A 56,875-nucleotide genomic window follows, 5' to 3' on the forward strand; every position below is an offset into this window, starting at 1 on the left:
TGCAGGTCGAGTTTCTCTTCAAACTCGCCGACCGAATACTCGCTCTCAATGAGCGTGCAGACGATCATCAGGCGGGCCGGATGGGACAGCGTTTTCAACAGATCCGCAACTTCGCCGGCCCGGCTGGCCATTTCGGCACGGGCAAGCCCCGCCTTTATCATCGCCTTCGGAACGGAAGTCATTCCCATGCTGCTCCCTCCAATGCATCGAGCGGGAATTTGAGGTAGCGCCGGCCATTGGCTTCCGGCTCCGGCAAACGCCCGCCGCGGATGTTCACCTGCAGAGCGAGCAGGATGAGCTTCGGCATCGGCAGCGTCTTGTCGCGCTTCGTCCTGAGCGCCACAAATTCTTCTTCCGTCACGCCGGTAATATGATGGTTGGAGCTCTTCTGGTCGGCCACCGTGCTTTCCCAACGGGGTGCACGGCCCTTTGGCTGGTAGTCGTGGCCCGTGAAGATCCGTGTCTCCTCGGGGAGGGCGAGGATCTCCTGGATAGAATTCCATAAGGCGCGAGGATTTCCCCCGGGGAAGTCGGCACGCGCCGTGCCGCTGTCGGGCATGAAGAGCGTGTCGTGCACGAACGCCGCGTCGCCGATCACATAGGTGATGGAGGCGAGCGTATGTCCTGGCGAGAACAGCACCTTGGCATCGATCGAACCGACCTTGAACGTCTCGCCGTGGGCGAACATACGGTCCCATTGCGAGCCGTCGGTCGCAAGCTCGGGCCAGTTGTAGATGCCCTTCCACAGCTTCTGGACATCGACGACCCGCTCACCGATAGCTGTCGGAGCCCCGAGCCTCTCCTTAAGATACTGGGCGGCTGAGAAGTGGTCGGCATGCGGATGGGTGTCAAGGATCCACTCCACGGTCAGCCCTTCACTGCGGATGTACTCGAGGATCGCGTCGGCATTTTTGGTCGCTGTCGCGCCCGCCTTCTCATCGAAGTCGAGGACCGGATCTATGATGGCGCACTTGCCGGTCGCCGGATCGGAAACCACATACTGGACGCTCCAGGTGCGCTTGTCGAAAAAGCCCTTTACCTGCGGTCGGCGCGCTATATGTGTCCTGAGCCAGGCTGCGGCGGCGCTTGTGTCGAAACCTCGGACGCGTCCGAACTCGACGACCGCGTCTGCAGACATCCGCCCGTCGAGAACCTCACCGATCAGGTAGAGGCTGAGCGATCGGGTGCCGGTCTTGCAATGGGCGAACACCCGCCCTTCGGAGTCGTCGACTGCGCGCTGAAACGCACGGACGTCCGCCTCGGTAATCGTGCTAAGTGTGACCGGAATGAACGCATAGGATAGGTTGCAGTGCTTTGCTTCCTGGCTTTCGCCCTGCGTTCCCGGCTGGGCAGAATCTTCATCGTCCGGCCGGTTGTTGATCAGTGTCCTAAAGCCTGCGCTGTAAAGCGACTGGATGGTCTCGATGCTCGGCTGCGGCGAGACCGACAGTTTCTCGGATAGTGCGGTGACAGACATTGCCAGCTCCGGGTTGGAAAATAAATATATAATATAACATAATATATAATAATATATCTTCAAGGTTGGGTGAGGAACTTTTCGTCGCTTCCCAATGCCCCGAGGAGAAACGACCGTGGCTACGACGCTATCAGCGCACAGACATCTACGAAATCGTTCGACGCCTGCGCTCGTAAATCGCAGAAAAAATCGTCTGGTACGAGGCTCATCTCGAATAGCTTGAAGCAGGGGCTGGGGAACTTGATCGAGAGTGAGATTTTAAGCCGACCTTGGAGGTTAACGCTTCCTCGCTGCCGTTCACGGGAATGGACCTGGCGGCCACTGTGGAGCGCTGGTGGCTGCTTTGCGCGGCTATGCGACCGCGCCATGTCAGCGCGTTCGGAGGGATTTCGTTTAAGACGACGGTGCCGATCCGCTGACGCACACCACGAAGCGGCCCCCTGCAGAATTAGGCAGTTTTAGTCATGTCCATGGCGACGATGCTGCAATTCAAGGTTCTTTCTGCCCCGCCTCAATGCGCCATGAAAATTGGAATGCGGGCCTCTTCGATCATGCTCCGGGTCACCCCGCCAAACAGCGTTTGCTGCCAGCGTGGATGGCTGAAGGCGCCCATGACGATAAGATTGGCGGCGACATCGACCGCGTGTTGCCTTAGGACTTCGTCCGCGCGCCGCCCGCCGCTCGCCAGGCGATCCACCTGCACTTTGACACCGTGGCGGGCAAGGTAGGCTGCAATGTCGGCTCCCGGCTCCTCGCCATTCGCCCTCATACTGGCGACCGGGTCGATCAGCGTGATGTAAACCACGTCCGCCTGTTTCAGAAGCTCGAGCGATTGGCGCGCCGCACGAGAGGCTTCGTTGCTGGAGTCCCACGCGACGAGGATTGATTTTGCAGCTGAGGAGATGGCACGCGGGCCGCGATTGATGAGGATGGGAGTTGGCGTTTGGAAGAGAGCGCCGTCGAAGATCCGCTTGCGAAGGTCTTCGTCATCGGCAGCCTGACGACCGATGAGCACGACATCCGCGTAAAGCGCCCGTTCCGCTATGTCCTGGTCGGCCCATGCAAATTCCGTATAGACGTGGTCGACATCGCAGGACAGGTCCTCGCGGGCGAGTATGTCTTTCACCCTATCTGCGGCTTCTGCAAGTTCCTCGATCTCGCGCTGCCGTTCGTCGAGCCAGACGGTCGACATGGCATTGTATTCGCCTATCGCCCCCGCTGAACCCATTGAAATGACGAGCGCGCTGAGATGCGCTCCGTAGATCTCACAGAATGCTGCCGCTGCCTTCAGATCTTCATCGAAATGTTCGACGTTGAGAATGCTCAGTACCGTCTTGATTGTCATCGTGATCACCTCTTGGCTCAATGCGATGAGAATATTCTCTTCTGCCGGACGGTCTTTGACCTTCATCAACGTCTGCGCGCCGTGATGCGGATATCGTAACTAGGTTACGAGAGGCGATGTCGTATCGCCATCTGAAGGCTGGAAGGACCCAGGTTTCGTCAAAGGTGGCTGTGGCTCGCCATATGTGAAACTCGCGCCATGCCTATGGTGGAGGTTGTAGGATCATTTGCCGTGTCGAAAGCGATTGTTGGCAGCCGAGCCAGCAAAGGGCTTGCAGATGCGGGATTCGATCATCGCCGAATAAAGGGAGATCAATCATGCTGACTGTTGAACGAGACAACAAGCGCGGAGGCGAGTGCTTCGCGGTGCCGACAATCGGAGAAATTGAGGGTAAGCTTCTGGTCTACGAAACGATTACCGTCGCCTGCCTGCAGGAAATACTCAAGCACCCAGACACACACGACCTTTCTGCATTCCGTGAAACGATTGCCCGGAAAATTTCCTCCGGGTGCAAGAACTTGAAGCTTTGCTGCGACGACATGAGTGCCACCCGCGAATATGCGCTCCAAGTGTTTGACGAAGCGACAAGGCAAGCGGCTGGCAAATGATATGAAAAGGGCGGAGGAGTCATGTCGCTGAGACGGCTCGGGCTAAACGCGCCGGAATCACCGGCCTGTTGGCCGGGTCCGTCATTTTTTGAAGAATCACACCGGATGGAGGTGCTGGCGCAAGATCGGATCGGTTGAGATTAGCTGCAATCCTCAGCTTGCGTTTCGGCCTCGAGTTGTGCGGCGGCCTCGAACATCATGTCATTCATCATCGCACGAAGCTCCTGTTCGTCAACGATCTGCCCCGCATTCCTGAGATCGTTCGAGATCTTACGCATTACATCGCTGTCGCCCGCTTCGAGATTGCCGGCACATTCGACCTCTTCCAGATAAGCCTCCTGATCATTTCGCCCAAGCTTCTTGGCAGCCCAGTTGGCGAACAATCGGTTCCGTCGCGCTCGTGTCTGCGCAAACCTTTGAAAGTCCAGGATGTATCGATCCTCGAGGGCTCTGCGTCTTTCCTCGCCCATAGCCATGTTTTACTCCTCATGCAAAGCTCATTTGGCTTTTGCTTTACGGCATCATGACTTCAAAATGCCTCGAAGACTTTGCGATTGATCAATAGCAGGCATGGACAAACTGTCGGTACGCTGATTTGAACAGTCATCAAGATTGCGAGCGATCGCGTCGATCAGCGCGAAGATCGCGACAGCGAATACTCTGCGAAAGCGGAGCGGCGCTGAGCGACGACCGTCCATCCTCGTCTGCGAACTTTTGGCCCTTTTTGACGCCGGTCAAACTGCGCTTCTCCTGCGCGCCTACAATAGAAAAATATCTAAATGCAGGAGGGCTCAATGAAGAGCGAGATCATCCCCCACGATGCATGTGTTTTGGTTGCCGACGGAAAGAAGGCTCTTTTGTTGCGTAACATCGGAACAGCTTATCAGCTGATGCTCGAAGTCGAGCAGGTCATTGAAGCGAGCGCCAATCCGCTCAGCCATGAACAGGGAACGGACAGGCCAGGGCGGACCTGGTCGGGTGGCCATCGCAGCAGTGTCGACGAGACCGACTTTCATAGCTTGGAGGAGCAGCGCTTTTCGACAATCGTAGCAGAGCGGCTTGAGACCATCTGCGCGGAAGGGGCTATCGGCAAACTCGTCATAGCCGCGGCTCCCAAGTCGCTGGCCAACCTGAGACACGCCATGTCTGAAAACCTCAGCAAGCGCATCATTGCTGAATACGACAAAGACCTCGTCAATCTGCCGATCGACGAAATTCAGAGGCACCTTCTCTCAGAGCGCTGACCAACGGACCAACGGCTCGTCCGCGAGTTATCGGGGTCGCCAATAAGGATGCTGTCCGCCTGGTGAAATTGCTGGTCGCGAGAGATATTCGTGTGACTGTCACTTAAAGCACATCGATCCAGAACGCCGCCGGTGCCCTGCTTTCCAGGCATACCATTCTCAGGTCGCGTGTTGGCCAGACTCTCCGTTAAGGCGACGGGCGATATCTGCGCGTCGCCTTACAGAACGTCCTGTCGGATCACGAGGCCTTGATCTCGATCTTCCGCTCATTCTTCTTCGCTTCGGCGCTCTTCGGCAGCTTGACCTTCAGAATTCCCTTGGCAAAGCTTGCTTCCACTTTTTGGGCGTCAACGCCGTCGGGAAGTTGGAAATTGCGCTGGAAGGAGCCGAAGCGGCGCTCGGAGATGTGATACTCTTTCTCCTTTGTCTCTTTTTCTTCCTGCTTCTCGCCCCGGATCGTCAGCATGCCGTTGGACAGCTTGACCTCGATGTTCTTCTCATCGAGCCCGGGCACCTCGGCGGTGAGTTCGAACGCGTCGTCCCTCTCGATGACATCGACCGCGGGAACCGTCGGCCAGGCGCCAAGCGCCGGCAGAGCGCGTCCGAACAATGCGCGATCGGCCGAACGGCGCGAAAACGGCGTGAAATCGTCAAACAAGCGGTCGATCTCCGAGCGAAATGCTTCAAACGGTGACCAGAGGTTGCCAGCCGGCAATGCCGACTTTTCCTCGTTCTTGACTGGAAGTTTCGTTGCTGTGTCAGCCATGATTTTCTCCTAGGTTTGGCAAAGGAGACTGCATCAAAGCGTCCCCAAGGACTTGGTGCAGTCCATGTTCACTCATTAGCGAGCCATTGCATTAGAGCGATGGAATGGGACAACGACATTGACGCGCATCAAACTGTTTGAATAAGCCCATGCGGCAAAACAAGCTCCGAGCGGCAACCTCCAGCGGGAAAGCGATTTTGCGCCTGTGACGATCATGGTGGGTTAGTCAGATTTCCAACCGAAAGCGTTCTAGCAAGAATAAAACGGCTCTTCATCGAAAGTGGCATGGGGTCATGTTGGCGGGCACAACAACCGAACCACGATCGGCTGTTGGAGTTGCGCATGTCACAACCAAAACCGCAGAGGCCGGCACGATTGCCCCTACGAAACTGTCGGCCGAGCTCGGCATTTCCATCGGGCTTCTGCCTGCCAAAATTTTCTGGAAGGTCCTGCGGCCAGCATTAGCGAGGCGTGTGAGTGTCCGTTCCTTGCCTCTTTTGCGGCCCAATCCTGTCGATATGAACCGAGCAACGGGCATGGTGGGCAATGTGGTCGACGGTCGAGCCGAAGATCTTGTCCAGTATGTCTTCTCGGTGCGCCGCAACCAGAATCAAATCTGCACCCACCTCGGATGCGACCGCCAGAATGACCTCGTCGGGGCGACCCACGCGGACATGAATGGCAGGCGAAACGGGTAAAGGTCGGGCGAGGTCGCAAAGCTTCCTTTCGGCTTCCGCGATCACGCTCGTGGCCCAGGCATCCGGCGAGGCCGCTGATAGCGACGGGAAACGATCCACGGCGTGGACGAAGTGGAGGGCCCCACCCGGCGCCAGAAGTTCCCGTGAAGTGTCAATAAGATGGTGCACCCTCTCACGAGAGCCCATGCCGATTGCGCAGACGACGGTATTGAACATCAAAAAACGTCCTTGCCGCTTCGCGTGACGAACTCCGTCCGGAATCCCCGGTCATGGGCCATCTTCAGGAGCCGGTCCGCGCTCATTATGTCGAGACGCATCCGGCTAGTGAAACACTGCCGAAGCGGGCAACAGAGTTCAGACGCCGCCCATTCTCTAGCGCGCTGCGAGATGATCTCGATGTCCCAGTGATCGGCATCATCGCGCTCAAGCACGATATCGCCATTCGGCCCGCTATCGTAAGGGGGCGGGACACAGCCTGCAGCCGACATCATAGCTTCCGTGACGCGGCTTGTGTCTCGATGATGTAGCATATGACAAACTCCTTATAAGACTGCAAGACGTCGGTCGCACGTTATGCAGTCATGATCTCATCATGGATGGCGAAGACACCAGGTCCCGAATAATGCCGCGAACGCCCCTCACACGGCTAGCCGCCCGTTCTGCAAGCTCAACCTCCCCGAATGTTGCGACCTTTCCGGTAAGCCGAACAATGCCTCCCTCGACGGTGATGGCGATATGGGTCGAGTCAAGACCCGGTTCGAAATCGAGCTCTTCTATCACGCTCCGTCTCAAGACGTTGTCGTTCATGACATTATCCTTCCAATCATCTCTCATGTTAGTTCCGGACCGCTCGTTCGTCGTTGATCCCTGTCAAAATGAGGAGAGATCTACGACCGTTGGAAGGTTTTAAGCGATGGAAGCAGCGGGCAGTCGAGCGGATTTGAACGAGAGCGCGCTCCGGGGATTGAAACTGATGGATTGCTGCGGCAGCCTCTCCAGCCTGACTGGTAACGAAGGCTGAGACGGATGCGGCCAATCGGGACCGTGACTCTTTCGCCGCCGAACCTTCGAGAAGCTCACGTCAACCTGAACGGCCGTCTTGCGCTGGAGATGCGCTGCGCCGGTATCTCCCCACACCGATGAATGCTGCTCGGCTCCCCGATCGCTCAATGTTGATCCCCGTCAAGGATTGTCCGTGTCGTTCGTGGGAAGACAATGCCAAAGCGAGCAAAGGAGGCGGACATGGAACGCAAGCACGGCTTCAACCTCGGATACCTTTTCGTGGCATTGTTCCTGATCGGACTGTTCCAAGCTTGGTTTGCGACGCGTGACATCGCCCAGCCGTCCTATAGTGATCTCGTTCGCATGGCGAGCGAGGGCAAGATCCAGTCTGTGACGATTACCGAAACGATGGTTGAGGGAAAGTTTAAGCAGCCGCTCGATGGAAAGACCTTCTTTGCGACCCATCGCGTCGATCCGGCGGCGGCAGAAACCTTTGAAAAGGCCGGCGTCGAGATCACCGGTGGCAGTGACAGCAATTGGCTGACAACACTTCTTTCCTGGATCCTTCCGACTGTCGCCTTTCTCGCAATCTGGTTCTTCTTCTTCCGAAGGTTCGCCGAACAGCAGGGCATGGGCGGCCTTGTGACGATCGGCAAATCCAAAGCCAAGGTCTATCTCGAACGGAGGACGGGTGTGACCTTCCAGGACGTTGCCGGCGCAGACGAGGCCAAGGCCGAACTGCAGGAGGTCGTCTCGTTTCTCAAGGAGAAGGACCGGTACTCACGCCTTGGCGCACGTGTGCCGAAAGGCGTGCTGCTTGTCGGTCCACCCGGAACCGGCAAGACCCTTCTGGCACGAGCAGTCGCCGGAGAGGCCGATGTCGCTTTCTTTTCCATTACGGGATCGGAATTCGTCGAAATGTTCGTGGGTGTCGGTGCAGCTCGCGTTCGCGACCTGTTTCAACAGGCGCGCGCAGCAGCACCCTGTATCATCTTCATCGACGAACTTGACGCATTGGGGCGTGCACGAAGCGCGCTTGGGTCATTTGGCGCGGGGGACGAAAAGGAGCAGACGCTCAACCAGCTGCTTGCCGAACTCGATGGTTTCGATCCGGGCTCGGGTATCGTTCTGCTCGCAGCAACGAACCGTCCCGAGATCCTTGACGCGGCGCTGCTTCGGTCGGGTCGCTTCGACCGGCAGATCGTCGTCGATCGCCCGGACCGGCCGGGCCGGACTGCGATCCTTGCCCTGCATTGCCGGAAGATCCTGCTGTCGAAGAAGGTCGATCTCGACGACGTAGCGCGCCTGACGCCAGGCTTCACCGGAGCCGACCTGGCGAACCTTGTCAATGAAGCCGCGATCTTCGCAACGCGACGGAACGCTGATTGCGTCGAAATGGACGATTTCACGAGAGCCATGGAGCGGATCGTGGCGGGCGCCGAGAGGCGAAGCCGGCTTCTGGCCGCTCCAGAGCGTGAAAGGGTCGCCATTCATGAAATGGGGCATGCACTTGCCGCAGCAGCGTTGCGACGCACCGACCCGGTGCAGAAAGTATCGATCATCCCACGCAGTGTCGGTGCACTCGGCTACACCTTGCAGAGGCCGACCGACGATCGATTTCTCGTCACCGCCCCGGAACTGTTGGATAGGATCGTCGCGTTGTTGGCAGGTCGTGCCGCTGAGGAACTGGTCTTTTCGGAAATCTCGACGGGCGCCGCCGACGATCTCGCGAAGGCCACCGATATCGCCCGTGGCTATGTAGCCCGCTTCGGCATGAGCCGGCTGGGGCAAGCGGTCCTCGAGGCACCAAGGCTGCAATGGCTGGACGATGGGCGGGCAGCATCCATGCAGCGCGACTATGCCGATGCGACAGCGCGCGACGTTGATCTGGCAATCCGGGAGATACTGGAGACCGCCTATTTGGACGCCAAGAATATTCTGACCGCCAGGATTGTGGACCTGAAGGCCGGCGCTCACCTTCTGCTGGAACGAGAGACGATCACACCCGACGATTTTCCCGCAATCCGGCGGCAGGAGGCGGCGATTATGCCCGTTCAGGGCCTTGCTGTGGCCGCGAACCGATCGTGACCGAGGAGATGCCATCGGACCGGGTAAGCCAGCCCTCCGCTGTCCCAACGGCCAAGGCGGCGCTGGAGCTTTCGCCGGCCATCATCGTCGGCTGGGTAATCGGTGTCCTCGGACTAGGGACTTTAGTTGCAGCCGTTCTGCATTTTGGAGAGGTCGAGATCTTTCTCGCCACGCTCAGTAGAACATCGCCTGGCTGGCTTTTGCTCGGTATCGCATTTCAGCTCGCGACCTATGCCTGTGCCGCGGCGATCTGGCTCCTTGTCTTGCGTAGACAGGGCTTTAGGCCTCCTTTGCCTGTTCTTTTTCGCCTTGCCGTCGTCGAGCTCTTCGCAAACCAGGCACTGCCGACCGGGGGCGTCAGCGGCGGTCTCGTCGTCGCACAAGGCTTGATCTCCCGCGGCATCTCGGCCGCAGCAACCATTACCGCCCTTTTGAGCGCGACCATCGCCTATTACTCAGCCTATCTTCTCATGGCTTCGGCCGCTTTCGTAATACTTTGGAGCACCGGCAAGTTGGACGAAAACTGGACTTGGCTTTGCATCGTCTTTTCCCTGCTGATCATCGCGGCTCCTTCCGTTCTTATAATGACAGTGCGCACCAGGCTGAGCTTCATTCCGAACCGCATCCGCTCGCTGCGTCCGGTGGCACGGCTTGCCGATCTGTTGGCCAAGGTGGATCATCGCGTGCTTGGCGATAACGGACTGCTCGCGAAGAGCATTCTTCTTCAGGCATCCATCTTTTTGCTGGATGCGGCGACCCTCTGGGTTGTTCTGCATGCACTGGGCGTTGCTGCCTCACCTGGCGCAGCCTTCCTGAGCTTCGTTCTCGCCTCGGTCGTCGGAACCGTCTCACCGCTCCCGCTTGGTCTCGGATCTTTCGAGGGTGCCTGTGTCGGCTTGTTGCACCTGCTTGGGATCCGGGTAGAGGAGGCGCTTGCCGCCACGCTTGTCTTCCGCGGACTGACATTTTGGTTGCCGATGGTCCCGGGACTGATCTTGATGCATGCCGAGGTCCGGCTGACCGCGACAGGAACGCGGCGCCAGGCGTGAGATGGGTGATATCGAACGCTGCCGATCTGGCGTGCAAAGAAGCCGCAAGCCACTGTCAGGCGCGTCTTCGCGGGACTTCCGCCAGCATCGGCGTCGACAGGACCGTCACCTAAAGCGCGGCGGTAGCTCCACATTGGATAAGAATTCCTGCCTCGTGACGAATTCGCCAAAAAGCGTCTTCAACTCTTGTTCCTGTTCATCTCGGATATGCAGCGCGCGGGCGAGCTCGGTAACCTTGTAGACCTTCTGAGCGGGCATGCGGGCGATATGGTCCATTTGCATGTCAATCTCCCTCGAAAGAACACTAAAGGCACGACGCGCATCGCTGACCAGCATGAATCGCGCCATGCGACCTCATTGGGAAATTGAGCTAAATTGTTTGCCGCGGGCCGTCGTTGATCGATCTCAAAGAGCCGGCGCTATTTGACGAATTGACGATTTGCCCGGCATCAATGCTGTCGGCGTCATCGGGTGCAACTGCCGAAAAGACCCGCCCAGGTCTAAACCGGAAAAGCCAAGGACTCGCGGCCTCAGTGATCAAGCAAAACTGGAGAAGAGATGATTGTCGAGTAGGTTCGCCTACAGAAGCGCTTCGTCGTGAAGCAGCCATTCCGACATAGCTGCAATCGCGGACGCTGACGTTTGGCAAGGTGTTATGGAAACACCGCTTTCCGAAAGGCAGCGGATCCTACTGGTTCAAACTCTCCTCGAATCCGGAGGGCAGAGATGCCTTCAGATCCACCCGATGATCGGTTGATCGTCGGTCCGGACTTTAAAATCGAGAACCTGAGCTCTTCGAGACCGAGGATCGGTAACGCTCGGCCCGAGGGTTCGACGGGCGTGCCACCCCTACGATCCGCTGATTTTTGTCGTGCCGTTGCTGTTGGTCGCCGACCGGCTGTGGTTCGTCCGACCAGCTTCCGGCGCTAGTCCGTCGGCTCAAGTAAGTCGTCCAGTTTTTCGACCACGGCCCGAACGACATCGGCGCGGCTGACGATGCCAACCAACACGCCGTCACGCAGGATGAGGACGCGCTTGATCCCGTGTTCCAGCATCAGATCAGCCAACTCTGCAAGAGAGGCTTCCTGATCAGCGGAGAAGATGGTCGTGTGCATAATCTCGCGGACGTGCTGCTGGTTGAGCCGGATTTCGGCAAGGAACTCCGGCGCAAGTCTCTCGCCTTCCGCCAGCAGGCGTAGCCATTGCGCTCGCTTGCTTTGAAACTGCGCGCCGAAGTGGCGCATCACGTCGCCTTCGCTGACCAATCCAAGCGGCCGGCTATCGGGGTCCACCACAGGTACGGCGGTGACGTGATGGGTCAGCATGCGCCGGGCGGCCTCGGCCACGGTGGTCTCAGGCGACACCGTAACTAAATCCGTTGTCATTACTGACTTGGCGGGGATCGTCATGTGTACGGCTCCAGCTAGAAGAGCGTGTACGATACCGGACCGGCTTGGCGGTCGCCTTGACATAGCTCAATGTGCGGTGGCATCGCGCGGTTACCGTCCTTCGCGACCGTCTCGCCCCGAAGGTGATGCACTCAGACACAATCCTGCCGGAATGCGCCGAAAAATGCACCCACCGCGGCGGCTTGCGGTAACGCAACACTATTTTCAGCAGCCTGATTTTCCTCGCAACCCGTGGATTGGCGCCGACTTTGATGCGGGTCAACGCAGGAAGCTCACCGTCGGTCTACCGTTTTTGTACTCCTGTTGGCAAAGTCTCGCAGGTGCAATGAAAGAGCCTCCGGAGCACGTCGATCTTGATGAGATTGGCGGCCTCTAACGGGCTCGGATGGGCCGAGGGACGGACCGGGCAGACGTTTCGGCATGTGGTTCGCTCATGCCCATAAAACCGTATGAAAAAGGGAGGTTGTGACCTCCAACCGTTGGAGGTGCCGCAGCCGGTGCTGGCGCTGTTCTTCGGCACGTGGCGGCGTTTTTCTAACCATCGAATACGGATCGTCACGTCCGTCGCCGGCAAAGCGCCACGGTGTTGTGCAATGTAACGGAGACCTCAGATGACGCTTAACAATTGCGGCTTTGTCATCGGCCCTCTGCAGGAAGACCAGATTGACCGTACTTACGTCATAGCGCAGGCCGCAATGCCGGATCTGACACTTGATTCCTGGCGCCGTGTAAGCGGCGGCTCCGAGCGACACAATTTTATCGTCGCGACCGACACCAGAGGTTACTCTCGCGGCCTTTGCCATGTCCGCCTCGAAGAGCACCCTATCGCCGGACCGTTATTCGACGTAGCGATCTTCATCGTCATAAGCCCGGTCCACGAAGATGAGATCGCAGCCGCCCTCTTTACGTCTATCGAAAGACAGGCGATCGATGCAAAGAGCAAGTATCTGCGATTTTGGACGCTTCAACCCGCGATTTGGCGCCTGCTTGACGACCAGAAATTCCGTCACCGATGGGACCATGGCGTCATTTATCAGCTTTGATCTCCTTCGGCTGCCCTCATTGTCGGCTGCTAGGAAGCCAGTCGCGGTAATGTAGTCGTCGCATGACCATTTGTTACACGTTGTTACAAATACGCACCGTCTTTTACACACGCGGCATCAGCACGTCACCTTGAGCCTTTCTACTGGCCTCATTCACGGCACGGAGGGACGAACATGCTGCAGAGCGCCAATCTTCATTACGACAAGCAGATCAACGATGCGGTTCTTCTTGGCTCGGAGCCGAACTCCATTCAGGAGCTTTTTAGAAAACAACCTGTCGAACGTCTGGTCGCCGGCCAGTCCCTCTTTTTCGAAGGCGACGCTGCCAAGCACCTGTTCGAAGTCGTCGAAGGAACTCTCCGCATCTTCAAGATCATCTCGGATGGCCGCCGCGTCATCACAGGATTTCTGCACGCCGGCGACATCGTCGGTGTCTCGCTGAAAGACCGCTATCTCTACAGTGCCGAAGCCATTACCAACACGAAAGTGCGACGTTTCTCACGCAAGGCATTCGATAATGAAGTCGCCGGTTCGCCGCAGTTGCGGCCGGAGGTCTTCGCCCGCCTTTGCGACGAAATGGCCGCTGCCCAGGACCAGATGGTCCTGCTGTCCTGCAAGAGCGCCGAAGAGCGGATCTGCACTTTTCTTCTACGAGAGCTTCTCCGGGCGGCTTCGGACGGAGAGGTCGATTTCGTGATCGAACTGCCAATGACCCGGCTGGACATCGCCGACTATCTCGGCCTCACCATCGAGACGGTTTCCCGTTCGATCACGAAGCTGACGAGTAAGGGTGTGCTTGCGCCTGTAGGACGTCATTCACTTCGTGTCGTGAAGCGGTCTGCGCTTGTGCAACTGTCGGGAGGTGACGACGAGTTGGCGCGGGACGGGTGGAAGCTGGCTGGATGTGAAAGGCGGCCGCGCCACTGAGAGCGTCTGCGATGAAGGGAGAATAGTGAGGAGATGACGACTGAGACACAGCTCGACCAGATTGCTCTGATGTTCGACGCAGCGAACGTTATCATTCACGGTTTCGACGGGATAATCAACCGTTGGACCGGTGGCTGCGAGGCTCTCTATGGCTGGCCACGAAAGGAGGCTGTCGGAAAGGTCGTCCACGAACTTCTCGCCACGCAGTTTCCGGCACCCTTGGAAGAAATCCGCGAAACCGTTCGAAGGCAGGGGGCGTGGGAAGGGGAGGTGATTCACCGAGACAGCAACGGGCAAACACTTTCCATTGCAACGCGCTGGTCCCTTTTCAATCCAACGCTCGGCAAAAGAGCGATGATTATCCAGACCAATAACGATGTAACCGGCATGAAGAGAATGCAGGATGATCTGGCTGAGAGGGAAGCACATCTGCGTTCCATCCTGGCTACCATTCCCGAAGCGATGATTGTCCTTGACGATGCCGGCAGGATCTCCTCCTTCAGCGCTGCGGCAGAGCGGCTTTTCGGTTATTCCTCCGCGGAAGTCTGCGGGCGCAACGTCAAGATCCTGATGCCGCAGCCGGATCGCGACGCCCATGACGGCTACCTTTCCCGATACTTCACGACCGGCGAGCCCCGGATTATCGGCTATGGTAGACTGGTGACCGGGCAGCGTAAGGATGGTTCTGTATTTCCGATGGAGCTTTCCGTCGGCGAGGCGGTTACCAATGGCAAGCGCATCTTCACCGGCTTCATCCGCGACCTGACGAGTCGCCACAAGACCGAGGAGGAGTTGCGCCAATCGCAGAAGATGGAAGCGATCGGCCAACTGACTGGAGGGCTTGCGCATGACTTCAACAATCTGCTTACCGTCATCAGTGGCAATCTTGAGATGATCGAGGGCAAACTGACCGACGAAAGGCTGCGGCCGCTGCTGCGCGAGGCGCAGGAGGCGGCGGAGGACGGAGCAAAACTTACGGGCCAGCTGCTCGCCTTCGGCCGGCGCCAGCCGCTCAACCCGAAACTCGTCGACGTCGGGCAGCTTATTTCCAGTTTTTCCGACCTGCTGCGTCGTACGCTCGGCGAGGCGATCGAATTCCGCACCACCGTGATTGGCTCGTCCAATAGCGCGCTGGTTGATGGATCGCAGTTACAGAACGCTCTTTTGAATCTTGTACTCAACGCTCGATATGCCATGCCGCGCGGCGGCAAGCTCTCGATCGAGATCTCGCGCGTCAAGCTCGACGCCGATTATGCGCAGATGTATCCGCAGGTGCGCACTGGCGACTACGTGCTGATCTCGGTGACGGACACCGGCAGCGGCATGACGGCGGAGGTCAAGCAGCGGGCCTTCGAACCCTTCTTCACGACCAAGGGCCTTGGTTCCGGCACGGGGCTTGGCCTTTCCATGGTCTATGGATTCGCCAAGCAATCCGGCGGCCATGCCCAGCTTTATAGTGAGGTGGGCCAGGGAACGACTGTGCGCGTCTTTGTTCCGGCAGTTTCCAGGGTGGCAGGAGATGGCGTGGATGAGAAGTCGCGGCCTGAACGGTCCGAGCCCAACATTCCACGCGGTGTTGAGAGGATCCTTGTCGTCGAGGACGACGCGCGCGTGCGCCGCGTTGCCGTTTCACGCCTCATCAGTGCCGGTTACCAAGTCATCGAAGCGGCAAACGGTCACCAGGCACTGGACCGGCTAGAGGAATATCCCGATGTCGCGCTGCTGTTCACCGATATCATCATGCCCGGCGGCATGACCGGCGACGAATTGGCAGATACCGTGCGGACGCTGAAGCCGGGCATCAAGATCCTTTTCACATCTGGTTATGCCGAGCCGACGATCGCTGGCCGTGAGCTTTCCCTCTCCACAAGCTTGCTGAAAAAGCCCTACACGGCCCGCGAACTCGCGATCCGTCTGCGCGAGCTGCTTGATTGATCTCATAGGGGAGCGCGGCAGCGGGACCGAACGCCAATTCGCCGAGGTCAAGCGCGCTAAGGCTTCTCGTCATCAGCTTTCCGTTTTGATGGAGGCTGTCGCCGGTGCACAAACAACCTTGCCGTCAAGCCCCCTGCAGCTGCCGCAGTGGATAGACTGTCAGGCAGGTGAGGAAGCCTGTGACCGCTGCCACTGCGGTATCCTTGCATCGCCGCGCGCCGAAAAGACGTGGGGTGACGTTCCGCGACATGGGGCGCCTTTTGCGTTGCGCTTCTCGGAATCTAATCCTGGTCGGCTGCCCGGTTCGATTTCTTGCGACTGCCCCTGGTGATCCGGGCGCCGATCGCGCTGACTGGATAGAGAGACCTATCCTCCCGTTCCTCAATGGGACATGAGGACTGGCAAGGCCGGTTCGTCCAACACCCCACTGGTTGCTCCGCCCAAGACAAAGTCTCGCAATCGAGAATGCCCGAATGCTCCCATGACCAAAAAATCGCCGCCCAGTTCCAGCGCAGCCTTCTGGATGCTCTGGCCGATGGATGACCCGCTACCTTGGACGACCGTTGCCTTGGCATTGACGCCGCTCGACCTCAGGATTTCAGCAAGGTGCGTTCCGCTGTCGGCTGTCAGAGATTTTTCGCCAGCGACTGACAGCACCGATACGGTTCGGGCAATCCGGATGAGCTGGTTCGCATCGCTGACGGCGCGAGCGGCTGCGCGGCTCCCGTCCCATGCAATCACCAGATGATCGATCTTGCCGGCGACAGTCCTATTGGGAAAAATGACGGCCGGTCGGCCTGAGCCGAATATGACGGCTTCAGCGACGATGCGGGTGTCCGGAATAGCGGCGATACATTCGAGGGCAGCGAGATCGAAGAACCGTGCTTGCGTGGCCGCTGTTTCGTGCAGCGAAGGCAAAGCAGTCTTCAACGTTTGAGTAAACACCTTAATTTCCGTGCCTGCGCTCAGATTTTCCGCCGCGGCGATCAGCGTTGCAGCACGGTCACGGCTCAAGCTTTCGGCTTGCTCGATCATCTTTGGCGTATCGAGAAGCAGCGCCGACCAGGCGTCGGGGATATCAGGAATCTCAATTCTTTGCGCACAGACGTGAAGATTTGCGCCGCAGAATTCGGCGAACGCGATGGCATTCGAAATGATCAATCCCGAACTCGGATCGGGATACGTCGCCAGTGGAAGAAAATACTGTGGCGTCATGTCTTCTGCACCTCTCCATCTTTCGCGGCATAATATTTATCTGTCTTCGTTGCAGATCGCATTGATCTAGCGCATGCGCGAATGCCGGTTAGGTGTGACCATGGGAGCTATACGGAGCGCTGGACATGCGCAGTTGCCCATCAACAGCGCCAAGCTCACAATGCCATTCAGCATGAGCTCGACCTGGAAATACGGCCGCCAGCTCAGAATCGATTGGGTCTCGTTCCCGATAATGTGAGCATTACGATCTGTGTCACGATCAGCGGCGCGGTGCTTGAGAACAGGACGACAAGCCACATCTGAAGAGTTGGCGGGACGAGTTGCAGAAGGTGAGCTGCCGGACCCACATAAGGGGGGAGAGCCAACAACAGGGCGCAAAGACCAATGGCGGACCAGAGCCATCGGTTCCCGGTCACCTCATTGACAAAAATGCTCGTTCCGTGACTGCGCAAGTTGAAGACATGCCATAGTTGAGCAAAGGCAAGGGTTAGGAATGTCACGGTCACGCTTGCGCGTTGATCGAGGCCCAGCCACCTTCCCATACCGAGAGCTGCAAAGGTGGCGGCGCTCATCGCCATCGCGTGGAGGATGACTGCGAGCCATTGGGCGCGGCCAAGAATAGCCTCCTTCGGATCGCGGGGCGGTCTGTTGAGCACTCGGTGCTCTCCTTCGCCCATCGCGAGCGCGAAGGCCGGAAACACGTCGGTTACGAGGTTCAGATAGAGAATCTGCAGCGGCAGCAAAGGCAGTGGCAGAGATCCGGCAACCGCCAGACCGATCACCATCAGTTCACTGAGATTGCACGATAGTAGATAGCCGACAAGCCGGCGGATATTGGCAAAGATAATGCGGCCTTCGCGGATTGCCTTGACGATAGTCGAAAATTTGTCGTCAAGGAGGATCATTGCAGCCGCTTCGCGGGCGACGTCGGTGCCGCGCAGTCCCATCGAAACGCCGATATCCGCCTGCCGCAAGGCTGGAGCGTCATTGACACCGTCCCCCGTCATCGCCACGATATCGCCGGCATTTTGATAGGCTCGCACGAGAGTGAGCTTTTCAGAGGGATCGACCCGAGCAAAGATGCCGACATCGCGTAGAGCAGGCGCACCTGTCTTTAGCATCTCGTAGAGCTCTCGCCCCTCAACCACATTGCCTTCGGATGTGTCGAGGCCCACGGCGCGACCGATGCTTCTGGCCGTTTCAACATGATCGCCGGTCACCATCACCACCCGTATTCCTGCATTCTGGCAGTCTCGGATCGCTTCCGGTACGTCTGCACGAGCAGGATCCTGAAGGCCGATTAGGCCGACCAGGAACAGTTGATGAAACGGATCGTCGGGCTCTTGAGGCTGGTGTCCGACAGCACAGGCGAGCACGCGCAGGCCGTGGTCGGCGAGACGTCCGACGTTATTGTTCCATTTCGAGCGCGTTTCGTCGTCAAACCGGATTTCGCTTCCTTCGTGTAACAACCCGGCTGCAGAATTGATAATCGACTCCGGCGCTCCTTTGACTGCGATGAGAATGCCATCTCGACTGGAATGGATCGTTCCCATCATCTTCGTAGAGGGATTGAAGGCGTGTTTGCGCAGAAGCGGGTATTTCAACAGGAGGTCGGACCGGCTCATATTCGCCGTCAGGCCGGCGCGCAAAAGTGCGATTTCCATTGGATCGCCTGTACCCTCGGCGGCGGCATTCTCAAGATCTGCGTCATTGCACAGCACAGCCACCGTCAACAACAATGAGAGTTCCTGATCGGCGCCGGCCCGCGAAAGAAGTGTGTTGTCCGGCGGATTCGCGTTGACCACGACGTCTCCAGAAGAGGTCAAAAGCTGCTGGACGGTCATGCGGTTTTCCGTCAGTGTTCCGGTCTTGTCCGTCAGGATGACGGTCGTGGCGCCGAGCGTCTCCACAGCCGAAAGGCGCTCGATTAGAGCGTTCTGCTCGGCCATACGCCACATTCCTCTCGCCAGAGCGAGCGTTGCGACAATCGGAAGTCCTTCTGGAATAGCGGCGACCGCAAGAGCGATTGCGGCCTCGATGACCAGGAGTTCATCCTGGCCAGAGATGAGGCCAAGAGCTGCGATTACGGAGGCGACAATCAGCGTGGCTGCGACAAGCTGTGTCGAAAGACGAGATAGCTTTCGCTCCATTGGTGAGTTGCCGGCGTCAACCTCTATGATCAGCCGCGATACCTTGCCGAGTTCGGTGGCGAGCCCCGTCGCTGTCACGACGCCTCGGCCGCTTCCTCGCGTGACAGTTGTTCCCTTGAACAGCATCGACCGGCGCTCCGAAAGGCGCGCGCCTTGCGAGACGGACTGGACATCCTTTTCCACAGGCACGGATTCGCCTGTCAAGGTCGACTCATTCACAGCCAGCCTGGAAGCTTCAATCAGCCGGAGGTCAGCGCAGACCGCTTCGCCCGCTTCGATGACCACGACATCACCTGGGACCAGATTCTCCGCCGGCACACGGATGACAACTCGGTTACGAAGTACGCGGGCGGTATGGGCTCCCAGCGCACGCAACGCCTCGATTGAACGTACGGCTTTGAGCTCGGTATAAAACCCGATGACAGCATTGACGGCAAGGACGGCAGCGATGGCGGCGCCTTCTTCCAGCTTGTTGAAATAAAAAGCTAATCCGGCTGCGCCGGTCAGCAGATAAACCACAGGAGTCATGAACTGGTGCAAAAGGAGTGCGAACCACGTTGCGGCGGGTCGCGCTTCAATGGCATTCGAACCAACGGCCCTAAGTCTTTTCTCAGCGTCTTCACGAGACAGTCCCACCTCTTCCGACACGCCAAGCATGGCGGTCAGCGCCTCTGGCGGCAATGCATGAGGGGTTTCGGGCAACCTTAGTGGTCCATTGACGAAATGAACGTTCACCATGGGGGCCTCCTGATGCACCCGACGCTATCGCGGCATCGAGATGCCCCGGATTGAAATCGAATGTTGGACTTTTCTTTCGATCGACCTCGATCCGTTGCAAATTGTGTGGAGACGGCTTCGTAAGTGGCCGTGATCGCCATCAGCGAACCGTGACGCAGGTCACAGGGCAAAGCTGCGCGATCTTGTTGGATACGCTTCCGAGGAGCAGCGCCGAGAACTTGGAAAGGCCGCGAGCGCCACAGATGACGACGTCTGGCTGCACGTCGGTGATCGAGTTGAGAATTTGCTCGGCAGGGTTTCCTTCCAACAGTAGCGTTGAAACCTGATCAACGCCTTCCGCTTTGACGGTCTTAATTGCCTGCTCGATGATTTGGTCGCCCAAGATGCGAAAAATTCGGTAGGAGGTCGCCCGATGAAGAGAAATATCAAAACGCGGCGCTGCCAGCCTCGTGCTCATGATGTCATCGGCCGAGCCCAAAGCTGGTTCTGCTCCCGGAAACTCGGCGTCGATCATCCGCTGCACATCAGTATCGACCTCTCCGACGAGGAGAACATGCACAAGAACGACCTGACCGCCGCTTCCCGCCGCAAGAGACGCCCCTAACTCAACGGCTTTTTTCGAATGTTCAGAGCCGTCAGTCGCTATGAGAATGTTCTTGAACATGTCAGGTCTCCCTCAACGCCACTGCGATCGATTGCGACAGTCCCTGCGAGCATCTTCCATCTTTTGGAGCGGTAGTCTTTGAGCTTCATCAAAGCAGCGTCCTGCGAGCGCCGTTTATGACGAGCTTCAAAAGCTACGTCGCGGTCCGTTGTTTCGCGCTGGCATCATTCTGATCCTTTCATACCTCCTGATCGGCGTTTGCATCACGGATCATCGCGTATTTGACCTGAGTAACCGTGAGGTCCCGGTACCGGTCGATCACCCCCCAGGGTCGGTTATCTTTGGTAAGCCTGACACGGACGCAACGATCGTGCCGATTTCGGTCGTTCCGGTGACGACGTAGTGGCCACCGAGCGCGAAAATGCCAGCATAACCCAGCTGCGTCATCAGGTTTAAAAGGAAATTCATCGAAAACTTGAATTTGTAGATCGTCATGTTGGTGACGAAAAGCGATTGCACGCGATCGGCCTGGACATCACTCGGATCGCGGCCAGCAACATACTCGATCATCCCCTCGCTGACATGGTGCGGATGGGAGGCACGGGCGTCTGCGGAGGCATCCGCACGAGCGACCTGCCGGCAAGGACTGACACCCTGATATGAGGAGAGCGAGCCGTGGTTTCGGTTGCCAATCTGACGAGGAAGGACGCTGAGGAGTTTTTCTCCGTCGCCTATCAGGCAACTGGCCTGGACCTAGACGAAAAACCTATCCACTTGCCAAAGCCAATGCGGCACTCGACGATCCGCGTGACGGTCGTCTGAGCGGCGCGGCTGTCCTGAAGCCTTGAGTGGCGTCGCTATCCGGATTCGGCGACGCCGTTTCCGGTCTGAAGCGCCTTCATGGCGGTGACCACGTGCGCAGCAAGCTCAGGTGTGCGCGCGGCAATGAAACCGTCCACTTTCCGTGTGCGATTGAAGCGGTAAGCGAGCGATGATCCGTCGGCCCGGAGAACTGTACCGCCCGCAGCTTCGATGATCGCCTGGCCCGCAGCGCAATCCCAAATCATGGTCGGACCGAGCCGCAGATAAAAATCAGCCTCGGCGGCAGCCACGAAAGCAAATTTCAGCGACGATCCCATTTCCTGGACGTCACAGGGCTTTAGAGCCGCCAGAAGCGCTTCAGTCCGCGGATCGCAATGAGAACGGCTGACGAGGGCGATCGGCTGCGCCCTCGGCGCGAGGTGGTACGGGAGCTTGCGTCGAAGGCCGGCGGCTGTCTGTTCGAAGGCAAGCCCGGCACCCCAGGAGAAGAAGAGCCGGTCACGAGCGGGCGCATAGATCAGACCGGCGCCGACGCGCCCGTCTTCGACCAGAGCAATGTTGACGGCAAATTCGTCGCTGCCTTTAATGAGCTCCTTGGTGCCGTCGAGCGGATCGATCAGGAGGATTGCGGCATTCGTATCGGCCCCGGCAGTAGGAGTATCTTCCTCGCTGATGACGGGGATTGCCGGGAATGATGCCAGGCATGCCGCGCGAAGGATCCGGTGGCTGGCGAGATCGGCGGCGGTGACGGGCGAGCCGTCTTCCTTGGTTCTGGCGGCAAGGTCATCCTTCTGCAGTTTTAGCGCGGCCTTGCCGGCCTGCCTAATGATCGGAATCAGTGTCTCGACAAGCTGCCTTCTTGAAGACAGGTCCATCATCATCTCCCCGCCAACTGTAGGATGTCGATCCTTTCCTATTCTGAGACGACGATCCGATCATTGACGCGGGTCAATGCGTTGTCATGGCAGGATCGCAATGCTGGCAAGGCCACGGCAATTGAAAGGTCTGCAGATGATCACCGAAGACCAGTCGGCAACCATTTCCTTTCTAAAGGACGCGTTGTCTCGGAATGTAGCCGAAACGATCGAAACACATATATCGCGGATCTTCCTGGTGGGAGAGCGGGCCTACAAGATGAAGCGCGCCGTAAAGCTGCCCTATGCCGATTTCTCCTCCCCGGAGATACGGCTTGCGGCATGCCGCAAGGAAGTCGAATTGAATACGCCGACCGCGCCCGGCATCTATCTCGGCGTCAGGACGATAACGCGGGAAGGGGACGGCAGTCTTGCGCTCGATGGCCAGGGGCAACTGGTCGACGCTCTCGTGGAGATGCGGCGTTTCGAACAGTCGCTGTTGCTCGACCGCATCGCCACGTCAGGCGGACTGACGCCATCGATGGTGACCTCGCTGGCGAAGGCGATCGTCCGGTTCCACCGTCTCGCCCCGGTCATCCATGATGGCTCGGGCGCGGCCAATATGGCTGCCGTCCTGAAGGTCAACGAGGCTGGCTTTGCGACCAGTCATGTTTTTTCACCCGACGAGGTTGGCGAACTGACATCGGCCTTCGACCAGCGTCTGGCGCAGCTTGCCGGCCTGCTGGACCAGCGGGAACAGGCGGGCAAGGTTCGGCGTTGTCATGGCGACCTGCATCTTCGCAATATCTTCCTGCTCGATGGTGAACCGTGCCTATTCGATTGCATCGAGTTCAATGATCAGATCGCAACGACCGATATCCTTTACGACCTCGCCTTCCTGTTGATGGACCTCTGGTACCGCGGGCATCCCGAATTCGCAAATCTGGTGATGAACCGTTATCTCGACGAGACGGATGAGGAAGACGGATTTGCCGCGCTGCCTTTCTTCATCGCCGTGCGCGCTGCCGTGCGGGCGCATGTCACCGCCACCCAGGCGGAAGACGCGGGCGAGCGGGCGGCGATGCTGGCCGGCGAGGCGCGCTCCTATTTTGAGCTTGCCCGCTCCTTGCTGCAGCCGGCGGCAGGACGGCTCGTGGCTATCGGCGGCCTCAGCGGATCGGGAAAGACGACGCTTGCAGAAACGCTGGCGCCGCGTATCGGCCCCGCACCGGGCGCGCGCATCATCGAGAGCGACCGCATTCGCAAGGCGATGCACGACGTTCCAGCCGAGACCAGGCTGCCGCAGGCTGCATATCGGCCTGAGATTTCCGCAAAGGTCTATGAGGAGATGGCCTGGCGAGCCCGCCTCATCCTTGCGGAAGGCGGATCCGCGGTCGCTGATGCGGTCTTCGACAAGCCGGCCAACCGACGGATGATCGAGGACGCGGCAGAAGAATGTCACCATCCCTTCTCAGCCTTCTGGCTCGAAGCTGATCCGCCATTGCTGCTGCGGCGCGTTGCGGCACGGAGCGGCGGCCCCTCCGACGCGACGGTCGATATCCTGGCGCATCAGCTTGCGCATGATACAGGTGCCGTTGCATGGCCGCGTCTCGATGCCACCCAGCCTGCGGAAAGGATCGCCGACGAGATCATCCATCTCATCGGGAAGAATGGCCCTGAGCCCGTCCCCGCAAATGCCGAAGCCCGCGTGGTTTCTCCAAGCCATCCGAATACTGTTCTTTGACCGGCTGCAACGAGGGTCCGCAGGGGTCGGCTTCACGCCGTTGGTGAACTATGACCAGCGGCCCCCCCGCGGTCAGGCATGTTTGCCATTGCTCCGGTGAAAGAACAGGCGCTTGGCAATTTCGAGGGTGACGGCAAAGACCAACGAAATGCCGAGCAGGCCGCCAAGCAGGGGCAGCGGAAGGGGTACGAACCCGAAAGTGCCGGCAAATGGCAGATAGGGCAGCGCAATGGCGACAATGCCGATGAGCATCGTCGTTCCGAAGAGCAGCCGGCTCGGCCGGCTCTTCCAGCTTGCGGCGGCGGTGCGCACGATCAGCATGGTTGCAAGTTGCGTGACCAGCGATTCCACGAACCAGCCGGTGCGAAACTGATCGACGGTCGCCCCGATGAGGAACATCAGGAAACCGAAGGTCAGGAAATCGAAGAGTGAGCTGATCGGGCCGAAGCAGAGCATGAAGCGCTCGATAGCGGCGATATTCCATCGCCTTGGGCGCAGCACGTCGGCGTGTTCGACGCGGTCCGTTGCAATTGCCATGGAGGGCACGTCGGCCAGAAGATTGTTGAGCAGGATCTGCTTGGCGAGCAGCGGCAGGAAGGGCAGGAAAAGCGAGGCGACCGCCATGCTGATCATGTTGCCGAAATTGGCGCTGGTGGCAATCGAGATATATTTCAGCGTATTGGCGAAGGTCCGGCGGCCGTCGTCGATACCGCGCGCCAGCACGTCGAGGTCACGGCGCAAGAGCACGATATCGGCCGCCTCACGGGCGACATCGACGGCGCTGTCGACGGAAATGCCGATATCGGCCTCGTGCAGCGCCGGCGCATCGTTGATGCCGTCGCCGAGATAGCCGACCACGTGGCGGGCGCGGCGCAGGGCCTTGATGATCCGCTCCTTCTGATTGGGATCGATCTCGACGAAGAGATCGGTCTTCTGCGCCCGGGCAAAAAGCGCGTCAGTGCTCATGGCGGCAATCTCGCTGCCGCTCAGGAGATGGGTCGATTTCAGGCCGATGGTTTCAGCCAGATGCCGGACGACGTAACGATTGTCGCCGGAAATGACCTTGATATGGATGCCGCGGTGTTTCAGGCCCGCAAGAGCCTCCTTCACGCCGGCTTTCGGCGGATCGAGGAACAGCAGGAAACCCTCCAGGCAAAGCCCGGCCTCGTCGTGCTTGCCGAACCTCGTTTTTTCCGGCGGGAACCGGCGTGTAGCGATGGCGATCACCCGGATGCCGTCCTCGCTCCATTTTCGGTAGCGTTTCTCGATGGCATCGTGCAACGGTGCGTCAAGCGGCCGTGTCGTCGCGCCAGCCTTGGCCGACGCACAGGCGGCAAGGACATTGGCGACGGCGCCCTTGCAGATGAGGTCAGTCCCGTCTTCTCCTCCGATGACGACAGAAAGTCGCTTGCGGGCAAAGTCGTAGGGAATTTCGTCCACCTTGCGATAGTGCGCCATCTCCTCCGGAGCACTGCCCGATGCAAGGATCGCATCGTCGAGCGGGTTTTTCAGGCCGGTCTGCAGGCTTGCATTGAGGGATGCGAGCAGGCGCACCCGGACGGATGCCTCTCCGACTATGTCGACGCAGCTGTTGAGCTGGATGACGCCTTCCGTCAGCGTCCCGGTCTTGTCGGTGCAAAGCAGGTCCATGCTGCCGAGATTTTCCATCGCCTCCAGGCGGCGGATGATGACGCCTTCCCTGGCCATCACCCGGGCGCCTCGCGCCAGCGTGACACTGATGATCGCCGGCAGCAGCTCCGGTGTCAGGCCGACGGCGAGCGCCAACGAAAACAGCAGCGAGTCGATCAGTGGTCGAAGCAGCAGGAGATTGGCGACGAAGACGACGAGGACGATTGCCAGCATGATCTGTGTCATCAAATAGCCGAAGCGGCGGATGCCGCGGGAGAATTCCGTCTCTGGCAGCTGACGGGTTACCGCGTGGGCGATTGTCGCGAATTCGGTTTTGCCCGCGGTGGCGACGACGAGGGCGGTCGCCGTACCGCTCCGCACGGAGGTGCCGGTAAAGATGCAGTTGAGGCGGTTGCCGATCTGGGCTTCCGGCGGCGAGATGCCGGGAGCCTTGCCGACCGGAAAGGTCTCGCCGGTCAGCGCTGCCTCGCTGACATTCAGATCCCGAGACGACAGGATCACCGCATCCGCCGGCACGAGGCTGCCCGCCGAAAGACGGATAACGTCGCCCGGCACGACCGCTGCGGCCGGGACTGCCCGTTCAGTGCCGTCGCGCAGCACGGCCGCCGACAGCGATATGCTTTTCCGCAGGGATTCGACGGCACGGCTTGCCCCATATTCCTGGGTGAATCCGAGCAGGCAGCTTGCGAGGACGATGCAGCCGATGATCAGTGCATCATGCAGTTCCCCGACGCTTGCCGCGACGATGGCGGCAAAGATCAGGGTGAGGACGAGCGGACTGACGAATTGCTTGAGCAGCGTGCGGAACGCACCCGCGTCGCCGGCGGCATCGACGGTATTCGCTCCATATACCTGCAGCCGCGCTTTCGCTTCCGCCGATGTGAGGCCGGAGGGCTTCGATTTGAGTTCTCGCAGAAGCTCCGGCAGCGGCAGCGCCCAGTAAGGGCGCTGATTGCCTGTGCTCCTGTCGACATAGGTGGTGCCGGAATCAGCCGAATTGTCCATGTCGCCGCTCCCTGGATCGCCGGGAGAGCTTGCCCCGCGCACAGCTTGCGACATTGACCCGCGTCAATTCTTCGATCACGGATCGTTCGGTATTTTGACCTTGCCATGTCACTTGTGGGTGCTGCGGCATTTATCGGCCCCGACAACACGAAGGCGGGTTCGGGACGTGCCGTGAGGGGTCTCCCTGGAAACGGCGGGTACCGTCGAGTTCTCCCAGCGAACCGAGCAGTCGTCGCTGGATCTCCAGATCCAGCCTATTGATCGCGCTCACGAGCTGGCGCGTGGTCGTGCGCAGCCCTGCCGCGGACTCTTGCCCTTCATGAGGTCGCCCTACGGAATGACCCAACGCCTTGTTTCCCGATGTGATCAGCAGAATCTGATATCCTTCGAGGGGGTCCCGCCGGTGGCAGGGTGCGGCATGGGTATCCATCCGTTCACAATACTTTCATCAGCAATAGATCGGCACGCGCCGCATGCCTGGGAATTTGAGAGACACGGAGAAAAGGTAGTCGTGGACGTCGACGGTTTTCTGACTCTTGATCGCATGACGTTGATGATTGAGCCGCGACGCAAGGGCTTGGGATTGCCTATGTCCTTAAGGACGTAGCTAGACGGCATCTGGATGTGCTCAGCCTGGTGATCTTCCTTAGCGACTGGTGTCCCGCCGACGAAAGATACATGCTTTACTACCCCGGGAGTGCAAAAGGCCCGCCGACCCCGTGAGTTATCAACCATGCGATCAGCTGCTCGCAGGCCCTCGTCTTCGCGCCCCGTCGGCGCTGATCTGCGAGGTTATTGAAGCTACAGCGACGCCTTGCCGAATCTCGCCTCGAGTATATCGACGAAGCACCTTACTTTCGTACCGAGCATACGAGGGCTCGGGTAAAGGGCATGGATGCTCAGACTTTCCGTGTTGTAGTCGGGTAGGACCTGCTCGAGCGCGCCACTGGCGACGTGTTCTGCGAGAACGAAGGTGGGCCCATACACGATGCCGCCGCCATCCAGTGCTGCTGCCAGCAACATCTGCATATTATCTGCCTTCAGACGGGTCGGGCCGGACACCGTTACCGTTTTGCCCTTCCTATCAGTGAAACTCCAGTCACCTCCGGACGTCGCCTTGCTGAAGGCGAGGCGGTCGTATCGCCGCAGCTCCGCCGGATGGCTGGGTCTACCATGCTTGTTGAGGTAGGAAGGAGCGGCACAGGCTACCATTCCGCTTTCTCCAAGCCTACGGGAGATCAGGCTTGAATCGGGCAAGGTGCCTATGCGGATCGCCATGTCGAATCCTCCTTCGATCAGATCGACGTAGCGATCCTCCAGACTCATCTCGACAGACACGTTCGGATAGAGCCTCATGTATTCGGCGACTGGCTGGCCCAGATGAAGAGCGCCGAACGTGGTCGGCGCTGAAACTCTCAGCGTGCCATGTGGCTGATCCTGCTGCTGCGAGGCGCTACGATTGGCTTCATTGAGAGCGTCGAGGATGAGGCTGCTCCGCTGGTAGTAGTCCAGACCGATGTCAGTGAGGTGCAGCTTTCTTGTCGTTCGCTGCAGGAGACGCACGCCGAGCTCAGCTTCGATTGCGGCCACATGCTTGCCGGCCATCGCGGGAGTGATGCCATGTGCTCGCGCAGCGGCGGCCAAACTGCCGTTGTTAACGGCGGCGACAAAGACCGAAAGTCCGACAAAACGGTCCATCAATTCGATCCTCCGGTTATCGAGTATATGAACCAATTATCAGATTATCGTTCCAGGGGGAATGAACTACATGGATGCCATCGTGATAGACAACGAAAGAGACGAACGATGAATATCAAGGCAAACGGTATCGACATCCATTTCGAAGATCGCGGCGTAGGCGATCAGGCGCTGGTATTCCTTCACTACTGGGGAGGGACCTCCCGCACCTGGGACAGCGTGATCGAGGCCCTGAAGTCCGAGGTTCGCTCGGTCGCCTTCGATGCCCGCGGCTGGGGGAAGTCGGATCGCCCCGCTAGCGGCTATGACATTGTCACCATGGCAGACGACGTCGAGGCCACAATCGCCGCGCTGGAATTGAAGGACTACGTCCTGGTCGGCCACTCGATGGGCGGGAAGGTCGCTCAGCTTCTTGCATCCCGGCAGCCTGCCGGGCTGACCGGGCTTGTGCTCGTCGCACCGTCGCCGGCCCAGGGTAAGTCGCTGCCTGAAGACATTCGCGAAGGCATGAAAGCAGCCTACGTGGCCGCGGAGTCAACGGCATGGACGATCGACAACGTTCTAGCGGAGCTTCCGCTTTCGAGGGCACTGCGCCAACAGGTGATCGAGGATAGCGTGGGCGGTGCCATGGTCGCGAAGGAGTACTGGCCCGCAGCCGCGATCGCGGAAGACGTCAGCGCGGACCTGGAATGTATCAACGTTCCGGTTCTCGTCATCGGTGGCGAGAAAGACAAGGTCGACAGCATCGAGCTGCTTGAAACCGTCGTCGTTCCGTCTCTGCCCCGCGCGCAGCTGACCGTCATCCCTGGGGTCGGCCATCTCTCTCCCTTGGAAGCCCCCAAGGAAATCGCTTCCAGGATCGATACCTTTTTGGCCGGTCGGGCAGAGGGCGCCCCAGGTCCGGAAGACGTCGCGACCTCTTTCGATAGCGGTGAACGTCGGCAATATCGAAGGCAGTGCATCGCGCCGTTACGATAAAAGTGAGACCAGCCTGCGCGAACTGGTAACCGGGGGGTGAAGGCGCAGGAGGAAAGTTCGGCGGCCCTTAAAAGCCTGGGGGAACGGCTTACCGCGATCGACACCCCACTTTCGCAGAAGGACAGCTGAACCTATCTGCACCGGCCGTGCATGAGCGCATCAAGCGGTTGCGGCGTGACGGATTTATTCGGGCAACGGTGGCGAAGCTGGACGGTGCCAAGCTGGGGCGACCACTGCTCGCTTTCGTGCATGTCGAAACCACAAGCTGGGCCGTAACGCGCCAACCCCTCCTCCTACGAGATTTTGTGGATGTCGAAGAAATCCACACTGTCACTGGCGAGAGCGCCATGCTGCTCAAGATAAGAACGCGCGATACGCAAAGTCTCGAGGCCTGCTTGAGCGCTTTCCACCTGTCTTGAGCGAGGACCAGGCCCGATCGAGGTTTAGCGCAGTTTTGAGGTCCGGGATATACAGGAAGACGACGAGAGGTAGTCTAGCGTGGTTGCCGAACATCATCCGCTAGCAGATCATTTAAGCAGAGCCAATGATTTGTCATATATGATTATGTAGAACAACTTTAGGTCATTCGGTTTTCGGAGATGCTTCAAAAATGGCAGCGCGTGCCTTGCGGTTCTTTGCCTCGCCGAGGTGATTGGAGAGAAGGCGCGACGCTTCATATCGCTGGCCCTTATCCAGAACATCAAGAATACGGAGATGCTCTTCATTCTGGCCTCGAACCTGCTCACGGTTCAAGGTCTGACGATATTCGACCAGACGTCGAAGCTGGTTCTGGCGCTCGATCGTGCTAACGAGGAAACGGTTACCCGACATCGCGGCTAGTCCTTCGTGGAACTGGGCGTTGATCTCGAAAAGCTCGATCTGAGTGAGGGATTTCCAGCCGCCATCGCAAACCATCATCTGCTGCTGCCGTAGACGGTCCATGATCAGCCGGTCGATCTTGAAGGCGTCGCTCACAAGACCGGCTGGCTCAAGCATTTGTCGCAGTTCATAGCTTTCGCGGTAGGCATCGACCGAGTCAATGAGCTGACTGAACGACCATCCACGCCCTTCGCGGCGTTCAATCCATCCTTCAGCTGCTATCCTTGTCAGTATCCGTCGAAGTCTTGGACGCGAAATATTGTATCGGCGCATGAGATCGGGCTCGGACACCGTTTCCGGAATCTCACCGACTAGCCTGTCGTCTGCTATGGACAGATAAAGTACTTCATCGTCGCTGGAGGCATCCTGCTCTGCAGCCGGAGTGGCAGGCTCCGGCGCAACGCTTCTTAGGAAATAGCCGCGGTTGGGAACCTGTTGGACGTAGCCGTGCGATGTCAGATGCAGCAGGGCTGCACGAATAGGCCCGCGAGAGGTCCCGAGAACTTCTGACAGCGAGGCCTCTGTCAGGTGATGGCCTGGCGTGTATCCCCTCGTCCGGATATGTTTCAAGATTTTGGCGGCTAACGCCTTATGAAGCTGATTTGCCATATATCATCCCCGCTAAGCCATTTCCTCATATAACAGTCCGCCCCACCAGCGCCAGCCACTTGCCAATCTCGCCAGATTGTCGTAAATGAATATTTATGACAATTATCGCAAGGAGGCGATATTGTTGATCGAGGCGGGAAAGGTCCCGCACTCTTCGTCAGCTCAAGGGGAGGAACCCAATGAACTTTAAGAGCGCCTTCGGCGCAGCGATCTGGCTTGCGATTTTTTCCGCACCGGCATTGGCCGATCCCGCAGTAGTCATGGCGCCGGGAAGCGCCGGTGGGGGGTACGATGCGATGGCGCGCCTGCCGTTCGAGGCAATGCGCAAGGAAGGCATTTTCACCGACGGCGCACAGTTCACGAACCGCGGCGGCGCAGGTGGCGCGATCGGACTAGCCGAATTCGTCAATACGTCGAAGGGCAATGACAACGCGGTTATGTCAATGGGCGCGATCCTCATCGGCGGTATCGTCCTGAACAATTCTCCCGTTACGCTGAAGGATGTAACGCCACTGGTTCGCCTGACGAATGACACCGGGGCGATCGCGGTCCCTGCCAACTCAGACATCAAGACGATCAATGATCTTGTTGCCAAGATGAAGGAGAACCTCGGAGGCGTCGCTATCGGCGGGGGTTCTGCAGGTGGCGTCGATCATATCGCGATGGCGCTTCTGGCCAAGGCTAATGGTCTTGAAGCATCGAAGCTGAACTACATTCCCTATGCGGGCGGCGCCGAAGTGGTGACGGCTCTTGCCGGGGGCAGCACCAAGGCTGCCATATCCGGCCTCTCGGAGTTCCGCTCGCTTGCCGAAGCTGGTCGTATCCGCATCATCGCCGTCACATCCAAGGAGCGTGTCGCGGGGATTGATGCACCGAGTCTCACCGAGGCCGGCTATCCCGTCGTCATTGGCAACTGGCGCGGAATCGTGGGGGCTCCGGGAATGAGTGCCGACGCCAAGAAGATCTGGCTCGATCGGTTCGCCAAGATGCATGAGACGGAAACTTGGAAGGCGACGCTCAAAAAGCAGAACTGGGAAGACGCGTATCTCTCCGGCGATGACTTCGTGAAGTTTCTCGACAACGAAGTAGCCAACCAGACCGCGACGCTTAAAGACGTCGGCCTGACGAAATAGTCCAAGGGCCGGAGACGATGAAAATGGCCGAACGTCCTTACTGGATAGCCGCAGGCGTTATCGCCTTCGGCCTCGTCTGGTTCTACCAGGCTTCGCTCTTACCCCAATTCGCTCAGTACGCCGAACTTGGTCCGGGTTTCACCGTGACCCTTGTCGGCGGGGGGCTGATGATCTTTGGTGCGATCCTCGCATTTCAGATCTATCGCGGACAGAATTTCGATCCGCAGGATGCGGAGGACGTCGCGAATGACGTTCCTCCCTCGCGCAGCGCTCTTGCGCTGGCAACTGCTGGTGCAGGGCTCCCAATCCTGACTATGACGACGCTCGGCTTCGTCATCACCGCAACGGCAAGCTTTGTGCTTACCGCGCGCGCATTCCAATCCCACCGGTATGTGTTCAACACTGTCGTTGGGGCAGTCTTCTCCCTTGTTTGCTGGTACGGCTTCCGGCTGCTGGGCGTTCCGCTCGGCGGGCTGCTGCCGATAGCGGGGCTCTGACCATGAACTCCTTCTACTTACTTGCCCAGGGCTTCGCCGTCGCCCTTGAGCCACATAACCTTATGTGGGCATTTATCGGGACCTTCCTCGGAACTGCGATCGGGGTTCTTCCCGGTATCGGTCCGGCACTCACCATCGCACTGCTGCTGCCCGTCACTGTCAACGTCGACCCGACGGGCGCGTTCATCATGTTCGCGGGCATCTTCTATGGCGCCATGTACGGCGGCTCGACGACGTCGATCCTGCTGAACACTCCCGGCGAGAGCGGCTCGATGATGACCGCGCTCGAAGGAAACAAGATGGCGAGGAACGGGCGCGGTGCCGCCGCGCTTGCAACCGCCGCCATCGGCTCGTTCGTCGCTGGCACAATTGCCACGGTCGGGATCACGTTCCTGGCGCCTCCGATTGCCGAACTGGCATTCATCTTCAAGCCTCAGGACTACTTCGCCCTGATGGTGCTGGCATTCATGTCGGTCTCGGTCGTCATGGGCAGCTCGAAGGTGAGGGGCTTCATCGCGCTCTTCATCGGCCTGGCGCTCGGCCTCATCGGGATCGATGGCCAGACGGGCGTATCCCGGCTTGCATTCGGACTTCCTGATCTGCTCGACGGCGTCGACATGACGGTGGTCCTGGTCTCGCTCTTTGCCGTCGGCGAGGCATTGTATGTCGCGAGCCGATTTGCCTTCGCACCTCCACATCTCAACCCGATCTCGGGCGGTCTGTGGATGACACGCGAAGACTGGAAGCGGTCGTGGAAACCGTGGATTCGCGGTACGGCGCTCGGGTTCCCAATCGGTGCCTTGCCGGCCGGCGGCGCCGAGATTCCAACATTCCTGTCCTACACGATCGAGCGGAAGCTTACCCGTCATCCGGAAGACTTCGGCAATGGCGCCATCGAAGGTGTTGCTGGGCCGGAGGCCGCAAACAATGCCGCTGCGGCGGGCGTGCTCGTTCCGCTTCTGACGCTCGGGCTTCCGACGTCGGCGACGGCGGCGATCCTTCTGGCTGCATTCCAGAACTACGGCCTGCAGCCAGGTCCGCTTTTGTTTATCAACAGCGGCGAACTCGTTTGGGGACTCATCGCGTCTCTCTATGTCGGCAACATCATGCTCCTCATCCTGAACCTGCCGCTGGTAGGTCTCTGGGTGCGGCTGCTGCTGATCCCGCGTCCATACCTCTATGCAGGCATCCTCATCTTCTCGCTTGTCGGGATCTGGGGAGTGTCGAACTCGTGGCTCGATCTTGTCCTGATGTTCTCGATCGGTTGCCTCGGCTACGTCATGCGCGTCTATGACTTCCCGATTGCACCCGTGCTGATCGGACTGATTTTGGGTCCCATGGCCGAGACCCAGTTCCGCCGTGCCCTTGCTATTGGACAGGGTGACCCGCTCACCCTCGTATCCACACCCATGTCGGGTGTTATCATCGCTGTATCCATTGGCCTTCTCGCCGTCCCATACCTGCTTCGCAAGGCAGTTATCGGGAAGGATATACAGCCGGAAATCCAAGCTGCCAGCGAGCCGAGATGACCTCGGCTGGAGTTGAAGTGTGATTACTTTACTAGCTTACGGAATGATTGCGGTCTTCATGACCGCAATCATGACACGCGCCCTCTCGGCGCTCATAGCACTGATCCTGGTGCCAGCGATCTTTGCGGTCGCGGCAGGCTTCCTGCCCGGTCTGCCGGACATGATTATTGACGGCCTCAAGTCTATCGCCCCGACAGGGGTACTGCTGCTGTTCGCAATCCTCTACTTCGGATTGATGATCGACGTTGGTCTGTTCGATCCGATTGTGCGTCTCGTCGTGCGCCTCTGCCATGGAGACCCGCTCCGCGTCATTGTCGGCTCTACTCTCCTGTCGGCCATCATATCTCTCGATGGCGATGGCTCGACCACCTATCTGCTTTGCATCACCGCGATGCTGCCGCTCCACCGAAAGCTTGGAATCAACCCGCTCATTCTCCCGGCGGTCACGATGCTTCCGAACAGCATCATGAACATCGCACCGTGGGGCGGACCCACCGCACGCGTGGTGGCGGCTCTCCATCTGGATTCAGGCCAGGTATTCCTGCCCCTCATTCCTGCAATCGCCGTTGCCTTTGTAGTGACCGTCGGCATCGCCTGGTACCTCGGCCTCAAAGAACGGAAGCGCCTTGGCAAAATCGATTTCGTCTACACCGGGCCCAAGGTCTCCGAACGCAGTCTGATTGACGAAGATCGGATCCTTCCTCCGCGCGAACAGCGCGACGTCCCGGCATGGCGTCAGACGTTCAACATTATACTGACCGTAGTGCTGATGGTCCTGCTTGTCCTCAACATTGCTCCGTTGGCGATCCTGTTCATGTTCGCCTTCGCAGTCGCGATTACCGTGAACTTCCCTAAGCTGAGTGAACAGCGCGAGCGGCTGGCTGCTCATTCCGGCAGCGCTATGGCCGTCGTGTCGGTGATCTTCGCCGCGGGCGTCTTCACGGGCATTCTCAAGGGCACTGGAATGACCGAGGCCCTCGCACAGAGCATCGTCTGGCTGATCCCAGCGGCCCATGGAAACCTGCTTCCCGTCATGACGGCACTCATCAGCGGTCCGTTCACGTTCTTCCTCTCCAACGATGCGTTCTACTTCGGTGTCGTCCCCGTGCTCGCCGAGGCGGGCAGGGCCTATGGCATCGCCCCTGAGGTCATCGCCCGGGCTTCGCTGATCGGCCAGCCGCTGCACCAGCTCAGCCCGCTTGTCGCCGCCGGATACGTCCTCATCGGGCTTGCGGAGGTCGAACTGGGCGACCACCAGCGGTTCTCAATCAAATGGGCGGTCCTCCTCGCATTCCTCATGCTCCTCGCCGCGCTCCTTACGGGCGCCGTAACCCTCTTCTGAATCGCAAAGGACTCTTGGAAATGACTGAGACACAGTATTTCGAGGCTGGCGAACTTACAGACTTCGCCGCACGAATCTTCGAGCATACGGGAATGACGCGCTACGATGCCAGCGTCATTGGCCATGACCTCGTCAAAGCGAACCTGCGAGGGATCGACTCTCACGGGATTTCCCGCATCCCGATGTACGTCGAACGTCTCTCGAAAGGCCTCGTCAACCCCCGCCCTAACGTGACGGTGAAGAACGTGGCAGGTGCTGTTTCCCTTGTCGATGGCGACAACGGTATGGGTTTCATTGCATCGCACCGGGCGACTGACGAGGCAGTCGCGCTCGCCGCAAAGAACGGCATTGGCCTTGTTGGAGTTCATCACAGCACGCACTTCGGCATGGGAGCACTCTACGCGCTGCAGGCCATCGAGGCTGGCTTCATTACCATGATCTTCACCAACTCGTCGCCTGCAATCCCCATGTGGGGCGGCCGGACGACCTTTCTTGGCGCGAGCCCGATTGCCGCTGGTATTCCTGGCGGGAAATACCCCCCCTACGTGATGGACATGGCGATGACCGTTATCGCTCGCGGCAAGATCAGGCTTGCGGAAATGAAGGGAGAACCGATCCCGGAAGGTCTTGCGCTGGACGTCGACGGCAACCCAACCACGGACGCCGGGAAAGCCTTCGCAGGCGTTTGCCTGCCATTTGGCGGCGTCAAGGGTTCGGTCCTCGCAACTTTGATGGACCTGATGTCCGGCGTGCTTACCGGGGCCAACTTCGGCGGTGAAGTGAAAAGCCTATATTTTGACCACAGCGAGCCCCAGAACGTTGGTCACCTGTTCTTCGCGATCAAGCCCGATCTCTTCATGTCGCTCGAGAACTTCGACGCGCGAATGGACGAGTTCTACGAGCGCATCAAGAAGCTACCGCGCGCTGCGGGCGTTGACGAAATCATGCTTCCCGGTGAACCCGAAGAGCGGCGCGAGCAGCAGCGTCGCAAGGAAGGCGTTCCGATCACTTCCAACGTCGTTGAGGACCTTATCAAGGAGGGCGAACGTATCGGTGTGGCATTCCCGAAGGGTCGCGGTGCGCCGATCGGGGCTGCGGCATGACATCGGACAAGTTCTCTGCCCACATCGGATATCTGTTCACGGAACTCCCGGTCGCCGAGCGCATCGCGGCCGCGGCCAAGGCGGGGTTTACAGCTATCGAGCATCCACAGCCTTTCACCATCGATGCGAAGGAGATGCGCAAGCTCTTGTCCGACAACGGTCTCGTTTTTGCGCAGCTTGCTGGCGGAGCGGGTGATGCATCCAAGGGCGAGAAGGGCCTCGGCGCCCTAGCGGGACGTGAGGGAGACTTCCGCGCCGGGTTCAATCGGGCGCTCGATTATGCGGTCACAGTCGGTGCCCCCTTCGTGCACCCCATGGCAGGCGTCCCCCAAGGCGATGACGCTGCGCGCTGGATCGGCGTCTATACCGAAAACGTCCATTACGCGGTGGAGCGCACCTCTAACACTGGCGTGAAGGTCCTTATCGAGGCCATAAGTCATGCGGCTGTCCCAGGCTATGCGGTTTCGACGCTCGCCGAGGCGGCGCGCATCCAGGACGTATTCGGTACTAATAGTGTCGCGCTTCTGGTCGACACCTACCACGCTGCTGCGAACGGATTGGACGCCGCAGACTGGCTTCGTGCAAACCCGGGCCGGACTGGCCACATCCATATCGCCGATTGCCCCGGTCGCCACGAACCGGGAACCGGAAACATCAACTTCGCCAGCGTCCTTGACGTCCTGGCCGAACAGCAATTTGAGGGCGCTATCGGCTTCGAATACGTGCCGTCAACCACAACCGTCGAAAGCGCGGCATTTTTGAAAGGCTGGAAATCCCGGTCCCGACAACGCGTGATCCAATAAAAGAAGCAATGGAGAAGATGATGATCGTTTCAGTCAATCCGGCGAACGGCAAGGAACTTGCCCGATACGAACTGCACGACGACGCCTTCGTCGATAACGCACTGACGGCCGCTGCCAACGCGCAGAAAGCGTGGCGTAGGGTTCCAATCGAAGAGCGCGTCGGCCTGCTGAAGAACATGGCCAAGGCACTGCGTAGCGGGAAATCCAGTTACGCGGAGATGATCACCCGCGAGATGGGCAAGCCCATCGCGGAGTCCGAGGGCGAGATCGAGAAGTGCGCGTACAACTGCGACTTCTATGCCGAGCACGCTGCAAGGTATCTGGCAGACGAGCCTGCGCCTTCCAACGCAACGGAGAGCGTCGTCGAGTTCGATCCGCTTGGCGTGGTTCTGGCGATCATGCCTTGGAATTATCCGTTCTGGCAGTTCTTCCGCTTTGCCGCACCGGCGTTTGCAGCTGGCAATGGCGCTGTCCTCAAGCACGCCAACAACGTGCCGGAATGCGCTCTCGCGATCCAGGACATCATGAAGGAGGCTGGGTGCCCGGATGGGCTGTTCGCAACCCTCATGATCGATGCCTCGAAGGTTGCGGATATCATTGCAGATGACCGCATCGCCGCCGTCACGCTGACGGGATCGACGGAAGTCGGCGCCATAGTTGCCGCGCAGGCTGGAAAGGCCCTGAAGAAGCAGGTCCTCGAACTCGGCGGCTCCGACCCGTTCATCGTTCTCGCAGACGCCGATCTCGAAGAAGCTGCGAAGGTCGCCGTCAAGGCTCGCTACATCAACGTCGGCCAGTCATGCGTAAACGCCAAGCGCTTTATTGTCGAGGAAAGCGTCGCCGACCGCTTCGTCGAGCTCTTTCTTGAAGGCGTCGCTAAGCTAAAGATTGGGGATCCGATGGAGCGAGACACCAATATCGGACCGATGGCTCGTGAAAACCTGATGAGCGGGCTTCACAGCCAGGTTGAGCGGACGCTGGCCTCCGGCGCGGTTCTCAAGACTGGGGGCAAACCGATCGAGGGCGCTGGCTTCTACTACCCACCGACCGTTCTCGACAACGTCAAGCCGGACATGGTCGCGTTCTGTGAGGAGACTTTCGGTCCGGTCGCCGCGATCATCCGCGTGAAGGATGCCGACGAGGCCATCCGTCTGGCCAACCAGACCGAGTTCGGTCTCGGTTCCGCGCTCTGGTCGACGAACATTGAGCGAGCCCGCAAGCTCGCTCGGGATATCGACGCCGGCGCGGTCTTCATCAACGGAATGGTGGCCTCCGATCCGCGCTACCCGTTCGGCGGCATCAAGCGCTCCGGCTACGGCCGCGAGCTCGGCATATACGGCATCCGTGAATTCGTGAACATCAAGACGGTCTGGGTCGGTCCGGCCAAGTAGCCGCGCCACAAGGAACAAGGAAACGACAATGTCTGCAGCAGCAATCCTTCGTCCCAAGGAGCTCAAGACCAACGACCGCGGCGGTGGCGCGCGTACGACACCGCTCGTCACCCGCAGGTGCGGCTCCACCAGCATGATCAATGGCATCACTGCCTTCGACCCCGGCGCTTCCATCGGCCTTCACAAACACAATTGCGAAGAGAGCGTTATGGTCATCGAGGGCCAGGCAATCGCTGAGATCGACGGTGTCCCGCACCAGCTCGATACCAACGACACGACATGGATCCCGGCTAACGTGCCCCATCGGTTCATCAACCCGACGGACAAGCCAATGCGCATCTTCTGGACCTATGCATCCGTCGATGCCACGCGCACGATGATCGCCACTGGCGAAGAACGCACGATCGACGCCGAGCACATCCAGAAGCCCGAGTGAACCGGTGATTCATGAAGTTGCAGAGATCACGGTGAAATCGGGCGAGGAAGTGAACTTCGAAAATGGGACGATCGGCGAATCCAGGGACGCTTCTGCTAGGGCTGACGACGATCGCGAGCAGGTGAGCCGTAACGCCGGACGCAGCTTTCTGATGGAGGATAATCGTCCAAGGACAGGCGGACCAAGTCCGGCTCCGATTGATTATTGACAGCCACCGACATCAATAGCTCCCGAATACGGCCTTGAGCTCCGCGACGTTTTCGGCGGTAAGTATACGTGTGGGCAACCCGCGCAGAGCGACCAAGAGTTTTGCTGTCTCCTCAAGCTCTTCCGCTGCGTAGACGGCCGAGCAGATGTCCTTACCCGTCACCACCGGTCCATGGTTGGCCAGCAGGACGGCGGCATGTTTTCCACCGAGAGCGCGGATCAGATCGCCTCCCTTCTCGTCCCCTGGGCGTACGTAGTCGACAAGCTTCACCCGGCCGACGCGCATGACGACATACGGTGTCAGCGGTGGAATGCAGTCTTCCGGATCGACGTCGCTGAGGCAGGACAATGCAGTCGCGTAGGTAGAATGAAGGTGAACCACAGCCCCGACTTCAGGGCGGGTTTCGTAGAAGGCACTGTGAAGGAAGATCTCCTTGGACGGCTTGTCGCCGGAGAGATGACGGCCATCACGAGAGATCTTGCTGATTCTCGCCGGGTCTAGGAACCCGAGGCACGAATTCGTCGGTGTCATGAGGATGCCGTCTTCGACCGCCGCACTGAGGTTGCCGGCCGATCCCACCGAGAAGCCACGATCGAAGAGCGACTTCGACAGGCGGGCGATATCCTCGCGAATTCTGTTTTCCGAATCGCTCACTTTGCATTCAACCTTTCGATGGCCTTGGTGAAGAAGTCAGGTGAGCCGAAGTTGCCGGACTTAAGAGCGAGGGCGATGGGCTGGTCGCCGTGCGAAACCAGTACAGGGACACCCGGGTCGATTTCCTGCCCGATCGTCAGTGCGCCGAGATCGAGAGCCGAAACCACGGCGCCGGAAGTTTCCCCGCCAGCAACGACCAGACGCTTCACGCCGGACTGAACGAGCTTGCGTGCGACATCGGCGAAGAAGTCATCGAGCTTCGCCGCGACCTCTTCGCGACCATACTTGGCCTGCATCTGACAAACTTCGTCAGGCGTGCCGGAAGAATAGGCGAGAGGCGCCTTCCCATTGTTCAGCTTGATGAATTCGACGATGTCGTCGGATTTGGTGGCACCGCTCATGACCTTGTCGACATCGATGGCCAACGTTGGATGGTTCTCCTTGTGGAGATCGATCTGTCCACGGGTCGCTCCCGAGCAGCTTCCCGCAAGGATGGCCTCGGGTCCCGCGACGCCCACCTGGCCGCCGAAGTTTCCGGATGCGAGGCCGCGCGAGATGAAATTGTTCGGAAGGCCGATTGCGATACCCGATCCGCCCGTCACCAGCTTATGGTCGGTTATCGCCGAGCCGATCGTGATCAGGTCTTCGTCGGACGTCGCGTCGACAATGACGAACGTGTCATCGGTGGTGGCCAGCGCGTGTGAGACTGCGGTCATGCCCTTACGGACTGTGGCCAGGCCGATATGACCCACCGTTGCCTTCGTCTGCAGGGCAAGCCAGCGACGAATGTCAGGATCCGTCATTGGGGTCAGCGGATGGTTCTGCATCCCCGACTCATTCAAAAGCCGATCCTGGACGAACAGGTGGCCCATGTAGATCGTCCTTCCGGCGCCAGGAAACGCGGGGCATACAACAACACCCTTTGCACCCAATGCCACGGCAAGAGCTTCGCCAACCGGCCCGATGTTTCCGATCCGCGTCGAGTCGAATGTGGAGCAGTACTTGAAGACGATCTGTTGGCAGCCCTGGGCAAGCAGCCATTTGAGTGCGCGGAGCGAATCGCTAACAGCTTCCTCGACCGGAACGGTTCGGCTCTTCAGTGCGACAACGCCGGCTTCGATGTCCACAGCGGCGGCACCTTTCGGAACACCGAGGAACTGCGCGGTTCGAAGGCCGCCGGCCGGTGCCACGCCTTTAGAAATCGTGTTCGCTATATCGCTCGCGCCGGTGAAGTCGTCGGCGATCACTCCTAGGAGCATTTTCTTCCTCCTTGGCTGGGCAGCACTCAAGTGGCGTGCTGCAGCCGATGCCATTTCGTTATTTCGTACCGATCAAATCTCGGAGCTTAAGGACTGCCTGCTCCGGGCTACTGAAAACTGGGGTGTCAGTGGACGCCTGGACATCCGCCAGTGCTCGCGCCATTGAGAACTGCCCAAGCGTTACCGACCGGAAGCCCGACAAGGATTTCGCGGCCTCGGCGATTAGGCGATTGTGGGTGGCGACGTCTCCCTGACGCACAGCGTCGATCGCTCCGGGTACGAAGACGCTTTCAATCTGTGCGTCAGACCCGCACCGGGCAGCCTCTTCGCGGAATTCCTGCTCCATGCTCTCCTTCGCAGGCGGGAAGGTATAGAGCATCGCGCTCCGGCCGCCCTCGGCGATTGCCGCAGCGAACATCGCCTCGTTCGGCTTCATTACTGGAATGTCGAGCTTGGCCGCGGCGTATTCGATAGCTGGCCCAAAAGCCGAGCAGGTAAAGAGAACCGCGTCGCTTCCAGTCGATGCGCCGTACTTGGCGAGTGCGGCGATGCGGTCGACTAAAGTGGCGGGTATTTCCGCTGACCGGGCACGATCCGGGGTGAGGCTTTCTTCCAGGATGTTGATAGGCTCGGCCTCGGGCCATAGGATTTTGAAGGCGTGACGGATTGGGTCCATAGCTACCGGCGTAGCATGAATCAGCGCTATCCTCGGTGACTTCGACATGTCGGCTACGTTTCCTCCAACCGTTTGACGGGAGGAATCTGTTGGCTTGGGAGGTAGGTCCACAAGCCGCCAAGCAGCCGGGGCAGCACGCCTCTTCCAGCGATTCAGATCCTTCCGCGGTGCGAGGGTGGCTATCGCGCCATCCCAACACCGAAAAAATTCATGATTGACGACTTCGCATACCTCATCGTATACGGTCAAGTATAAATTGAGGAGGCGCCACAGTGAGAATTGCAGTTTTGCCTGGTGACGACATTGGTCCGGAGATCACGGAAGCCGCGCTTACCGTGTTGAACGCAGCGGACGAGACCTTCGGCCTCGGGCTGGATTTCGACGTTCATGAAGTCGGGATGGCTTCGCACCGTAAGACCGGTACGACACTTCCCGACAGCGCCGTTCAAGCGACGTTCGACGCCGACGGCGTCCTTCTCGGACCGGGCGGTATGACCGCTTATCCGCCGCGCTCCGAGGGCGGCATCAACATCCCCGGTACCATCCGAAAGCAGCTGGACCTTTACGCGAACCTTCGTCCGGCTCGCGCTAGAAATGGTCTTGAGCGTGCTCGTCAGGGTCTCGACTGCATCCTGGCCCGCGAAAACACAGAAGGCTTCTACGCAGACCGCAACATGTTCCTGGGCAGCGGCGAGTTCATGCCGACACCGGACACCGCATTGGCCGTGCGTAAGATTACCCGTCAGGCTTCGCGCCGCATCGCCGAAAAGGCTTTCGCGCTCGCTCAGACGCGCCGTAAGCATGTGACTGTCGTTGGCAAGCGCCACGTCTTGCAGGTCTCCGATGGGCTCTTCGTCGAAGAAGCAAAAGCCGTCGCCCGCAACTATCCGGACGTGACTTTTCGCGAAGTCGATATCGATGCCATGGTCGCCGACATTTACACCAATCCCGATCGCTTCGACGTGATCCTGATCACGAACATGTTTGGCGACATCCTGTCGAACCTAGCCGTCGCACTTTCCGGCGGCCTTGGTCTGGCTGCGGCCTTGAACGTTGGCGACACCCGCGCCGCCGCGAATGCCGGCCACGGCTCCGCGCCGGATATCGCCGGCAAGTGCATCGCCAATCCGAGCGGCATCATTCTGTCCACGGCAATGCTGCTGGACTGGTGGGGCGCCAAGCAGGGTGGTGAAAAATTCAACGTTGCGTCTAAGGCAATCGAGCAGTCGCTCGACGTGCTGCTGACCTCCGGCCGACGCACTGGCGACCTCGGCGGTAAGCTTAGCACCCAGGAATTCGCCAAGGCGATCGCGGAAAACCTTCGCGAGCCAGTCAAGGCAGCAAGTTGACTTGAGGACGGCAGCAGGCCGAGGACCGGCTGCCGTCGCTTCCAGACATAGGTTCAACAGCATCACGGGAGGATACCAGATGCAAACCTTGAAAGTGGCCGCATGTGCGGCACTATTCCAGTCCGTAATCGTCGTCGCATTCCCTGCGGGTGCCCAGCAGGCGCCTGAAGGCTACCCCGCCGACTACGCGGGCATCGTCGCCGCCGGTATCAAAGAAGGTTCGGTGAATGTCTATTCGCCGACCGACTCCGAGCAGGCGGACGGGTTGATTTCCGGCTTTGAAAAGTCTTATCCCGGTATCAAGGTGAAGTGGAACGATGTCGCCAGCGGCGCGGTCTACAATCGTGTCGTCAGCGAAGCCGCCGCCGGACAGGTCGGTTCAGATGTAGTCTGGTCGAATGGCCTGGACCTCCAGCTGCAGCTCGTCGAAGAGGGGCACGCGGAAACCTACAAGTCAGTTGAAGCCGCCAACATTCCCGCCTGGGCCCAGTACAAGGATGCGGCCTATTCGACGACCGTCGAGCCGATCGTTTTCATGTACAACAACAAGGTCTTCACGGATTCAGTTCCGAAGGACCATAAGGAGCTGGCGGACCTTCTCGCGAAGAAGGGTACCGAGCTTCAGGGCAAGGTCACGACCTTCGATCCTGAGAAGTCCGCCTCCGCCTACACCGTTATGGAAAACGATGTCGTCCACGACAGCGGCTTCTGGACGTTGATCGACGCGTTCGGTAAGGCGAACGGCAAGGTCTACTCGAGCTCGGGTCAGCTCCGCGAGAAGATCCTGTCCGGCGAGCATCCCTTCGGCTTCAACGTCAACGGTGCTTATGCAAAGGGCTGGGCCAAGTCCAACCCGACGCTGACCGTGGTGTATCCGGGCGATTACACGATCGCGGCGTCGCGCACGGCGTTTATCAGCAAGGACGCTCCGAACCCGAACGCTGCGAAGCTCTTCCTCGACTACATGCTGTCCAAGGCTGGACAGACGGCCGTTGCCGAGGCTGGTCTCCCGTCGGTGCGCAGCGATGTCACCGCCGATAACTGGGACACAGTGAACAAGGAAGCCGGCGGCAAGCTCGTGCCCATCAAGCTCGATATAGCACTTCTCGAGGGTCTCCAGGCAACGAAGCGCGGCCGGTTCTTCAAGGACTGGAAGAAGGCCCTGAATCAGTAAAAATCCAAGGATCCCTTAGTCATGGCTAGGACCACTGCCGACGCTAGGGGATTCCGTTTCACCGCCTTGGCGGCGCTCGGAATCCTCGTACTGTCACCCGTTCTTCTGATCCTATATCAGAGCTTCCTCACCGGACCCTTCTTTTCGGCACTGAGCACGCTGGGTCTAGACGCATACGTTTACATCTTCACTGACCCTGACTTCTACCGTGCGCTCGGTACCACGGTAGTGTTCGCGCTGGGCACCATCGTTGTCTGCGGCCACTGGGCGCCGTTCTCGCATTTCTTCTGACGCGTACAGATCTCGTCGGCCGACGCTGGCTCGAAGGCGTGGTGCTGGTTCCGATGTTCCTGTCGGCAATCGTGCTCGGGTTCGGCTATACGGTCGCTGTCGGTCCGACTGGCGTCGTGACGCTGGCTTTCGAGCGCCTCTTCGGCTTCGTTCCGTGGAACATATACGGTCTCTGGAGCCTGATGTTCATCTCCGGGCTCATGCACGTCCCACACGTCTACCTATATTCCTCAGCTGCCATGCGCAATTTGCCCGGCGATCTGGAGGAGGCAGCCCGGACCTCCGGTGCCGGGATCTGGACAGTCGCGCGGCACGTCACTTGGCCGTTGATCATGCCCGCGCTGATCTTCAGCATCGGTCTCAATGTGATGCTGGCGTTCGAGGCCTTCGGTCTACCGCTCCTCCTCGGTGATCCCGCAGGCGTTCTCGTGCTCACCACTTATATCTACAAGCTGACGACGATACTTGGTGTCCCGTCCTATCAGTTGATGGCCGTCGTCGCGGTCGTCCTGCTGGCAATCATCTTCCCGCTGGTCTTCATCCAGAGAAAGCTGCTCAGCCGGGCCCGCCGTTTCGCGACCATCGGAGGGAAGGGCGCTCGCGTCACCCGGATCCGTCTCGGAAAGAGCGGGCAGATCGCCGCCTGGATCGGCATTGGCATCTGGCTTGTGATCTCGATTTTCCTGCCAATCGGCGGCATTGCAATCCGCGCGTTCGTCGACGCGTGGGGCGCTGGTGTCAATCTCTTCGACCACCTTACGCTGAACAACTTCCAGCAACTCTTCAGCATTGCGGCGCTTCAGCGCGGCATCATAAATACCCTTCTGCTTTCGGTAGCTGGTGGCGCTCTCGCGGTGGGAGCCTACCTCCTCATCGCTCTCGCCGGGCATCGCTGGAGCGGCCCGGGTCACACGGCGCTCGATTATATGATCCTCATGCCGCGCGCGTTGCCTGGCCTCATTATCGGACTGGCGTTCTTCTGGATCTTTCTATTCGTGCCGTTCCTGAAGCCGCTCCGGCTGACACTGTTCAGCCTCTTGGTTGCCTACATTATCGTTGGCCTCTCGTATGGACTGCGGCTGATCCAGGCCACGTTACTTCAGGTCGCGCCAGAGCTGGAGGAGAGCGGACGATCCGCAGGGGCAACGATCAAGCAGACCTGGGCGCGCATCGTCGTGCCGATCATTCGGCCCGGTCTGCTCGGTGCCTGGATCATGATTATGATCATCTTTCTTCGCGAGTACGCCACTGGCGTCTACCTGATGACCAACGGCACTGAAGTGGTCGGATCCCTCATCGTCTCGCTTATGGCAAGCGGGTCACTTGACACTATCGCCGCACTGGCCCTGATCAGCGTCGTCATGACGACTGGCGGTCTGATGCTGGCAAACCGACTGGGAGGTCGTATCCATGAATGACCTGATCGTTCAAGACATCCACATGCATCTCGGAGCGCTGCACGTCCTGCAGGGAACGTCTTTCACGGCGAGTAAGGGGCAGGTCGTCGCGTTGCTCGGCGCGTCGGGCAGCGGCAAGACCACCCTGCTGCGGACCATTGCCGGCTTGGAAATCCCCAGCAAGGGCAAGATCGAGATCTCGGGGTCTTCCGTGTTCGACTCCTCGAAAGACCTGCTGCTTCCACCCGAGCAACGGAACATCGGCCTTGTTTTTCAATCGTATGCACTATGGCCACATAAGACCGTTGCGGAGAACGTGGCTTTCGGCCTCTCGATCCGCGGCACGGACAAGTCCGAGATCGGCAAGCGCGTTAAGGAAATGCTGGAGAAACTCGGACTCGACCACCTGGGCGACCGCTATCCTTTCCAGTTATCCGGTGGTCAGCAACAGCGTGTCGCCATCTGCAGGGCGCTCGTCTACCAGCCCAAAGTCATCCTCATGGACGAGCCGCTTTCCAATCTCGACGCCAAGCTCCGCGAGGAAGCCCGCTACTGGATTCGGAAGCTCATCCTCGAACTGGAACTGTGCGCGGTGATGGTTACGCACGATCAGGACGAAGCGCTGGCCATGGCCGACAACGTACTTCTGCTGAAGGGCGGCTCGATCGTCCAAAGCGGATCGCCACTGGAAATCTACAGCAATCCGAAGAATCGCTACACGGCGGAGTTCTTGGGCAACAACAACACGCTCGATGGAAACCTCAGCATCGAAGCGGGAAAGCCGACGGTTTCGGGTCGGACATGGTCGATCTCCGGCGTGATGCCCGAAGGGGTGTCGAACGCCAATGGCAAGGCAGCGTCGGCGATCGTCCGCGTGGAGAAGATGGCGATCCATGACCAGCCTGGTCCCAATCGGATCGCGGTCAATCTCGACGCGAGCATCTACCTCGGAAACCACTGGGAATACCGTCTCAGTGCGCCTGGCGTGACGCTGAAGGCCCAGGGCAGCGTTCGTCGCGAGCCGGGAAGCGTGTGGTGCGAACTTCCTGCTGACGATGTCTGGATCTTTCCAAGGGCATCATAGGCCTTCGCCGGGGCTTTGGGGTGAGGGGAGTCCGCCGTGATAATCATGGCGGCCTCCCAATCGATATGGCGGGTGATGCCGCACTGCGCTTGCTGCATCGCGGGGTATACGATAGCGTATAACCGATTAGTTTCCTTGGAAAAGATCATGACCGCTGAGAACCAGACCAATTACGAAGTAGCTTACACATCGCTAAAGCGCGACATCCTAGCGGGAAGTTATCGGCCGGGAGTGTCAATCTCGATCGGCGACGTCGAGAAACGCCTTGGAATGAGCCGCACTCCGATCAGGGTGGCGCTTCAGCGCTTGTCCGAAGAGAAGCTCCTTGAAGTCTTGCCTCGGCAAGGCTTCCGGGTTCCGTTGATCTCGCGCAAGGAGCTGGCGGACGTCCAAGAGGTGCTCGCCGGCCTCGAGCTGCTCGCGATCGACTGTATTCACGAGCGTTGTTCCAAGGAAGACTTACAGCCGCTCGTGGATGCCGTCAAAAAGATGCAGACGGCCAACGAAGCTGAGGACCTGAGGCTTTGGTCTGAAGCCGACGCTGAATTTCACGAGGTGCTGCTCGAACTCAGCGGCAACGACGTACTCTTCAAGTGCGCCAACCAGTTTCTGGAGCAAATGTGGCGCGTCCGGACGCTGACTCGGATGCTGCGACCGACTCCCGTGAAGTCGACGGAAGCTCATGCGGCACTTGTCGATGCATTGCTTGCAAAGGACCTTCCTCTTGCGCGTTCTATCCATAGCCAGCAGAGACGGCGAAGTGCAGGAGAAATTGACGAAATTATTGAGCGCCTTGAGACGAATCTCATTTAACCGGGGTACAACGTTATCCGGATAACGCCTAAAAGCGGAGTTATGATTACTAGCTCCACATCACGGGGATGGTCCGCTGTAGTAATAACCGATACTTCCCAAGACGCTGTCCCTATTAGGGGTCGGAACAAGGCAACATGTCGACTATTGAGCTGGGCTAATCCGACCTCGGCCCAAATTACGCGGCTGTCAGATAATTTTCGTCCGATCGGCCCTGTGTTTAATTAAGGGGCTGCCCAGCCATCGATCGAAGCGATCGGTCAGAGCCGCTATTTGCAGGTCTATCCGCCCCTAAGCGCTTCACTTGAAATCGGGAAAGACTACCCGCTTGTCGTCAGGCGTTCTCCGCCCATGCTCGATAGGCCTCGTATTTCACAGCACCGGACGCGGTTCGAAGGTCAAGGACCCTATCTTGCGAGGGAAAGCAGAAGGAACACAGAATGACACATCGATCGACGGTACTGGTGCTTGGCGCCGCGCGGTTTGGGATTCGCACTCGCCAAAGAATGGCTTGAGCGTGGTTGGCGCGTGATCGCCACCGTGCGAACGCCCTCCGGCGAGCTCGCAAATGACACGTCGAAGGTTCGTATTGGCTCAAGAGCTAAACCTATCGCGCAGTTAAAACGGCGATGAAATCTCAATAAAAGCCTCATTGACTCTAATATGTATCTGCTTTAAACAAATACAAATGCGCGATGGGAGTTCGCGCTGTGGCCGGCGTCGGGAGATCGCGCGCCCGCTCTATCAACGGGAGGAACGGAATGCTGAAGTTTCCACATATGTTCGCAGGCGTCGCGACCGCTGTCGCCTTGATGACGACTGCCGCCGCCGCTCAAGACACGGTTGGTGTAAGCTGGCGTTACTTTCAAGACGAACGCTGGAAGATTGACGAAGCGGCAATGAAGTCCGTGCTCGAAAAGGCCGGCGTCTCCTATGTCGGCATCGATGCGCAGGGCGACCCGCAGAAACAAGCAGGAGACATCGAAAGTCTGATTGCACGTGGGGTCAAGGTGCTTGTCGTCGTAGCTCAGGATGCCAAGGCCATCATTCCTGTTATCGACGAGGCCAAGCGCAGCAACATCGCCGTCATTGCCTACGATGCTCCGATCGACACCGGCGACGTCCTCTATACAAGCTTCGACAACGTGGCTGTCGGCCGTGTCATGGGCGAGGCTCTCCTGAAAGCTGTGCCCAAGGGCAACTACGTTGCGATGGACGGAGACCCTGCCCAGACGATCCAGCAGGTTTTCAAGAGCGGTCAGATGCAGGCGATCCAGCCCGCAATCGACAGAGGCGATATCAAAATCGTTGCCCAGCAGAACGTTGAGCAGTGGAAGCCGGACGTTGCGCAGTCGCTCATGGAACAGGTCCTGACAGCGACGAACAACAAGGTCGATGCAGTGCTTGCGATGAACGACAGCATCGCTAACGGCGTGGCAGCGGCACTCGCCAGCCAGGATCTCCTGGGCAAGGTTGCAATCTCCGGGCAGGACGGCGACAAGAACGTCCTCAACCGCATCGCCAAGGGCGAGCAGACGATGACCGTCTGGAAGGACGCGGACGCACTTGGAACGGTCGCGGCGAAAGCTGCCGTCGAAATCATCAAGGGCACAAAAATTGATGCGGTGACGGGCGTAAAGCCTGGCAAGACAACAACCGGCGCTTCACAGCCCGCAATAATTCTCGATCCCATAGCCATTACGCGTGACAACCTCGACCTCGTGGTCAAAGCCGGCTGGATCTCGAAGGACGTGCTTTGCAAAGGCGTGACGAAGAACCCGCCAAAAACCTGCGAATAAACAGTTCCAGCGGGAGTTCTGTCATGACATCTATTCTTCAACCTACGTCCAGCTCGACGAAGCTTTTCCCCCGACTGCTACAAGCGGTCGGGGGAGGGGGCCGCGACACGCGCCTTGTGGCGATGGTGTCCGCTCTTGCTTTGATATGGCTTTGCGCAAACATCCTTACCAACGGCGTATTCCTGTCACCGCGAAACCTGTTCAATCTCTCGCTGCAGGTCTCGGTCGTGGCCATCATGGCGTCGGGCATGATCCTGGTCATCGTGACGCGACATATCGACCTCTCGGTCGGATCTCAGGTCGGTTTTCTCGGGGTCCTCGGTGGTCTCGTGCAAAGCAACTGGCTCCCCGACAGCCCGCACGCCTGGTGGATCTCCTGCCTTGTCATGCTGGCGGGCGGTATGGTGATCGGTTTGATCCAGGGTGCACTTGTCGCCTACGCGCGCATACCCTCATTCGTCGTTACGCTGGGGGGACTGCTCTTTCTGCGCAATGCTGCTTATGAACTGAACGATGGCACGACGATCGCCCCTCTGAGCGCGACGTTCCAGAATCTCGGCGGGGGACAGAACGGGGTTCTCGGAGCCACCCTGAGCTGGGCGGCCGCCGGCGCGGTCACCGCCTATGTCGTCTTCACCCTTGTTCGCAGGTACCAGCGCAAAAAGTCCCTTGGCATACAGAATGCTTTAACGGCATCTGACATTGTTCCGGCGGCACTCTGGTGCGTTTGTGCATTCGGTCTGGTGGCAGTCATGAACAGCTACTATCGGCCTGGGACGACAGAGTCGATGGGATTGGCCGTGCCCGTTCTTATCCTGATCGCGGTGACAATGCTTATGACGGTAATCGCCAAAAAACACAGGTTTGGACGCCACGTGTTCGCTGTCGGCGGCGATCCACTCAGCGCGCGGTTGACGGGTATCAATACCCAACGCGTCGTCCTGAAAGTCTTCGTGCTGATGGGGTTCCTGTCTGGATTGGCCTCAATCGTTCTCACGGCCCGACTGAATGCCGCAGCGAGCGGAGCGGGCACGATGATGGAGCTCTATGTGATCGCGGCAGCAGTGATCGGTGGGACGTCGCTTGCCGGAGGAGCCGGTACAATTCTTGGCGGCTGCATTGGCGCCTTGATCATGCAAAGTCTTCAAAGCGCAATGGTCCTAATGGGGATTGCGAGCCCGCTGCAGAGCATGGTGCTTGCGGGCGTTCTCGTACTCGCCGTCTGGATCGATACAATGTGGCGCGAAAGGAGGCCATCATGACGACCCCGTTGCTCGAAGCCCGCAACGTCAACAAGGCATTTGGCGGCGTTCACGCAGTCGAGAATGTCAGTGTATCGCTCATGCCGGGCGAAGTCGTCGCGCTACTCGGCCATAATGGTGCTGGCAAATCCACCTTCATCAAGATGCTGTCGGGAGTCTTTCCCGCAGACAGCGGCGAGATCCTGATCGACGGCAAAACCGTTGATATCCGGTCTCCCCATGATGCACAGGAACTGGGGATCGAGACCATTCATCAGACGCTGGCGCTCGCCGATAATCTTGATGCGGTCTCTAACCTTTTCCTCGGTCGGGAGCAAACCGACCGCTTCGGTTTCCTCGACACGGAAGCGATGGAGCACGGAGCACGAAAGACGATCGAGCGCATGCGGTTGAGGATACCTTCTCTCAACGCGTCCGTCCGATCCATGTCCGGTGGTCAGCGGCAAGCGGTTGCGATCGCCCGCGCACTTCACTTCAACGCGCGTATTCTCATCATGGATGAACCCACTGCCGCCCTTGGACCCGAGGAAACGAAAAACGTCGGCATCTTGATTGAGGAACTCAAAAAGCAGGGTTTGGGTATTTTCCTCATCAGCCATGACATGCACGATGTCTTCGCGCTGTCGGACCGGATCACCGTGATGAAATCCGGACGCGTTGTTGGTTCCTATCCGACGCGAGACCTGACACAGGACGACGCGCTCGAAATGATCATCCTTGGCCGCAAGCCGGCTCGCTTTGCCGCGACCGCATGAGGGATACCAACCCGAGAATGGAAAGAAATATGACAGTCAAAGCACCAAACTTCAGTCTCGATGGGAAGGTTGCCCTCGTAACGGGCGCGGCGCGTGGCATAGGTCGCGCGATCGCACTCGCCTGCGCTGCCGCCGGGGCCGATGTGGTCATCGGCGTGCGAAGCGTGGAGGCGGTTGCCGATCTCGTTGCGGAACTGAAGACCACTGGCCGACGCGCTCTCGCCGTCACGATGGACATCTCAAACAGCGGTCAAATCGCCGAAGCGGTTGCCGAAGCTGTCGCGGCATTCGGAAAAATCGACGTGTTGGTCAATAACGTCGGCGTGGCGCCGGGAAATCTCGCGGAACTCGTCGACGAGAAAGCGCTTGACCAGATCCTCGATGTTAACATCAAAGGCACCTTCCTCGTCACGCAAACGGTTGCCCGGCATATGATCGAGCGGAAGAGCGGTCGCATTATCAACATCAGTTCACAGGCCGGGACCGTCACGCTTCGCGGTGAAGCCCTGTATTGCATGAGCAAGGCGGCTATCAACCACTTGAGCAGATGCCTGGCAGCCGAGTGGGCGCAATATGGCATTACGGTCAATACCGTCTCGCCAACGTTCATATGGACGGATTCGACCCGCCCGGTCCTTGCCGATCCGGATTTTTATGCACGTACCGTGGGCCGTATCCCGCTCGGGCGGATCGGTGATACCGATGATGTTGTCGGAGCCGTGGTCTACCTCGCATCCCCTGCCGCATCCCTTGTGACTGGCGCCAACCTGTTGGTGGACGGGGGATGGTCGATTGCATGACGATGTCCTTCGCTCAAACCTTTGCCTGCACGCTGGCATCTGCTAGTGCGTGGAGGTGTATTTTAAGCAATGATTCGAGTGCATTGCCGGTGCCTGACAACAGCTCCTGATCGACAATGCTGTCAGTGGGAGGAAACTTGACGACGAACAGTGTCTTGAGACACATGAATGCCGTGCGTTGTCTGCGCGTCCTGCGCAGAGACGTTCCTCTGTCGCGCGCAGATATTGCGCGCGAACTGAACGTGACGCGCGCGACCGTCGGCAATTCGATAAAGCAGCTTCTTGCAGAAAATCTCGTTATCGACCTCAACGAAAGCGCCGAGGCCAATGGAGCCGGGCGCCCCGGGGCTCTTGTATCGCTCAATCCGGCAGGCGCCTACTTTATCGGTCTCGATATTTCCTCGGCCGAGATCAACGCGGTTCTGATCGACTTTTCGATGCGTGTGGTTGCCAAGCGGATCGTGTCGATTGCCGACCGCTATCACGAGCCGAAGCGGGTGATCGAATTTCTCGCCGCCTTGCCGAAGGAACTGGTTGACGTATCAAAGGTCCGGGCATCGAGGGTGCGCGGGGTCTGTATTTCCGCGCCGGGTATCGTGCGCGACGGGAAAATCATTTCCGCCCCGTGGTTGAGCTGGCGAGACGTCGACGTCGTTTCAGCCATGTCGGAAGCGATGAAGCTCTCGCTGCCGCTTCAAATTTGCAATGACGCAGTGGCTCTTGCAAGCGCGGTCGCCGCCGACTCGTCGGAAAGCGATCTGAGCGACGTACTGCTGTTATTGCTTGCACAGGGTATTGGCAGCGCGCATTTGCGGCAGGGGCGGGTCGTCGAGGGCTCACACGGACTTGGAGGGGAAGTCGGGCACATGGTGATGGGTGGGCGGCCTCAAATGGCGGCCACACATACGTTCGAAATCCTCGCTGGCTACCAAAGATTTCTGCCCTTCATCGAGAATGGTGTCCCAATCCCGGAAGGTCTTGCCAAACTCGTGACCCGGGAAGGATCTCCGGCTCTCGACCAGGCTCTTGATGAATGGGCCTTGGGACTGGCAACCGGCATCCTTAACCTCATTCATATTCTCGACCCGAAAACGATCGTGCTGGGTGGGCCACTCGCCGTCCTTTACCCAAAGGTGGCAGAGCGCGTCGAGAGCCTCCTCTCCGAAAACCTCGTCCACGGCTTCAACGTCCCCCCTATCTCCGTTGCCCGGTTCGGTGGAGATGGAGCTGCCATTGGCGCGGCCGCTCTTCTTCGCGAGAGCCTCTTCGACCTTCCCGAACTGCCTGCCGTTTAATTCGACGCGGAACGCCAACGGGTTTGACTCCTTATTTGTATTTGTATAATACAAACGCAAATAGCCAGCCAGTGGAGGAACCAGATGCTGAAGCTAATCGACCCCATTCTCTCTCCGGAACTGCTTTACGCTCTCCGAGCGATGGGGCATCGGCACGATATTGCTATCGTCGATGCGAACTTCCCGTGCGATGCCGGCGATGATCGCCTCATCCGTCTCGACGGCGTTTCCGGGCCACGGGCGCTGGAAGCTATCCTCAACGTCTTTCCACTGGAAGAACAGGAACCGCATGTGGCATGGCGCATGATCGCTGAAGGCGATGCCGCCAAGATCCTGCCCGTTTTCGAAGATTACAGTGCCGGCCTTGAGAAAACGCAGGGCAGGGCGGTCGAACTCACCGCAGTCGAGCCGGATGAATTCAAGGACCGCGTCCGCGCCGCCCATACGGTCGTGGTCACTGGAGAGCGACGCTTCTATGGCAGTGTCATTCTGCGCAAAGGTGTCATTGCGCCCGAATAAATCGGAATCCACGCGGCAATCCAACGTCAGGTGTCATCTTGCCCGATCTTTTCGCCTCTTCTTTCGACGCCTTCCTTTTTGACATGGACGGAACGATCCTCAACTCTATTGCCGCTGCTGAACGGGTTTGGGGCGCTTGGGCTTGGAAGTTCGGGCTTGATCCAGAAGTGTTTCTACCCACGATCCATGGGCGCAGGGCCTTCGAAACAATCTCTTCCCTCGGCCTACCGGATGTCGATCCGCAGGCCGAGGCTGCCGCCATAACACAGGCGGAAATCGATGAAATCAAGGGTATAATTGCAATCGGCGGTGCGCAGCATTTTTTGAGCAGCCTCCCATCTCACCGATGGGCCGTCGTGACCTCTGCGCCATCCGCACTCGCCAAAAGACGGATTGAGGCGGCCGGATTGCCGACACCAGCGGTATTCGTAACAGCCGAGGACGTACAGCGGGGAAAGCCGGCGCCTGATTGCTTCATTCTGGCCGCCGAGCGCCTCTCAGTCGAACCCGCACGTTGTCTAGTCTTCGAAGACGCCGAAGTGGGAATTGCCGCCGCAACCGCGGCAGGTTGTCAGGTCTGCGTCATTACCGAGACGCATAAGCGGCGGATGAAGGTGAACCACCACCAGTTTGAGAATTACGAACGCATCAAACCGAGGCTCGTTAACGGGGCCTTGGGGCTACTGTCATTCTGATCATTGAGCGCGTCCGGCGTCTATTTTCGGGCGACCGAAGACAAGGTTTTCGTCTACGGACAACATCTGCTTGTGCAGCATTGATGCGCCGCCGATCGCAGGGCCTTCGCGACCGAGCGACGAGAGTTTTATTTCCGGGATCGGATGCCCGTCGAGGAGGTTGCGCGCCACTTTCTCGAGCGTCTCTTCACGGCAAAGGTCGAAAAGTGCTGCGACCGGTCCACCGAGCACGATCCGCGTGGGATTGAAAATGCTTGTCAGGGTCGCAATTCCTCTTCCAAGATAAAACGACCAATCCTTGAGTGTCGATAGAGCGCTTTTTTCCTGTCGCCTGGCCGCTTCCATGAAAGCAGGAATGTCATCTGCCGAGCCACCGTGAAAGCGGTAGCGCGCAAGCACAGCTTCGCGCCCGATGAAGCTCTCGAACGATCCCGAAACGGTTGCCAGTTCAACGAAGCCCTCGTCCCCCAGTATGATGTGGCCAAGCTCACCGGCATAGCCGTCCTGGCCCCGGAGAAGCTGACCGGAATTTACGATCGCCCCACCGACGCCGGCGTCCAGATAGATGTAGATCTCCGTCTCGCCGCGCTCATCCTTGGACTGGTAGATCTCGGCAATGGCGAAGGCGTTTGCATCGTTCTCGGCAATCAGCAGGGGAATTTCCGGCAAGCGCTGCTGTAATCGCTCCAGGATCGGTTCTTGCCGCCATCCCAAAATGGGCGCTCGCAAAACGGTGCCATTGCGATCGATGACACCCGGGGCGGTCAGGCATAGGCCGCGGATGCGATAATCATTGCCGAGCCTTTGCCTGATATTCTCAACGACATCCACTAACTTTTGCACCACGAGGTCGGGGCCCGCCTCAAGGAGGCTGAAGTCCGCCGTCGACTGTGCTATGACCGACGCCTCCATGTCGAGAGCGACGACGTTCATGCGACCGACGCCGATATCTGCACCTATGAACATCCCATAGTTTGGGTTGATACGAACAAACGTCCCGGGCCTGCCCGTGCCGGCGCTTTTGTCATCCTGTGAGTCGTCTTCCACCAGCAATCCTTCGTCAGCCAGGCTGGCAACGATGCTGCTTGCCGTCGAGCGAACCATGCCCAGCTCTTTGGCGATATTCGCGCGGCTAATCCGGCCATGGCGAAAAACAACATCCAGCGCCCTGACTTCATTAATGTGCCTTACGGCGCGCGGCATGGACATTGGTGTTCTCCAATAAAATCAGACTCACAAAAAGAGATGTACAATCAAGGAAGTGACGAGCGCATTCAAGCCCATGGCCAGTCCTGAGAAAAGACCCGCCACCGGGTCGACCGAATAGGCACGGGCGGTGCCAATTCCGTGCGATGCAAGCCCTACGGAGAACCCTCTCGCACTATAATCGCGTATCTTCATCGCGTTCATCAGCGGGGTCACGACGACGGCGCCAGTAATGCCGGCCATGATGACGACGGCCGCGGTCAAGGCCGGATCGCCGTGCAAACCAGACGAGATAGCCATGGCGACCGCCGCCGTGACAGATTTTGGAGCGAGAGAAGCGATGACCGTCTGATCGAAGCCGAAGAAGCGGCCCAAATAAATCGTGGAAGTCACCGCCGTCAGGCTTCCGGCAAACAGCGCCACGACCATCGGAATAAGATTGGCCCTGACAAGACAGAGCTTTTCATAAAGCGGTATCCCAAGCGCCACGGTTGCCGGCCCCAGCAGAAAATGAATGAACTGCGCGCCGGCGAAATAGGTCTGGTATCGAATGTGGAAGACAGAAAGCATGCATGCGATCGTCACGACCGACAGCAGGACCGGATTGACAAGAGGATTGGCGGGAAGCGCGCGTGCGATCTTGAGCGCGATTATCCAGACAAACAGTGTTACGGAAAGCCAAGAGAGCGGGGACGCTGCAAGGTAGACCCACAAGCCTTCATCCATGGCTTGTCCCCCCAATCAGCCGCTTGATCGCCAGATAGCACCACACGGTGACGATCAGCGTCGCAACTGTTGAGACGGATATCGTCACGAAAAGCGTCAGGCCTCGTTCGGCAAGGAGGTCCAAATGCTGGATGATTCCGAC

The 56,875-nt window shown here is 58.9% G+C and carries 55 protein-coding genes (2 of these 55 only partly in view); 32 read left to right on the forward strand and 23 right to left on the reverse strand.

From position 1 onward, the window contains the following. The 3 genes from bigR to JNB85_RS07895 all read right to left on the reverse strand — a co-directional run. Positions 1-188: the 5' portion of a sulfite-sensing transcriptional repressor BigR gene (gene bigR / locus JNB85_RS07885; RefSeq protein ID WP_220333796.1), read on the reverse strand. It extends 160 nt beyond the left edge of the window; only the first 188 of its 348 coding nucleotides appear in the window; the start codon lies at positions 186-188; the stop codon falls past the left edge of the window. Continuing rightward, positions 179-1,477, reverse strand: a complete 1,299-nt coding sequence (blh, locus tag JNB85_RS07890; protein ID WP_220333797.1) for a bifunctional sulfur transferase/dioxygenase Blh — start codon at positions 1,475-1,477, stop codon at positions 179-181. Before blh ends, bigR begins: the two co-directional genes overlap by 10 nt. Before the next feature lie 511 nt (positions 1,478-1,988). Further along, positions 1,989-2,822: a universal stress protein gene (locus tag JNB85_RS07895; protein ID WP_220334340.1), complete on the reverse strand. Its 834-nt coding sequence runs from the start codon at positions 2,820-2,822 to the stop codon at positions 1,989-1,991. Between the two features lie 317 nt (positions 2,823-3,139). Here JNB85_RS07895 and JNB85_RS07900 point away from each other — a divergent pair, with 317 nt between their 5' ends. After that, the gene (locus JNB85_RS07900; RefSeq protein WP_220333798.1) at positions 3,140-3,430 is read left to right on the forward strand and encodes a hypothetical protein; all 291 of its coding nucleotides are present in this window, start codon (positions 3,140-3,142) and stop codon (positions 3,428-3,430) included. Between the two features lie 140 nt (positions 3,431-3,570). Here the strand turns inward: JNB85_RS07900 and JNB85_RS07905 are convergent, their stop codons facing one another. Then, a complete protein-coding gene (locus tag JNB85_RS07905; RefSeq protein WP_220333799.1) occupies positions 3,571-3,906 on the reverse strand; it encodes an ATPase inhibitor subunit zeta in 336 nt (111 codons plus the stop codon). 318 nt (positions 3,907-4,224) lie between these two features. Here JNB85_RS07905 and JNB85_RS07910 point away from each other — a divergent pair, with 318 nt between their 5' ends. Beyond that, positions 4,225-4,674, forward strand: a complete 450-nt coding sequence (locus JNB85_RS07910) for a host attachment protein (protein WP_223216451.1) — start codon at positions 4,225-4,227, stop codon at positions 4,672-4,674. Positions 4,675-4,912: 238 nt separating this feature from the next. On the opposite strand, the gene JNB85_RS07915 is transcribed toward JNB85_RS07910, so the two are convergent. From JNB85_RS07915 to JNB85_RS07925, 3 genes are all read right to left on the reverse strand, one after another. Continuing rightward, entirely contained in the window at positions 4,913-5,440 is a 528-nt protein-coding gene (locus JNB85_RS07915) for an Hsp20/alpha crystallin family protein (protein ID WP_220333801.1), read from the reverse strand. Positions 5,441-5,901: 461 nt separating this feature from the next. Next, a complete protein-coding gene (locus JNB85_RS07920) occupies positions 5,902-6,354 on the reverse strand; it encodes a universal stress protein (protein WP_220333802.1) in 453 nt (150 codons plus the stop codon). Between the two features lie 363 nt (positions 6,355-6,717). Further along, on the reverse strand, positions 6,718-6,945 hold the full coding sequence (locus JNB85_RS07925) for a BON domain-containing protein (protein WP_220333803.1): 228 nt from the start codon (positions 6,943-6,945) through the stop codon (positions 6,718-6,720). Positions 6,946-7,380: 435 nt separating this feature from the next. Between JNB85_RS07925 and ftsH the strand changes: the two genes are divergently transcribed. Next, on the forward strand, positions 7,381-9,228 hold the full coding sequence (gene ftsH, locus JNB85_RS07930) for an ATP-dependent zinc metalloprotease FtsH (RefSeq protein WP_220333804.1): 1,848 nt from the start codon (positions 7,381-7,383) through the stop codon (positions 9,226-9,228). Beyond that, positions 9,225-10,277, forward strand: a complete 1,053-nt coding sequence (locus tag JNB85_RS07935) for a lysylphosphatidylglycerol synthase transmembrane domain-containing protein (RefSeq protein ID WP_338050311.1) — start codon at positions 9,225-9,227, stop codon at positions 10,275-10,277. Before ftsH ends, JNB85_RS07935 begins: the two co-directional genes overlap by 4 nt. Before the next feature lie 105 nt (positions 10,278-10,382). Here the strand turns inward: JNB85_RS07935 and JNB85_RS07940 are convergent, their stop codons facing one another. Together JNB85_RS07940 and JNB85_RS07945 are read right to left on the reverse strand one after the other, a co-directional pair. After that, positions 10,383-10,625 (reverse strand): hypothetical protein, encoded by a 243-nt coding sequence (locus tag JNB85_RS07940; RefSeq protein ID WP_220333805.1) that lies wholly within the window; start codon positions 10,623-10,625, stop codon positions 10,383-10,385. A gap of 578 nt (positions 10,626-11,203) precedes the next feature. Beyond that, entirely contained in the window at positions 11,204-11,686 is a 483-nt protein-coding gene (locus JNB85_RS07945; RefSeq protein WP_220333806.1) for a CBS domain-containing protein, read from the reverse strand. A 611-nt stretch (positions 11,687-12,297) separates the two neighbouring features. Between JNB85_RS07945 and JNB85_RS07950 the strand changes: the two genes are divergently transcribed. The 3 genes from JNB85_RS07950 (at position 12,298) to JNB85_RS07960 (ending at position 15,591) form a co-directional block, all read left to right on the forward strand. Further along, complete coding sequence (locus JNB85_RS07950) at positions 12,298-12,729, forward strand: hypothetical protein (RefSeq protein ID WP_220333807.1); 432 nt, start codon at positions 12,298-12,300, stop codon at positions 12,727-12,729. Between the two features lie 174 nt (positions 12,730-12,903). After that, the gene (locus JNB85_RS07955) at positions 12,904-13,656 is read left to right on the forward strand and encodes a cyclic nucleotide-binding domain-containing protein (protein ID WP_220333808.1); all 753 of its coding nucleotides are present in this window, start codon (positions 12,904-12,906) and stop codon (positions 13,654-13,656) included. 33 nt (positions 13,657-13,689) lie between these two features. After that, entirely contained in the window at positions 13,690-15,591 is a 1,902-nt protein-coding gene (locus JNB85_RS07960) for a hybrid sensor histidine kinase/response regulator (protein WP_220333809.1), read from the forward strand. A 381-nt stretch (positions 15,592-15,972) separates the two neighbouring features. On the opposite strand, the gene JNB85_RS07965 is transcribed toward JNB85_RS07960, so the two are convergent. From JNB85_RS07965 to JNB85_RS07980, 4 genes are all read right to left on the reverse strand, one after another. After that, positions 15,973-16,806 carry a universal stress protein gene (locus tag JNB85_RS07965; protein ID WP_220333810.1) on the reverse strand — a complete coding sequence of 278 codons (834 nt, stop codon included), beginning with the start codon at positions 16,804-16,806 and terminating at the stop codon, positions 15,973-15,975. 203 nt (positions 16,807-17,009) lie between these two features. Next, positions 17,010-19,694 (reverse strand): cation-translocating P-type ATPase, encoded by a 2,685-nt coding sequence (locus tag JNB85_RS07970; RefSeq protein WP_220333811.1) that lies wholly within the window; start codon positions 19,692-19,694, stop codon positions 17,010-17,012. Between the two features lie 139 nt (positions 19,695-19,833). Continuing rightward, the gene (locus tag JNB85_RS07975; RefSeq protein WP_220333812.1) at positions 19,834-20,358 is read right to left on the reverse strand and encodes a universal stress protein; all 525 of its coding nucleotides are present in this window, start codon (positions 20,356-20,358) and stop codon (positions 19,834-19,836) included. Between the two features lie 258 nt (positions 20,359-20,616). After that, positions 20,617-20,868, reverse strand: coding sequence for a hypothetical protein (locus JNB85_RS07980; RefSeq protein ID WP_420852261.1), 252 nt, complete (start codon positions 20,866-20,868; stop codon positions 20,617-20,619). A gap of 105 nt (positions 20,869-20,973) precedes the next feature. Between JNB85_RS07980 and JNB85_RS31220 the strand changes: the two genes are divergently transcribed. Then, a complete protein-coding gene (locus JNB85_RS31220; RefSeq protein WP_420852262.1) occupies positions 20,974-21,120 on the forward strand; it encodes a hypothetical protein in 147 nt (48 codons plus the stop codon). 35 nt (positions 21,121-21,155) lie between these two features. Here JNB85_RS31220 and JNB85_RS07990 read toward each other — a convergent pair whose 3' ends face one another. Then, positions 21,156-21,995, reverse strand: coding sequence for a 3'(2'),5'-bisphosphate nucleotidase CysQ family protein (locus JNB85_RS07990; RefSeq protein ID WP_220333813.1), 840 nt, complete (start codon positions 21,993-21,995; stop codon positions 21,156-21,158). A gap of 100 nt (positions 21,996-22,095) precedes the next feature. Between JNB85_RS07990 and JNB85_RS07995 the strand changes: the two genes are divergently transcribed. Next, complete coding sequence (locus JNB85_RS07995) at positions 22,096-23,718, forward strand: bifunctional aminoglycoside phosphotransferase/ATP-binding protein (RefSeq protein ID WP_223216452.1); 1,623 nt, start codon at positions 22,096-22,098, stop codon at positions 23,716-23,718. Between the two features lie 72 nt (positions 23,719-23,790). Here the strand turns inward: JNB85_RS07995 and mgtA are convergent, their stop codons facing one another. Together mgtA and JNB85_RS08005 are read right to left on the reverse strand one after the other, a co-directional pair. Beyond that, entirely contained in the window at positions 23,791-26,373 is a 2,583-nt protein-coding gene (gene mgtA, locus JNB85_RS08000; RefSeq protein WP_220333814.1) for a magnesium-translocating P-type ATPase, read from the reverse strand. 801 nt (positions 26,374-27,174) lie between these two features. Further along, the gene (locus JNB85_RS08005; protein ID WP_220333815.1) at positions 27,175-28,071 is read right to left on the reverse strand and encodes a LysR family transcriptional regulator; all 897 of its coding nucleotides are present in this window, start codon (positions 28,069-28,071) and stop codon (positions 27,175-27,177) included. A gap of 108 nt (positions 28,072-28,179) precedes the next feature. On the opposite strand from JNB85_RS08005, the gene JNB85_RS08010 reads away from it, so the two are divergent. Beyond that, the gene (locus JNB85_RS08010; protein WP_220333816.1) at positions 28,180-29,049 is read left to right on the forward strand and encodes an alpha/beta fold hydrolase; all 870 of its coding nucleotides are present in this window, start codon (positions 28,180-28,182) and stop codon (positions 29,047-29,049) included. Between the two features lie 125 nt (positions 29,050-29,174). Then, positions 29,175-29,468, forward strand: a complete 294-nt coding sequence (locus tag JNB85_RS31225) for an Lrp/AsnC family transcriptional regulator (protein WP_223216475.1) — start codon at positions 29,175-29,177, stop codon at positions 29,466-29,468. A 163-nt stretch (positions 29,469-29,631) separates the two neighbouring features. On the opposite strand, the gene JNB85_RS08020 is transcribed toward JNB85_RS31225, so the two are convergent. Beyond that, a complete protein-coding gene (locus tag JNB85_RS08020) occupies positions 29,632-30,537 on the reverse strand; it encodes a GntR family transcriptional regulator (protein WP_220333818.1) in 906 nt (301 codons plus the stop codon). Positions 30,538-30,716: 179 nt separating this feature from the next. On the opposite strand from JNB85_RS08020, the gene JNB85_RS08025 reads away from it, so the two are divergent. The 8 genes from JNB85_RS08025 to JNB85_RS08060 are packed head-to-tail and all read left to right on the forward strand — an operon-like array spanning position 30,717 to position 38,771. After that, complete coding sequence (locus JNB85_RS08025; protein ID WP_220333819.1) at positions 30,717-31,670, forward strand: Bug family tripartite tricarboxylate transporter substrate binding protein; 954 nt, start codon at positions 30,717-30,719, stop codon at positions 31,668-31,670. 23 nt (positions 31,671-31,693) lie between these two features. Beyond that, positions 31,694-32,167 carry a tripartite tricarboxylate transporter TctB family protein gene (locus JNB85_RS08030; RefSeq protein ID WP_220333820.1) on the forward strand — a complete coding sequence of 158 codons (474 nt, stop codon included), beginning with the start codon at positions 31,694-31,696 and terminating at the stop codon, positions 32,165-32,167. 2 nt (positions 32,168-32,169) lie between these two features. Then, positions 32,170-33,696 carry a tripartite tricarboxylate transporter permease gene (locus tag JNB85_RS08035; RefSeq protein WP_220333821.1) on the forward strand — a complete coding sequence of 509 codons (1,527 nt, stop codon included), beginning with the start codon at positions 32,170-32,172 and terminating at the stop codon, positions 33,694-33,696. Positions 33,697-33,715: 19 nt separating this feature from the next. Then, entirely contained in the window at positions 33,716-35,038 is a 1,323-nt protein-coding gene (locus tag JNB85_RS08040; protein WP_220333822.1) for a CitMHS family transporter, read from the forward strand. A gap of 20 nt (positions 35,039-35,058) precedes the next feature. Further along, positions 35,059-36,141 carry an Ldh family oxidoreductase gene (locus tag JNB85_RS08045; protein WP_220333823.1) on the forward strand — a complete coding sequence of 361 codons (1,083 nt, stop codon included), beginning with the start codon at positions 35,059-35,061 and terminating at the stop codon, positions 36,139-36,141. After that, positions 36,138-36,944, forward strand: coding sequence for a hydroxypyruvate isomerase family protein (locus tag JNB85_RS08050; protein WP_220333824.1), 807 nt, complete (start codon positions 36,138-36,140; stop codon positions 36,942-36,944). The genes JNB85_RS08045 and JNB85_RS08050 overlap by 4 nt, the downstream gene beginning before the upstream one ends. Positions 36,945-36,964: 20 nt before the next feature. After that, a complete protein-coding gene (locus tag JNB85_RS08055; RefSeq protein ID WP_220333825.1) occupies positions 36,965-38,335 on the forward strand; it encodes an NAD-dependent succinate-semialdehyde dehydrogenase in 1,371 nt (456 codons plus the stop codon). 28 nt (positions 38,336-38,363) lie between these two features. Next, positions 38,364-38,771 carry a cupin domain-containing protein gene (locus JNB85_RS08060; RefSeq protein ID WP_220333826.1) on the forward strand — a complete coding sequence of 136 codons (408 nt, stop codon included), beginning with the start codon at positions 38,364-38,366 and terminating at the stop codon, positions 38,769-38,771. A gap of 220 nt (positions 38,772-38,991) precedes the next feature. Here JNB85_RS08060 and otnC read toward each other — a convergent pair whose 3' ends face one another. The 3 genes from otnC to JNB85_RS08075 are packed head-to-tail and all read right to left on the reverse strand — an operon-like array spanning position 38,992 to position 41,616. Continuing rightward, positions 38,992-39,633, reverse strand: a complete 642-nt coding sequence (otnC, locus tag JNB85_RS08065) for a 3-oxo-tetronate 4-phosphate decarboxylase (RefSeq protein WP_220333827.1) — start codon at positions 39,631-39,633, stop codon at positions 38,992-38,994. Beyond that, positions 39,630-40,892: a 3-oxo-tetronate kinase gene (gene otnK / locus JNB85_RS08070; RefSeq protein ID WP_220333828.1), complete on the reverse strand. Its 1,263-nt coding sequence runs from the start codon at positions 40,890-40,892 to the stop codon at positions 39,630-39,632. Before otnK ends, otnC begins: the two co-directional genes overlap by 4 nt. Before the next feature lie 58 nt (positions 40,893-40,950). Next, a complete protein-coding gene (locus JNB85_RS08075) occupies positions 40,951-41,616 on the reverse strand; it encodes an aspartate/glutamate racemase family protein (RefSeq protein ID WP_220333829.1) in 666 nt (221 codons plus the stop codon). A gap of 224 nt (positions 41,617-41,840) precedes the next feature. On the opposite strand from JNB85_RS08075, the gene JNB85_RS08080 reads away from it, so the two are divergent. The 13 genes from JNB85_RS08080 to JNB85_RS08135 all read left to right on the forward strand — a co-directional run bounded on the left by JNB85_RS08080 (position 41,841) and on the right by JNB85_RS08135 (position 54,801). After that, entirely contained in the window at positions 41,841-42,917 is a 1,077-nt protein-coding gene (locus JNB85_RS08080; protein ID WP_220333830.1) for an isocitrate/isopropylmalate dehydrogenase family protein, read from the forward strand. A gap of 79 nt (positions 42,918-42,996) precedes the next feature. Next, complete coding sequence (locus JNB85_RS08085) at positions 42,997-44,091, forward strand: ABC transporter substrate-binding protein (RefSeq protein WP_220333831.1); 1,095 nt, start codon at positions 42,997-42,999, stop codon at positions 44,089-44,091. A 21-nt stretch (positions 44,092-44,112) separates the two neighbouring features. Further along, a complete protein-coding gene (locus JNB85_RS30610) occupies positions 44,113-44,382 on the forward strand; it encodes a hypothetical protein (protein WP_223216453.1) in 270 nt (89 codons plus the stop codon). Then, positions 44,379-45,800 (forward strand): ABC transporter permease, encoded by a 1,422-nt coding sequence (locus JNB85_RS08090; RefSeq protein WP_262928178.1) that lies wholly within the window; start codon positions 44,379-44,381, stop codon positions 45,798-45,800. The genes JNB85_RS30610 and JNB85_RS08090 overlap by 4 nt, the downstream gene beginning before the upstream one ends. Further along, complete coding sequence (locus JNB85_RS08095) at positions 45,793-46,863, forward strand: ABC transporter ATP-binding protein (protein WP_220333832.1); 1,071 nt, start codon at positions 45,793-45,795, stop codon at positions 46,861-46,863. Before JNB85_RS08090 ends, JNB85_RS08095 begins: the two co-directional genes overlap by 8 nt. Positions 46,864-47,010: 147 nt before the next feature. Continuing rightward, positions 47,011-47,676 (forward strand): GntR family transcriptional regulator, encoded by a 666-nt coding sequence (locus JNB85_RS08100; protein ID WP_220333833.1) that lies wholly within the window; start codon positions 47,011-47,013, stop codon positions 47,674-47,676. 761 nt (positions 47,677-48,437) lie between these two features. After that, a complete protein-coding gene (locus JNB85_RS08105) occupies positions 48,438-49,475 on the forward strand; it encodes a substrate-binding domain-containing protein (protein WP_223216454.1) in 1,038 nt (345 codons plus the stop codon). Between the two features lie 23 nt (positions 49,476-49,498). Next, positions 49,499-50,737 carry a sugar ABC transporter permease gene (locus JNB85_RS08110; protein ID WP_220333834.1) on the forward strand — a complete coding sequence of 413 codons (1,239 nt, stop codon included), beginning with the start codon at positions 49,499-49,501 and terminating at the stop codon, positions 50,735-50,737. Continuing rightward, positions 50,734-51,492: an ATP-binding cassette domain-containing protein gene (locus JNB85_RS08115; protein ID WP_220333835.1), complete on the forward strand. Its 759-nt coding sequence runs from the start codon at positions 50,734-50,736 to the stop codon at positions 51,490-51,492. Before JNB85_RS08110 ends, JNB85_RS08115 begins: the two co-directional genes overlap by 4 nt. 29 nt (positions 51,493-51,521) lie before the next feature. Then, on the forward strand, positions 51,522-52,292 hold the full coding sequence (locus JNB85_RS08120; RefSeq protein ID WP_220333836.1) for an SDR family NAD(P)-dependent oxidoreductase: 771 nt from the start codon (positions 51,522-51,524) through the stop codon (positions 52,290-52,292). Between the two features lie 137 nt (positions 52,293-52,429). Beyond that, complete coding sequence (locus JNB85_RS08125) at positions 52,430-53,587, forward strand: ROK family transcriptional regulator (protein WP_220333837.1); 1,158 nt, start codon at positions 52,430-52,432, stop codon at positions 53,585-53,587. Between the two features lie 84 nt (positions 53,588-53,671). Next, positions 53,672-54,106 carry an RbsD/FucU family protein gene (locus JNB85_RS08130; RefSeq protein ID WP_220333838.1) on the forward strand — a complete coding sequence of 145 codons (435 nt, stop codon included), beginning with the start codon at positions 53,672-53,674 and terminating at the stop codon, positions 54,104-54,106. A 38-nt stretch (positions 54,107-54,144) separates the two neighbouring features. Then, a complete protein-coding gene (locus tag JNB85_RS08135; RefSeq protein ID WP_262928175.1) occupies positions 54,145-54,801 on the forward strand; it encodes an HAD-IA family hydrolase in 657 nt (218 codons plus the stop codon). Here JNB85_RS08135 and JNB85_RS08140 read toward each other — a convergent pair whose 3' ends face one another. The 3 genes in view from JNB85_RS08140 to JNB85_RS08150 are tightly spaced (at most 24 nt apart) and all read right to left on the reverse strand, a layout consistent with a single transcriptional unit that may run on beyond the window. Then, a complete protein-coding gene (locus tag JNB85_RS08140; RefSeq protein WP_220333839.1) occupies positions 54,802-56,010 on the reverse strand; it encodes an ROK family transcriptional regulator in 1,209 nt (402 codons plus the stop codon). A gap of 24 nt (positions 56,011-56,034) precedes the next feature. After that, positions 56,035-56,733: an LrgB family protein gene (locus tag JNB85_RS08145; protein ID WP_220333840.1), complete on the reverse strand. Its 699-nt coding sequence runs from the start codon at positions 56,731-56,733 to the stop codon at positions 56,035-56,037. After that, positions 56,726-56,875: the final stretch of a CidA/LrgA family protein gene (locus JNB85_RS08150; protein WP_220333841.1), read on the reverse strand. 222 nt of this gene lie beyond the right edge of the window; the window shows 150 of its 372 coding nt (coding positions 223-372); its start codon lies off the right edge, out of view; the stop codon is at positions 56,726-56,728. Before JNB85_RS08150 ends, JNB85_RS08145 begins: the two co-directional genes overlap by 8 nt.

The sequence above is a fragment of the Rhizobium mesosinicum genome, assembly GCF_019511345.1.
Classification (GTDB): Bacteria; Pseudomonadota; Alphaproteobacteria; order Rhizobiales; family Rhizobiaceae; genus Rhizobium; species Rhizobium mesosinicum.

Coding starts and splice junctions, on each gene's coding strand:
- blh (WP_220333797.1), bottom strand. CDS start 1,477: ATGTCTGTCACCGCACTATCCGAGAAACTGTCGGTCTCGCCGCAGCCG.
- JNB85_RS07895 (WP_220334340.1), bottom strand. CDS start 2,822: ATGACAATCAAGACGGTACTGAGCATTCTCAACGTCGAACATTTCGAT.
- JNB85_RS07900 (WP_220333798.1), top strand. CDS start 3,140: ATGCTGACTGTTGAACGAGACAACAAGCGCGGAGGCGAGTGCTTCGCG.
- JNB85_RS07905 (WP_220333799.1), bottom strand. CDS start 3,906: ATGGCTATGGGCGAGGAAAGACGCAGAGCCCTCGAGGATCGATACATC.
- JNB85_RS07910 (WP_223216451.1), top strand. CDS start 4,225: ATGAAGAGCGAGATCATCCCCCACGATGCATGTGTTTTGGTTGCCGAC.
- JNB85_RS07915 (WP_220333801.1), bottom strand. CDS start 5,440: ATGGCTGACACAGCAACGAAACTTCCAGTCAAGAACGAGGAAAAGTCG.
- JNB85_RS07920 (WP_220333802.1), bottom strand. CDS start 6,354: ATGTTCAATACCGTCGTCTGCGCAATCGGCATGGGCTCTCGTGAGAGG.
- JNB85_RS07925 (WP_220333803.1), bottom strand. CDS start 6,945: ATGAACGACAACGTCTTGAGACGGAGCGTGATAGAAGAGCTCGATTTC.
- ftsH (WP_220333804.1), top strand. CDS start 7,381: ATGGAACGCAAGCACGGCTTCAACCTCGGATACCTTTTCGTGGCATTG.
- JNB85_RS07940 (WP_220333805.1), bottom strand. CDS start 10,625: ATGGCGCGATTCATGCTGGTCAGCGATGCGCGTCGTGCCTTTAGTGTT.
- JNB85_RS07945 (WP_220333806.1), bottom strand. CDS start 11,686: ATGACGATCCCCGCCAAGTCAGTAATGACAACGGATTTAGTTACGGTG.
- JNB85_RS07950 (WP_220333807.1), top strand. CDS start 12,298: ATGACGCTTAACAATTGCGGCTTTGTCATCGGCCCTCTGCAGGAAGAC.
- JNB85_RS07955 (WP_220333808.1), top strand. CDS start 12,904: ATGCTGCAGAGCGCCAATCTTCATTACGACAAGCAGATCAACGATGCG.
- JNB85_RS07960 (WP_220333809.1), top strand. CDS start 13,690: ATGACGACTGAGACACAGCTCGACCAGATTGCTCTGATGTTCGACGCA.
- JNB85_RS07965 (WP_220333810.1), bottom strand. CDS start 16,806: ATGACGCCACAGTATTTTCTTCCACTGGCGACGTATCCCGATCCGAGT.
- JNB85_RS07970 (WP_220333811.1), bottom strand. CDS start 19,694: ATGGTGAACGTTCATTTCGTCAATGGACCACTAAGGTTGCCCGAAACC.
- JNB85_RS07975 (WP_220333812.1), bottom strand. CDS start 20,358: ATGTTCAAGAACATTCTCATAGCGACTGACGGCTCTGAACATTCGAAA.
- JNB85_RS07980 (WP_420852261.1), bottom strand. CDS start 20,868: ATGATCGAGTATGTTGCTGGCCGCGATCCGAGTGATGTCCAGGCCGAT.
- JNB85_RS07990 (WP_220333813.1), bottom strand. CDS start 21,995: ATGGACCTGTCTTCAAGAAGGCAGCTTGTCGAGACACTGATTCCGATC.
- JNB85_RS07995 (WP_223216452.1), top strand. CDS start 22,096: ATGCTGGCAAGGCCACGGCAATTGAAAGGTCTGCAGATGATCACCGAA.
- mgtA (WP_220333814.1), bottom strand. CDS start 26,373: ATGGACAATTCGGCTGATTCCGGCACCACCTATGTCGACAGGAGCACA.
- JNB85_RS08005 (WP_220333815.1), bottom strand. CDS start 28,071: ATGGACCGTTTTGTCGGACTTTCGGTCTTTGTCGCCGCCGTTAACAAC.
- JNB85_RS08010 (WP_220333816.1), top strand. CDS start 28,180: ATGAATATCAAGGCAAACGGTATCGACATCCATTTCGAAGATCGCGGC.
- JNB85_RS08020 (WP_220333818.1), bottom strand. CDS start 30,537: ATGGCAAATCAGCTTCATAAGGCGTTAGCCGCCAAAATCTTGAAACAT.
- JNB85_RS08025 (WP_220333819.1), top strand. CDS start 30,717: ATGAACTTTAAGAGCGCCTTCGGCGCAGCGATCTGGCTTGCGATTTTT.
- JNB85_RS08030 (WP_220333820.1), top strand. CDS start 31,694: ATGGCCGAACGTCCTTACTGGATAGCCGCAGGCGTTATCGCCTTCGGC.
- JNB85_RS08035 (WP_220333821.1), top strand. CDS start 32,170: ATGAACTCCTTCTACTTACTTGCCCAGGGCTTCGCCGTCGCCCTTGAG.
- JNB85_RS08045 (WP_220333823.1), top strand. CDS start 35,059: ATGACTGAGACACAGTATTTCGAGGCTGGCGAACTTACAGACTTCGCC.
- JNB85_RS08050 (WP_220333824.1), top strand. CDS start 36,138: ATGACATCGGACAAGTTCTCTGCCCACATCGGATATCTGTTCACGGAA.
- JNB85_RS08055 (WP_220333825.1), top strand. CDS start 36,965: ATGATCGTTTCAGTCAATCCGGCGAACGGCAAGGAACTTGCCCGATAC.
- JNB85_RS08060 (WP_220333826.1), top strand. CDS start 38,364: ATGTCTGCAGCAGCAATCCTTCGTCCCAAGGAGCTCAAGACCAACGAC.
- otnK (WP_220333828.1), bottom strand. CDS start 40,892: ATGCTCCTAGGAGTGATCGCCGACGACTTCACCGGCGCGAGCGATATA.
- JNB85_RS08075 (WP_220333829.1), bottom strand. CDS start 41,616: ATGTCGAAGTCACCGAGGATAGCGCTGATTCATGCTACGCCGGTAGCT.
- JNB85_RS08085 (WP_220333831.1), top strand. CDS start 42,997: ATGCAAACCTTGAAAGTGGCCGCATGTGCGGCACTATTCCAGTCCGTA.
- JNB85_RS30610 (WP_223216453.1), top strand. CDS start 44,113: ATGGCTAGGACCACTGCCGACGCTAGGGGATTCCGTTTCACCGCCTTG.
- JNB85_RS08095 (WP_220333832.1), top strand. CDS start 45,793: ATGAATGACCTGATCGTTCAAGACATCCACATGCATCTCGGAGCGCTG.
- JNB85_RS08100 (WP_220333833.1), top strand. CDS start 47,011: ATGACCGCTGAGAACCAGACCAATTACGAAGTAGCTTACACATCGCTA.
- JNB85_RS08105 (WP_223216454.1), top strand. CDS start 48,438: ATGCTGAAGTTTCCACATATGTTCGCAGGCGTCGCGACCGCTGTCGCC.
- JNB85_RS08110 (WP_220333834.1), top strand. CDS start 49,499: ATGACATCTATTCTTCAACCTACGTCCAGCTCGACGAAGCTTTTCCCC.
- JNB85_RS08115 (WP_220333835.1), top strand. CDS start 50,734: ATGACGACCCCGTTGCTCGAAGCCCGCAACGTCAACAAGGCATTTGGC.
- JNB85_RS08120 (WP_220333836.1), top strand. CDS start 51,522: ATGACAGTCAAAGCACCAAACTTCAGTCTCGATGGGAAGGTTGCCCTC.
- JNB85_RS08130 (WP_220333838.1), top strand. CDS start 53,672: ATGCTGAAGCTAATCGACCCCATTCTCTCTCCGGAACTGCTTTACGCT.
- JNB85_RS08140 (WP_220333839.1), bottom strand. CDS start 56,010: ATGTCCATGCCGCGCGCCGTAAGGCACATTAATGAAGTCAGGGCGCTG.
- JNB85_RS08145 (WP_220333840.1), bottom strand. CDS start 56,733: ATGGATGAAGGCTTGTGGGTCTACCTTGCAGCGTCCCCGCTCTCTTGG.